Genomic DNA, 57,671 nt, shown 5'->3' with positions numbered 1-57,671 from the left:
GGCGACATTGTTTCCGAATCCTTTTTTTCAGGCGATAGCCGGGCAGATGGAACATGTGGAATGGAACGGATTGGCGCATCACGACACGATCTTCCCATTGTTCCTCTTTATTGCGGGTATCTCGTTTCCGTTCTCACTAGAGAAGCAACGAGGAAAAGGTATGACGGAAGGGGCGATTTACAAGAAGATCGTCCGTCGGGGGATTACCTTGGTTTTCTTGGGATTGGTATATAACGGACTATTGTCGTTTGAATTTGACCACCTGCGTTGCGCAAGCGTGCTGGCGCGTATTGGGTTGGGATGGATGTTTGCGGCCTTGTTGTTTGTCCGTTTCGGTTGGAAAGTGCGTGCGGGGATAACGGTTCTTATCTTGGTTGGCTATTGGCTGGCGATGGCTTTTGTGCCTGTGCCGGACGCCGGTGGAGCGGGGCCGTTCACGCTCGAGGGAAACTTGGTAGGGTATATTGACCGCCTGTTTCTTCCCGGACGTTTGCACGAGACTGTTTTTGATCCGGAGGGTTTATTCTCCACCGTCCCTGCGATTGCCACGGCAATGTTGGGTATGTTCACCGGTGAATGGATTAAGTTACGGAAAGAGGGGCTGACCGACCGAAAGAAAGTGCTTTGTTTAGTAGGAGCGGGAGCTGTATTGTTGATCGTCGGCTTGTTATGGAGCTTGGTCTTCCCGATCAATAAGAAGCTATGGACAAGTTCTTTTGTCTGTGTGGTAGGTGCTTATTCCGTTTGGATGTTTGCTTTGTTCTTCTATATCATAGATGTATTGGGGTGGCGTAAATGGACCTTGTTTTTTACCGTGATCGGCATGAACTCTATTACGATCTATTTGGCGCAGCGTTTCATTCGTTTCTCCTATACTTCCGAGGCTATATTCGGAGGGCTGGCGAAGTTGATGCCCGAGACCGCCCAGCCTTTGGTTAGCGCTATCGCATATATCGCTGTTTGTTGGGGATTCTTGTATTTCTTATATCGCCAACGTATTTTCTTGAAAGTATAATAAGCGGATGGAGAAGAAGAAATTAAATCGGTTGGAGTCATTGGACGTACTCCGTGGCTTCGACCTTTTTTGCTTAGTGGTGTTGGAGATGGTGTTGCATCCGCTGGCCCATGCGATTGATATGCCTTGGTTTAATTCTTTTATGTGGGGATTCTCGCATGTGGAATGGGAGGGATTCTCTACGTGGGATCTCGTGATGCCCTTATTCTTATTCATGGCGGGAGTTTCCATGCCTTTCTCTTTGTCTCGTTATAAGGATATGCCCGATAAGATGGCGGTATATCGGCGGATCGGGAAACGGGTGCTACTGCTTTGGGTCTTCGGTATGATGTGCCAAGGTAATTTATTGGCTTTGGACCCGGACCGGGTTTATCTGTATTCAAATACTTTGCAGTCGATCGCTATGGGGTATTTGATTGCTTCCTTGTTATTCTTGCATGTAAGGATACGGGTACAGATCGGTATAGCGGTAGCTCTTTTATTAATCTTTTGGGGAGCGATGGAGTTTATTACAGTCGGTAACTATGGGGGAGGTTCGTACACACCGGATAGTAATTTGGCCGAATGGATCGACCGCACCGTACTGGGACGTTTCCGGGATGGGGCGACGGTGGAGAACGGGGAGGTGATATTCGCTACTTGGTATCGTTATACATGGATACTGAGCAGCTTGAATTTCGGGGTAACCGTGTTGACCGGGTTGTTCGCCGGATATATCCTAAAGAACAAATTATATTCCGAGCGGCTCAAATTACGGATGTTATTCGGTATTGGTCTGGGTATGGTTATCGCCGGATGGCTTTGGGGTATCGAGCTTCCCGTTATTAAGAAACTGTGGACCAGTTCGATGGTATTGGTGAGCAGTGGGTACTGTTTCTTGCTTATGGGGTTGTTCTATTATTGGATCGACTATAAAGGGCATCGAAAGTATACGACTTGGCTGAAAGTGTATGGCATGAATTCAATACTGGCTTATATGCTTACTAACGTGGTAAGTTTTAGGTGTATCGGCGAATCCTTGTTTTTCGGAACCCAGCAATATTTAGGAAATTATTATCCGGTGCTCATTGCCATGTGCAATGTATCGGTAATTTATGTACTTTTGTATGCGTTTTATAAACATAATATTTTCCTTAAAGTATAGAAACAAGAAAACTTAGATCGAAGAAAGATGGAATCAATCAAACAAATATACCGGATGGGTCATGGCCCTTCAAGCAGTCATACTATGGGGCCGATGCGTGCGGCACAAATGTTCTTGGAACGTAACCGGGGCGCTGTTCGTTTTAACGTAACCTTATATGGTAGTCTGGCGGCTACGGGAAAAGGCCATATGACGGACGCAGCTATTCTTGAGGTATTACAGCCGGTCGCGAAGACAAATATTACTTGGGAACCCAAGACTTTCTTGCCGTTCCATCCGAATGGGATGTTGTTCGAGTCGTATAATGAGAGTGGCGAGGAGCTGGATACGTGGACCGTATATAGTATCGGCGGGGGAACCTTGGCGAACGAGTCTTTCAATGAGTTGAGGACAGAGCAAGTATACGATATGCATACGATCAAGGAGATACAGGCTTGGTGTGAGAAGACTGGCCATTCCTATTGGGAATATGTCGAGCAGCACGAAGGCCCTTCTATCTGGGATTATCTGGCTGAGGTATGGGAAGTGATGCAGGATGCGGTTCGTCGTGGTCTGGAAGCGGAAGGCATCTTGCCGGGAGGTTTGGGCATTCGTCGTAAGGCTTCCGATTATATGATCCGTGCGAAAGGCTATGGCAGCAGTATCAAGAGCCGGGGAATGGTGTATGCCTATGCCTTGGCGGTGTCTGAGGAGAACGCGTGCGGTGGGAAGATCGTGACCGCTCCGACTTGTGGTTCTTGCGGTGTAATGCCTGCGGTCCTTTATCACTTGAAGGAGACGCGTGAGTTCCGTGATTCCCGTATATTGCGTGCGTTGGCTACGGCAGGCTTGTTTGGAAATGTGGTGCGTACGAATGCCTCCGTATCGGGGGCAGAGGTAGGTTGCCAAGGTGAGGTTGGCGTGGCTTGCGCTATGGCTGCCGCTGCCGCCAGTCAGTTGTTTGGTGGTACGCCCGCACAGATCGAGTATGCCGCCGAGATGGGATTGGAGCATCACTTGGGATTGACTTGCGATCCTGTTTGTGGCTTGGTACAAATCCCTTGTATCGAGCGAAACGCTTTTGCCGCCGCCCGTGCGCTTGACGCGAATACGTTCTCGAACTTCTCCGACGGAAAACACCGGGTAAGTTTTGATCAGGTGGTTGAGGTGATGCGCCAGACAGGTAATGATTTGCCCAGTCTTTATAAGGAGACCTCGGAAGGTGGTTTGGCGAAGAACATGGAGAACTCGAATAATTAAAAGATACTATTTGATTTACTAATAAATAATTTACTATTGATGATAAACGGAAAGAAAAGCCTGTTTTACACAGTATTGATGGCCGGTGCCTTGATGTCCTGCGGCGGCCCTAAACAGGCTCCAAGCGAAGAGGTAGCGAAGAGTGGTAATCCTGTATTCGAGGGTTGGTACGCCGATCCGGAGGGAATTATTTACGGGGATACCTATTGGATTTACCCGACTACGAGTGATTTATATGAGAAGCAAACCTTCTTTGATTGCTTTTCTTCCAAGGATTTGGTGAATTGGACCAAGCATACCGCCATTCTTGATACGGCAGAGGTGAAATGGGCGAAGATCGCTATGTGGGCTCCTTCGGTAATCAACAAGGACGGTAAGTATTATCTTTTCTTTGGGGCGAATGACGTGCACGAGGGAGAGATCGGAGGCATCGGTGTTGCCGTGAGCGATCGTCCGGAAGGGCCTTATAAGGATTTGCTGGGTAAGCCGCTGATCAACGAGATCGTGAATGGGGCGCAGCCGATCGACCAGTTTGTTTTCCACGACACTGACAATGATGAGTATTATATGTATTACGGTGGTTGGAAACACTGCAACATGGTACGCTTGAATAAAGACTTTACCGGACTTATACCGTTCGAGGACGGAACGATTTATAAAGAGGTAACTCCCAAGGATTACGTGGAAGGCCCGTTTATGTTTAAGAAGAATGGTAAATATTACTTCATGTGGAGTGAGGGTGGCTGGACCGGACCGGATTACAAGGTCGCTTACGCCATCTCCGATTCTCCTTTTGGCCCGTTCAATCGTATCGGGGAGGTCTTGCGGCAAAATTTCGATATCGCCAACGGAGCGGGTCACCACTCGGTCATGCATGTGCCGAATTCGGAAGATTACTACATCGTGTACCATCGCCGGCCGGCCGGGGTCAAGACACGTGACCACCGGGAGACTTGTATCGAGAAGATGACGTTCAACGAGGAGGGATTGATCAATCCCGTGGAGATTACAACCGAAGGAGTTGAGGCTCGCACGATCCAATAATTATTTAAGAAGGATTACATAGCAAGAAAACTTAGGTTTTATTTGCTATGTAATTTTTTTATACTACTTTTGACGCATGTGTCAAACTATAATGACAAACGATAGTGACAAAACAAAAAATAACATTTAATTATGGAAGCGAAAGACATGAATGAGATGGAGCCTCGCATCATAGAAGCGGCGAAGCGAGTGTTTGTCCGAAAGGGGTACGAGGCGGCTACCATGAGTGACGTGGCGGCAGAAGTGGGTATTGGCAGGACGGCCTTACATTATTATTATAGGACGAAAGAGATTCTGTTCGACGCTATTTTCGGGCAATTGCTTTCTTCATTGTTGCCGAACATCGATCGGGTTTTGGATGAGAAGAGTACGATGCTGGAGAAAATGCCGGTGATCGTTGATCTGTATATGGGAATTGTTCGTGCGAACCCGATGTTTCCGAGTTTTGTGGTGGGCGAGTTAAACAGAGATCCGGAACGTTTATTCCAGACCGTGCTGAGAGACCCGAAAAAAATACAGCCCATCTTGCGTCTTCGTCGTCAGATAGAGGAGGAGATGGACAAGGGGCTTCTACGGAAGATGCCGGTCATAGATTTAGTTTCGACCTTGGTGAGCCTAGTGGTCTTCCCGTTGTTGATCCGCAAGCCACTAGCGGCGGCTTTTTTGGATAACGATATGGGGCGGTTTGAGGAATATATGGATAGGCGCAGGGATTTGATCGTCGAGGTAATAACCCAGCTGATGGTCCCGGATGCCAGATGATGGATTTGTTCAATTTAATAAACATATCATAGAGTATATGAGAGGTGTATATGTATTATTGTTAATTAGCCTGTTTGGGTATGCCGGGAGGGTTGGCGGACAGGAATCGGTCACGATCACGCAATGTTACGAGTGGGCGAGGGCGAATTATCCGCAGATTCATCAAATGGGTTTGATCGATCAGACGGAGCGTTATAGCTTGAGTAATGTGGGCAAGGCTTGGCTTCCCCAGCTTTCGGTAAGCGGTAAGGCAAGCTATCAGAGCGACGTGACGAAGTTGCCTTTGGATGGCGATAAGATCTCCTCGCTTCTTCCCGGCTTTGAGATCCCTAGCTTGAGCAAGGATCAGTATCAAGTCGTGGCGCAGGTGGACCAGACGATTTGGGACGGCGGTAGCACCCATTCAGCCCGTGCCTTGACTCGTGCCGAGGCGATCGCCAACCGGGAGCAATTGGAAAGTGAGTTGTATGCGCTGAACGACCGGGTGAATCAAATCTACTTCGGTTGCCTGCTGCAAGACGAGTTGATACGTCAGAACGCTTTGCTTCAAAAGGAGTTGCAGGTCAATATCGAGCGTATCAAGGCGATGATAGACAATGGCGTGGCGAATCAATCGGATCTGGAAAGTATGGAAGTGGAATTGCTGAATACCCGCCAAAATGAGATTGAGCTAAGAGCGTCTCGCACGGTATATCGGCAGATGTTGGCGACCTTTATCAATAAACCGTTGACGGATCAAGTCGTCTTGAAGACTCCGGAGTCACCCGAGCGTTCATTGTCCACGCAAATCAACCGTCCGGAATTACGGGCCTTGGATGCTAAGAGCGAATGGATCGAGACGCAAAACAAGCAGGTAACGGCGGGCTTGATGCCTCGTATCGGAGCTTTCGTACAAGGTGGTTACGGCCGGCCGGGCTTGAATATGCTGGAGGATAGTTTCGAGCCTTATTATGTGGCCGGTGTCCGTCTTTCTTGGAATCTGGGGAAGTTGTACACGCTGAAGAACGACCGGAGGAAGATCGAGGTAAGCCGTCGCCTGATTGATGTGCAACGGGAGACCTTCTTATTCAATACCCGCCTGCAACTTTTGCAGCAAAACACGGAGATAAAGAAAATGACGGACCTGATGCGTGCCGATGACGATATCATCCGTCTGAGAACAAGCATCAAGCAGGCGGCGGAGGTGAAGCTGGAGAATGGCGTGATTTCCGTCACGGACCTAATCCGGGAGATCAACGCCGAGGATATGGCCCGGCAAACCGCCGCGGCGCACCGTGTACAGCGCTTGATGACCATTTATAATTATATGTATACAACGAATTAAATAGAGTATGACAAATACAATTGATTTATGAGACATTTGATTTTTATCAGCTTATGCAGCCTTCTATGGACGGCTTGCGGTAATACAGACAATGATTTTGACGCTTCCGGTACCTTTGAGGCAACCGAGATCTTGGTATCTTCGGAAGCCAACGGAAAGATCATGGAACTGAATATAGAGGAGGGCGATCGCTTGGATGCCGGCGCCATCGTGGGTTACGTGGATAGCACCCAGCTTTTTCTGCGGAAGATGCAACTCTCTGCCAGCCTTCGCTCGGTAGATATTCGCAAGCCGGATATCCGTAAGCAGATCGCTGTCTTGGAACAACAAATCGCCACGGCTAAAACCGAGCAACAGCGACAGGAAAACTTGGTGCGTGCGAAAGCGGGTAACCAAAAGCAACTGGACGATATCGTGAATAACATCAAATATCTCCAGAAACAACTGGATGCCCAATACTCCTCCTTAAGCAAGACGACGGGAGGTGCCGACGCCGAGGCGGAGGGCCTGCAATACCAGATCATGCAATTGGATGATCAACTGATGAAAAGCCGTATCCTCAATCCACAGACCGGTACGGTATTGGTGAAATACGCCGAGCCGGGAGAGGTGACGGCGGCAGGCAAACCGCTTTACAAGATCGCCGATACGGACTTGCTTTATCTCCGTGCCTATGTGACGGCGGATCAGTTATCCCACCTGAAACTAGGGCAATCTCTCAAGGTCTTCGCCGACTATGGGAATGATCGCCGGGAATACCCCGGTACGATCACGTGGATCTCCGATAAATCCGAGTTTACCCCGAAAGGTATCCAGACGAAGGACGAACGGGCTAATTTGGTATATGCCATCAAGATCGCCGTCCGCAACGATGGTTATCTGAAGATCGGGCAATATGGGGAAACTTCTTTTAATGAATAATGAATAATTAATAATGAATAATGAGATTTATATTGATCATATTAGCAAGTGTTACGGCGATGTCGTGGCTCTGCGGGATCTGTCGCTGGAGATCGGCTCCGGTGAGTTGTTCGGGTTAATCGGTCCGGATGGGGCGGGAAAGACCACCCTGTTTCGTATCCTGACCACGTTGTTGCTGGCCGATAGCGGTACCGCCTCTGTCTGCGGCTTGGACGTGGTGAAAGACTTGAAGGAGATCCGTCGGCGGGTAGGATATATGCCCGGCCGCTTCTCGCTCTACCAAGACCTGACAGTAGAGGAGAACTTGAACTTCTTCGCTACGGTCTTCAATACGACGATCGAGGAGAACTACGATCTGGTACGGGATATCTATAGTCAGATAGAGCCGTTCAAGCATCGGCGGGCGGGGAAGCTGTCCGGTGGTATGAAGCAGAAGCTGGCTTTGAGTTGCGCCTTGATCCATCGTCCGGATGTCTTGTTCTTGGATGAGCCTACGACGGGGGTCGATCCTGTCTCCCGCTCTGAGTTCTGGGATATGCTGGATCGTCTGAAACGGCAAGGCATTACGATACTTGTCTCTACGCCTTATATGGATGAGGCCTCCCGTTGCGACCGTATCGCTTTGGTGCGTTCTGGGGAATGCCTGTCTATCGATACGCCGGTAGGTATCCGTACCTCATTCGATAGGCGGCTATACGCGGTGCGATGCGCATCGATGTATAAGTTGTTGGGAGACTTGCGGGAGTTCCCGGATACAAACTCGTGTTTCGCTTTTGGAGATGCTCATCATCTTACGTTGAGGAGGGATGGGGAGGATGTCATGAGGCGATTACAGGAATATCTGAAAGGCAAAGGTTACGCAGATGTAAGCATCGAACGCCTTGAGCCAAGCGTTGAGGATTGTTTCATGGCCTTGTAAGAGAGGGGAAATGCGGGGCCTCGCATTGGGCGCGAGGTCGAATCTTGGAGAAATGCGGCATTGTAATTATGAAATAAGGATAAAAAATGAAAGCGATAGAAGTAAAACAACTGACCAAACGTTTCGGCACCTTCACCGCCGTCGATCATATCAGTTTCGAGGTGGAGCCGGGCGAGATATTCGGCTTCCTCGGGGCAAACGGGGCAGGGAAGACCACCGCCATGCGTATGCTCTGCGGCCTGTCGGCCCCGACATCCGGCGAGGCCCGGGTAGCCGGTTTCGATGTCTACCGGGAGAGTGAGTCCATCAAACGGAATATCGGATACATGAGCCAGAAATTCTCCCTATACGGCGATCTAAAGGTATGGGAGAATATCCGTCTCTTCGGCGGTATCTACGGCTTGTCTAAACGGCAGCTGTCCCAGAAAACGGATGAGTTGCTGGATATCCTCGGGCTGGAAAAGGAGCGGAACACCTTGGTCGATTCCCTGCCCTTGGGCTGGAAACAGAAGCTATCCTTCTCCGTGGCGATCATCCATGATCCCAAGATCGTTTTCTTGGATGAGCCTACCGGAGGCGTCGATCCCGTCACCCGCCGCCAGTTCTGGGAGTTGATCTATGAAGCGGCTGCCCGGGGGATCACGATCTTCGTCACCACCCATTATATGGATGAGGCGGAGTATTGTAACCGTGTCTCCATCATGGTAGACGGAAAGATCGAAGCGTTAGACAGTCCCTCCGCCTTGAAACGGGATTTTAAGACAACGAATATGAACCAAGTCTTCCACGCCTTGGCTCGAAAAGCAACGAGAGGAGAATAAACGATGAAACAATTCATATCCTTTGTTAGAAAGGAGTTCTATCACATTTTCAGGGACGCACGCACGACAATGATCCTCTTGCTCATGCCCGTCATCCTGATCATCTTGTTCGGATATGCCATCACGACCGAGATCAAGCGTGTGCCGATCGCTATTTTCGACCAAAGCCGGGATGAGCTGACACTGAAGATGGCAGACCGCTTGAATGCCAGCGAGTACTTCGAGCTGTATACGACCGTCGATAGCTATGAGGATGCCGGGGCCTTGTTTCGGCAAGGAAAGGTACACGTCATAGTTGTCTTCCCCCCCGGGTACGCTTCCACGGCCGATGCCCAAGTACAAGTCTTGGCGGACGCTACCGATCCGAACGAGGCCACGCAGCTAATCGCCTATTGCTCGGCGATCATCGCGGAACAGTTGAAAGGCGAGTCGGCGGTTGAGGGTAAAGCCGTGACCCCGGTTACCTCTTTGCTCTACAACCCTCAAATGAAAGGCGCCTACAACTTCGTTCCCGGCGTGATGGGCTTGATCCTTATCCTTATATGCGCCATGATGACCTCGATCGGCATCGTGAAAGAGAAGGAGATGGGAACGATGGAAGTCCTGCTGGTCTCCCCGTTGAAACCCATCTACATCATTCTGGCCAAGGCGATCCCATACCTATTGCTGAGTATGGTGAATATCGCTACGATCTTGCTGCTATCCTATTTCCTGCTGGACGTTCCGATAAAAGGCAGCCTGCTGTTGCTGGTTTCCGTGTCCATCCTGTACGCGATCGTATCCCTCTGTCTGGGCCTGCTGATCTCCACGGTAGCCGATACCCAGCAGGCGGCTATGTTGATCAGCGGTATCGCCTTGATGCTTCCGATCATGTTGTTGAGCGGCATGATGTTCCCGATAGAGAATATGCCGGATATCCTGCAATGGTTCTCCCATATCGTTCCGGCCAAATGGTATATCATCGCCGTGAAGGACGTGATGATCAAGGGGCTTCCCGCCGTGTCGATCTTGAAGGAGATCGGGATACTGTCGTTCATGGCGGTCGTGCTGGTATTCTTGAGTGTGAAACGTTTTAAAATACGATTATAAGCTATGTTACGATATTTGTTAGAGAAAGAGTTCAAGCAGATCCGTCGGGACCGGTTCATGCCGAAGATTATCTTCATCATCCCGATCATGCAGTTGATCATCTTGCCTTTCGCCGCTAATTTCGAGATGCGAAATATTAACCTTAGCATCGTGGACAACGATCATTCCGTCACCTCCATGCAATTGGTAGATAAGGTACTATCCTCCGGATATTTCCGCCTGACAGACCGGTCGGATCGCTACGACGAGGCGCTGACCTCGGTGGAGAGCAATGAGTCCGATATCATTCTGGAAATCCCCTCTGATTTCGAGCGGGACTTGGGTAAGGAGGGCAGGGCGGACGTGATGATCGCCGCTAACGCCGTGAACGGAACCAAGGGCGGCTTGGGTAGCTCCTACCTCTCCTCGATTATACAGGATTTCAATAGGGAGAAAGGTTTCGCCTCTATGGGATCGGGCAGGGGAGTGGCTTCGATTAACCTGTTTAATCCCCACTTGAGCTACAAGATCTATATGGTCCCCGGCATCATGGTATTCTTGCTGACGATTATCGGGGGATCGATCTCCGCCTTGAATATCGTGAGCGAGAAGGAGAAAGGGACGATCGAGCAGATAAACGTCTCGCCCGTACCCAAGTCCCTGTTCCTGCTGTCGAAGCTGATCCCTTTCTGGGTGATAGGCTTTGTCCTGCTGACGGTGGCGATCCTCATCGCTTGGCTGATCTACGGCTTGGTGCCGGAGGGGAGTTTCGGGGTGATCTATTTGTTTGCCGCCGTATATTTGATCGCTTTTACGGGATTTGGCTTGGCGATCTCCTCCTTCTCGTCCACACAGCAACAAGCGATGCTTACGGCGTTTTTCTTCTTGATCATTTTCGCCTTGCTAAGCGGATTGTTCACGCCGATCAGCAGTATGCCGGAATGGGCGCAGAAGATCACGCTGGCGAATCCGGTGCGTTATTTCGTGGAGGTGATGCGTATGGTCTATTTAAAGGGGAGCGGCTTTGCCGATTTACGGGGACATTTTGTGATTGTCTGTCTATTTGCTGTTTTTTTTAATCTGTTAGCGGTAATTAGTTATCGTAAAAAGGGGTAGTTCGGAAATAAATGTTTTCTTTGTATCCCGTTTACGGATTATAAACTAATACAGCGAAAAAACATGTCATTTATCATTGTCGTACTTTGTTTGGCCTTATTGATTGTCTTGATATCCTACTTTAAGGTGGATGCTTTCATCGCGTTTCTGATCTCCTCTATCTTGGCGGGCATCGCTTTGGGCATTCCGTTGGAGAAGCTGCCGGACTCGGTGAATAACGGTATCGGGAGTATCTTGGGTGGGTTGACGTTGATTATCGTATTAGGCGCTATGCTAGGCAAGTTGGTGGCCGAGAGCGGAGCGGCACAGAAGATCGCTTCCGTGATGGTGTCGCTTTTTGGTACTAAGCATATACAATGGGGGCTGATGGTGACAGGCTTTGTCGTGGGTATTCCGTTATTTTATGGGATCGGATTTGTGTTGTTGGTGCCATTGATCTTCTCGATCGTGTATAAATACAAGCTTCCGGCGGTCTATATCGGGTTGCCGATGTTGGCGGCGTTGTCCGTGACGCATGGATTCCTGCCCCCGCATCCGTCTCCGGTAGCCTTGGTGGTACAATTCAACGCGAATATCGGCCTTACGCTGATCTACGGTTTATGTTTGGCGATTCCGGCTATCATTATCGCCGGGCCGGTGTTCGGCAGTCGGTTGAAACATATAAAATCCGGTCCGGTCACGTTGTTCGAGCAGAAAGAGGATAGCGGGAGATATAGCATGCCGGGCAAGGCGAATAGTTTTATCAGCGCTACGTTGCCTGTCTTTTTACTGATTATCGTGACGGTTATTCCTTATTGCTTTAAGGATATGGGCGAGATGGCGAGCGGGATAGTCTCTTTTATTGGTGCTCCTTCCATTGTAATGCTGATCGCCTTGTTGTTCGCTACATATACGCTGGGCATCCGGCAGGGACGTAGTATCAAGTCGGTTATGGCAGTCTATGGGGAGGCCGTGAAAGATATCTCTATGATCCTTTTGATCATTGCGGGTTCCGGTATCTTCAAGCAGATCATGGAGGATAGCGGGGTAAGCAATGAGCTGGCGACAAGTCTGGAGCAATTGCCCGTTCATCCGTTGATCTTGGGTTGGTTGATCTCTGCCGTGATCCGTTTGTGCGTGGGATCGGCTACGGTGGCGGCGTTGACGGCGGCGGGCGTGGTGATGCCTTTAGTTACGCAAACGGGTGCGAACCCGAACTTGATGGTTTTATCTTTAGGAGCGGGTAGCTTGATGTTCTCGCATGTCAACGATTCCGGCTTCTGGATGTTCAAGGAATATTTTAACCTAAGCATAAAGGATACGATCTGCTCATGGTCTATCATGGAGACGATCGTGTCGGTCGTAGGATTGATCGGGGTAATGATCTTAAATATGATTGTATAATAAAAGAATGATTGAGCAATGAGAAAGAGATGGCTGCTTAGTATCGTTATTATGCTTTTCCCTTTCGTCGCCTCGTTTGCGGCGGACCCGGAGGAAGGTACTTATCCAACGGTCGGGAGGCTTTTTCATATAGCACGAAGCGTGAATAAGAACTTGGTTTGTTACGATGTGAATCTGAGGGATGGTAAGCTGGATACACATGATCCCTTGAACGTTTATTGGGTCAATCGGGAAAAGCATCCGGGGGAAACCAATGGCTTGAGCTATATCCAACGGAAAATGGCTTATGGGTATAAACTGATCTCGGCGAGTGATAATGCTTGTGTATGCTCATTGACCGCTTATCCCTCCCGCCAGTTGACGATTACCAAACGTGATTCCCGCTATGTATGCTACATAACGATCAACAACCAACAGGCGATTCTCCAATCCCTCTACGTTAAAGCCAGCTCCAAGAATCCTTTAAGCGTCGAGTATGTAGAGCTACAAGGAATCTCTGTCGCCACGAATCAACCGGTAACGGAAAGAGTCAGGAAATAGATCAATATATTTTTTTACTAACATATAAATGAAAGAAATTATGAGCATGATTAACGCAGATGAGAATTTTGAGAAATTAGGGTTGACCTTACCTCCCGCACCGGCTCCGGCCGGGGTTTACAAGCCTTGTGTGATAGATGGCAAATACCTGTATCTTTCCGGTCACGGGCCTGTGCGGAATGATAAATCCTTGATCATCGGACGTATCGGTAAGGACTTGACGATGGATGAAGGCAAACTCGCCGCCCAGCAAGTAGGACTTACCATGTTGGCGACCATCCAGGCGAACCTTGGTAGCTTCAACAAGATAAAGAGAGTGATCAAGGTATTGGGTATGGTAAATTGTACGCCCGATTTCGGAAAGCATCCTTATGTGATCAATGGCTGTAGCGAGTTGTTCGCCGCCGTATGGGGGCCGGATAACGGTGTAGGTACCCGTAGCGCCGTAGGATTCGGTTCTCTTCCCGATAATATTCCTGTAGAGATAGAGGCTTTGTTCGAATTATACGAATAAGCCATGGACGATTGGTACGTCATAAGTAATGTAGACCGGATAGACTCGCCAGCCTTGGCGTTCTATCCGGATCGTATTTCCGGCAATATCGAGTTGGCCAAGAGGATCATAGGCGATACGAACCGGCTTCGTCCGCACGTGAAGACGAATAAGGCGGCTGAGGTATCCCGCATGCTGCTGGATGCCGGAATCCGGAAGTTCAAGTGCGCTACGATTGCCGAGGCCGAGATGCTGGGGCATATTAATGCCCCCGATGTATTATTAGCCTATCAGCCGGTAGGCCCGAAGATTTCCCGCTTATTAGATTTGATAAAGGCATATCCTGCCACCCATTACTCCTGCTTGGTAGATCAAGCGGAGAATGCCCGTGCGATCTCGGCTCTTTGCGAGGCCGGGAATATCACCTTGGATGTCTTTATCGATCTGAACGTGGGAATGAATCGTACCGGAGTCCTCCCGGAGAGAGCGGAGGCGCTGGTGGATGCCATCCTGCCGCTGAAGTCTCTGCAGATTATCGGGTTGCATGGCTACGACGGACATATACATGACGCGGAGCTATCGGTACGTTGCCAAGGCGCGGATGCCGCATACGCCTTGACCGAACGTGTGTTCCGGGAGATATCCCGCAAGTTTGCCTATCCATTGGTAAAGGTGATGGGAGGTACTCCTACATTCCCGATGTACGCGAAGCGGAAGGATTGCGAATGCAGTCCCGGCACGTTTGTGTTCTGGGATTGGGGGTATGGAAACGCTTATCCGGATATGCCGTTCAAGGTAGCTGCCTTATTGATAACTCGGGTCATTTCCGTGCTGGATGAGCATCATGTTTGCGTAGATCTTGGTTACAAGGCGGTAGCCTCGGAAAGTCCTTTGCCCCGTGTGTTTTTCTTGAACCATCCGGAGGCGAAACCTATCTCCCAGAGCGAGGAGCATCTGGTCTTGGAAGTCCCGGACAGTCGGCTCTATCCATTAGGTTCCGTATTCTATGGCATTCCCGTTCATATTTGTCCTACGGTCGCTTTATACGACAAGGCTTATGTGATCCGGGATCGTGAGGCGATCGGCGAATGGCCTATCATTGCCCGTTCACGTCGCATCACCTATTAACGGTAATCAAATTTTCAATTATCAATTATCAACTCTCAATCAATAAAATGAATAAGCCATTTATTATCGACGCTCATCTCGACCTTAGCATGAACGCTTTGGAGTGGAACCGGGATTTGCGTCAACCCCTAAAGGAAATAAACCGGAGAGAAATCGGTATGACCGATAAGCCCGACCGTGGAAACGCCACTATATCGTTTGAGGAACTGCGTAAAGGAAACGTCGGGTTAGTAGTCGCCACCCAGATCGGTCGCTATGTAGGGCCGGATAATCCACTTCCCGGTTGGCATTCCCCGGAACAAGCTTGGGCGCAGACCCAAGGCCAACTCGCTTGGTATAAGGCGATGGAAGAGGAGGGCCAGATGGTCATGATCCGGGATAAGAAGGCCTTGGAAGCGCATCTGGCTCTTTGGAAAGACGGTGAACCCGCCGACAAGAAGCCGATCGGTTATGTATTAAGTATCGAGGGCGCCGACTCGTTCATCACGGTGAATCATGTGGAAAGGGCGTATGCTTATGGCTTGAGGGCGGTTGGCCCGGCACATTACGGCCCCGGAAGGTATGCCAACGGTACGGATTCTACCGGTCATCTGAATGCCATGGGGAAAGAGTTGTTGCGTACCATGGATCGCTTGGGTATGATTCTTGACGTGACCCATTTATGTGATGAGGCTTTCTGGGATGCATTGGATTTGTATAAGGGACCGATTTGGGCGAGCCATAACAACTGTCGGGCCTTCGTAGATCACAACCGCCAGTTTAGCGACGAGATGATCAAGGCGTTGATAGAGCGTGACGCCGTGATCGGTATCGCCCTAGACGCTTGGATGATGGTACCGAACTGGGTGCGAGGCGAGTCTACTCCAAGAGGCATGAACTGTGGTATGGAGATTATGGCGAACAATATCGATCATGTCTGCCAATTGGCCGGAAACGCGAACCATGTGGCTATCGGCAGTGATCTGGATGGTGCTTTCGGTACGGAGCAATGCCCGTATGACCTAGTAACGATCGCCGATCTCCAAAAGATATTCCCGATCCTTCAATACCGTGGCTTTACGGACGATGCTATCAACCGTATCGCCTCTGGTAACTGGATTGAGTTCTTACGGAAGCATTTGCCGGAATAAGCTACTGCAATCCGGGTTGCAGTGATACCGCGATGCGGATGCAGTGTTACTGCAACCCGGATTGCAGCGTCACTGCATCCGCATCGCGGTAAAAAGACAAACAAGGTGAGTCTATTTTATATCTGCAATACCAAGACGAACCGGCATCCCTTCTTATATTCCTTATCGATAGATAGGGTTCCGTTTAATTTACTAGCCATCAGTGCGCAGATGGGTAATCCCAAACCATCGCCTTGCGCTAGATCCTTCGCCTCATTGAATGGCTTGAATAAGTTCTCTTTTAGATCATCCGGTATGCCTATACCATTATCGGTAATGATAAATTGGCAAACATGAGCGCCTTTCCGTTTAAATTCCAGACGGATGTTACCACTGGAAGTATATAATGCGGCATTCTTTAACAAATGCAATAAGACTTGTTCCAGATGCTCGGCGTTCGTTTTAATCTCCAATTGGGGCACGTCTGTTACGAGATTGACCTCCGGTTGAATATCCCCTTTAACCTTTTCCACGATTTTCTTACTGAAGTTTCCTACATTAAAAGAACTAACCTCATACGGTTCCATCAACGTATTCTCCAAGGAGGAAAGCTCTTGGACATGAACCGTAAACTGTTTCAAAGCCTCTACCCGTGTCCATACATCCTCGGCCTGCTTCGGAGCTACCGCCTGTAATTCTTTGGCGGATGCGCTAAGCTTGTTCAAGGTAGGCTCCATCTGAACCGATATGTTTTGGATGAATTGGGCTTGTTGTTCGCTATGCTCGTTTGTCGTCTGGATGATTTTCTTTAATTTCTTGTTCAGCACAATAAAGCGTAATAGAAGGAATCCCAAGAAAAGCAAGGCGGCTATCAGGATTACCACGAATGTGATAAGTCCGACAATCATATATTGCTTAACAGACAATTTATCGTCTTTCTCCTGTATTGTCTGTAGGCTCTGATCGTATTTTTGCTGTAATGCCCCTAGTTTATCCTCTGCCGTAAGAGCTTTTACGGAATCCGTCCATACGATGTATTTGTCGTAGGTACGTTCCATCAGTGGGGCGTTGTTTGCCTTACGAGCGATAGAGATCAGGTTCCGGTAGCAATCGTTCACCTTCTCGTATTCTTTTTTCTCCTTATACTGGTTGATCAGTTTCTGGAAAGCAGCATCCCCCTGCTCGTTTTGCCCGAACGTATAATAATAACCTGCTTGGGTATATAATAAATTGTTCGATAACTTCTCATCGCCCGCTTGGCTGGCCAGATTATCTAATGTATTGAGTTGAACTTGCGCTTGGGCGGCGTTCTTTAGCTTAATATACATTTCCAACCGCTCTTTCGTTACTTGGAAGCGTTGCTCATAGAGCGATTTCTGCAACTTCTGTTCCTCGGTTAAGATGAATTGGTTCATCTGGCGGCAAAGATCGAATGCCTCTTGGTAATAATTCTCGCGATAATATAGATAAGCCGCCTGCGTACCGGCATCGATCGCCTGTTTGTAATCACCTTTTTGGGATAAGCTCTTGTAAGCTTGTAAAAAAAGATAACGAGCTTTGGTGTAGTCTTTTTTTTCCAGGCTGCTTTGTGCCTGTGTCATAAATTGATTCGTCGTGTTTTGCGCCTGTGTGACAGGGTAGAAACAAAGCATAAAAGATAGTAAAAGATAAATGACCCTCATAACTTAAATTTTTTTGAAGTAAAAATATGTATTTACTGGGATTCATACAAAATATATCAGGGGAAAAATAATAGATATTTTATTTTAAGATACGATTTGTGTGTCAATATTCATATTTATTTTGTCAATTCTGAAAGTTCCGAACAAGTGGAATGTGCTATCTTTATCACATTTATTAACCTTAAGAATTGTGTTTATGAGTATATCCGTATTAACAAAAGGCATGTCGTGTCTATTCTTTTGTTTTTGTGTTTGTTGTATGAATGCGCAAGTAAGAAACACTGATCCTGTACGTCACTTGAGGATATCCGGTTATTTGGGGCAACGGATCGACGCTTGTATCGAGTATCGAGTGAAAGCTCAAGATGTGGATCATTTGGTGGAACCTTTCCGGCATAAGGAAGAGACCTCGCGCTGGCAATCGGAATTTTGGGGAAAATGGATACAAGGGGCGATCGCCTCATACCGTTATGATAAAGATCCTGAGTTGTACAAGATTATTAAGAATGGAGCGGAATTGTTGATGGAAACCCAATTGCCAAATGGATATATCGGTAACTATTCCGAGGAAGCACAGTTGAACCAGTGGGATATATGGGGGCGAAAATACACGGCTTTAGGTTTGATCGCTTATTATGACTTATCCGGGGATCGAAAAGCTTTGGATGCCGCCTGCCGGGTGATCGACCATTTGATGACGCAGGTGGGACCCGGAAAAGTGAATATCGTGACGACCGGTAATTATATAGGAATGCCAAGCTCTTCGGTACTTGAGCCGGTGATGTATCTGTATAATCGTACCCGGCAAGATAAATATCTGGATTTTGCCAAGTACATCGTAAAGCAATGGGAGACTCCGGAAGGCCCTCGATTGATTAGTAAGGCGATTGCGGATATTCCTGTCGCCGGACGTTTCCCACATCCAAAGGTTTGGTTCTCTCCGGAGAATGGACAAAAAGCATATGAGATGATGTCTTGTTATGAGGGCTTGTTGGAACTTTACAAGGTCACTAAGAATCCATTATATTTATCTGTGGTGGAGAAAACGATGAATCATATAATCAATGAGGAAATCAATGTGGCCGGTTCTGGTAGTGCATTCGAGTGCTGGTATGGAGGCAAGGCGTTACAGACTTATCCTACTTATCATACGATGGAGACTTGTGTGACGTTCACGTGGATGCAGATTTGTGACAGGATGCTCGGACTAACCGGAAATTCCTTATATGCGGACCAGATAGAGAAGGCTATGTATAACGCTTTACTAGCCTCGCTGAAAGCGGATGCCTCTCAAATAGCGAAATACAGTCCGTTGGAGGGCTGGCGGCATGAAGGAGAGGAGCAATGCGGTATGCATATCAATTGTTGCAATGCGAATGGACCTCGTGCTTTCGCGATGATTCCGCAATTCGCTTATCAGGTAAACGGCAGACGTATCGATGTCAACCTATATGCGGCTTCGAGCGTGGAGGTAGAGTTGGATAAAAAGACGAGGGTGTCGATGACGCAGGAGACGGACTACCCGATAGATGGGCAAGTCCGGATTGTGGTGGAACCGGAGAAGACTAGTGATTTTACGATCGCCTTGCGTATCCCGGCGTGGAGTGAGCGAACTGTGGTGTCTGTCAATGGTGAGCCTTTAACGGATCTGTTGGCTGGAGCATACCTACCGATTCATAGGACTTGGGAGAAAGGGGATGAAATTACGGTGGAGTTGGATATGCGGGCTCGCTTGGTGGAGCTGAACGAGGCTCAAGCGATCGTAAGAGGCCCTTTGGTGCTGGCTAGAGATAGCCGCTTTAAGGATGGAGATGTGGATGAGGCTTCCGTGATCGTCAGCAAGGATGGTTATGTGGAATTAACTCCGGTACAAGCCCCCGATTTCGCTTGGATGGCTTTTACCGTTCCTATGGTTTTAGGAACGGATTTGGAAGGAAACGGCAAGGCTCGCCCGATTCATCTGTGCGATTTCGCATCAGCTGGTAATACGTGGAATCAGGCAGAACGTTATAGAGTGTGGCTACCAAAAACATGGAATGTCATGCGTACGCCTTATAAACCTTATTGAGCGGTTCACTCCAGCTCAATGTGTCCGATCCCTGAACTCCGAGGGTGTAACCCCTTCTTTCTTCTTGAAGAATGTGGAGAATTGGCCGGCATTCTCGAAATGTAGGCTATAGGCGATCTCGGAGATCGTCAAAGGGGTACTAGTCAGAAGCTCTTTCGCACGAAGGAGCTTCTGTTGTAATTGATATTGGGCGGGGGAGACGCCGGTGTATTCCTTAAACATCCGGCGAAACCATGAATAACCTAAACCAAGACGGGCAGCGATCTCTTCCGGACTTAATGGGTCCTCGATGTTCTCCTTCATTAATATACGTGCCTCGTTGATTTTATCTACGACATAGGTGTTCGTGAAGGAGTTGTTCTTTTCCTTATAATATACGGAGCCTAATATATGAAGCACGATACTGGAGATCATCTGTTGGTAACCGGATTTCTCCTCCGAGGCGAACTTCAGTATATCCTCATAAAGTCCGACGATCGTAGCGCTCAGCCCGATCCGGTGTAGCGGCTCTTCCTTGGTAAAGAATTTCTTCTCCACACGTTTATCGATATGAATACCCCGAAAACCTACCCAATACTCATCCCATCCCGTTTCCCGGTCCGGATAATAACTATGCCATTCCCCGGGGAAAAGGAGGATCATCGTCCCTGCGTTTATCTTTTGCGATTTACAAGACTGGGAGGAAAAGTACCCGCTACCTTTCGTTATATATACCAATTGATACTCATTCAGGATGCGCCCGGTCTGAGGCTTGAAATTATACTTCTCCGGATGCCGGGAAAGTGGATAGGCGCAACCCGGCGGGATGAATTGATATCCGACCGTCGTGACGACGATTCCCCATTCCTCATCCGTAGCGCTGATCGTCAAGTAACGTAGTAAATCATTCCGCAGTTCGTTCATGTCAGATTTGAAAGGTTTAAAATCATTTTCGTAAGCAAATATAGCAATAATGCTTCTACTTTTGCTTTCGTCAAACAAATAACTTTGTTAAGCCATGAAGGAATATAATTTTCTAGCCTTTGATATAGGGGCTACCAGTGGACGGGCCGTGCTCGGGACCTTAAAGGATGCCAAATTTGAAATGAAAGAGATCCATCGGTTCCCGAATCCGATGGTGGAATTACACGGACGGTTTTATTGGGATATCTATCATCTTTATACTTCTCTTATAGAAAGCTTGACGATATGCGTCCGGCAAAGAATCCGGTTGCACTCGATCGGAATAGATACATGGGGGGTGGATTTTGGGTATGTGGCTTTGGATGGCTCTTTATTGGGCTTACCTCGTGCTTACCGAGATCCTTATACGGACGGCGCTCCCGAGGACTTTTTCAAACGGATTCCCAAGGAAGAGGTCTATAAGCGGACAGGTATTCAAGTGATGCCGTTTAATAGCTTGTTCCAGCTTTTCAGGGCGGGGCAAGACTCGTTTATACCGCAGGAAGTGGCGGAAAAGATATTATTCATACCGGACCTTTTGGCTTATATGTTGACGGAGCGTATGGTATGTGAATATACGATCGCTTCCACGTCTCAATTATTGAATCCGGAAACCCATAAATTCGATTACAAGCTCTTGGAGGCCGTGGGTGTATCTCCTACTTTGATGTGTCCGGTGGTGATGCCGGGGACGTTGATCGGGCGGTTGAGCGAGTCGATCGCCCGTAAGACAGGAATCGGGGAAATCCCGGTAATCGCCGTGGCTGGTCACGATACGGCGTCGGCGGTAGCCGCTGTTCCTGCTTCTTCTCCTAATTTCGCTTACTTGAGTAGTGGTACTTGGAGCTTGATGGGTATCGAGGTGGAGAAGCCGATCATCAACGAGGTATCTTTCAAGAATAATTTCACGAATGAGGGGGGTATCGAGGGTACGACTCGCTTTTTGAAGAATATTACAGGTATGTGGATCTTGGAACGTTGCCGGGAGCAATGGAAGCGGTCCGGATTGGATTATTCGTACGATGATATGGTTCGGATGGCGGAGTTGAACGAATTTACTTCTTTGATCAATCCGGATGATCCTCGTTTCGCCAATCCTGAGAGTATGCTACGTGAGATCACGGCCTATTGTGAGGAAACCGGACAGGCTGTTCCCGCTTCGGACGCCGATTATGTACATTGTATATTTTATAGCTTGGCGAATCGTTATAAAGAGGTGCTGGAAATACTCAAACCGATGTCGCCACATCCGATCGAACGATTGCATGTGATAGGTGGTGGCTCTCGGAACGATCTGCTGAATCAGTTGACAGCCAACGCTATCGGTATTCCCGTATTGGCAGGCCCGTCTGAGGCGACTGCCATTGGAAATTGCTTGATACAGGCTAAGTCGGCAGGATTACTGACGGATTGTTGGGAGATGCGAAGACTGATAGCCACCGCATTCCCTCCCAAGGAATTTTATCCGGAAAGGTGATACACTTTCAAATCATATAAATTTAAAAACATCATACCATGACAAAAGACAGTTTAATTCAACAGGCATTTGAAGTAGCGGCAGAACGTTATGCGGCCGTAGGTGTAGACGTTCGTAAAGCTTTAGAGGATATGAAGAAAATATCCCTATCCCTGCATTGCTGGCAGGCCGATGACGTAAGCGGTTTCGAGAACCAAGGCGGCTCCTTGACCGGTGGTATACAAGTGACCGGCAATTATCCGGGACGTGCCCGTACTATCGACGAGTTGCGTCGGGATGTATTGAAAGCGAAATCCTATATCCCCGGTAATCATCGGCTTAGTCTGCATGAGATCTACGGGGATTTCCAAGGGGAGAAAGTAGACCGTGACGAGGTAGAACCCCATCATTTCGAGAGCTGGATACAATGGGCGAAAGAGAATGATTTCAAGCTAGACTTCAACAGTACCTCTTTCTCGCACCCTAAAAGCGGAGATTTGACCTTGGCGAACCCCAGCGATGATATCCGTAACTTCTGGATCGAGCATACGAAGCGTTGTCGCTGGATCAGCGATGAGATGGGTAAAGCCCAGAACGATCCTTGCATGATGAACCTTTGGATACATGACGGGAGCAAGGAAGTACCGGCCAGCCGCTTACGTTATCGCCGTATCTTGGAGGAATCGCTGGATGAGATATTCGCTACCGAATATAAATGGATGAAAGATTGTATCGAGGCGAAACTCTTCGGTATCGGTCTGGAAAGTTATACGGTAGGTTCCTATGATTTCTATTTGGGTTACGGGGCGAAAAAGAACAAGATCGTTACCTTGGACACCGGCCATTTCCATTTGACGGAAAGTATCGCCGACAAGGTTTCCTCGTTATTGCTGTTTACGCCCGAGATCATGTTGCACGTAAGTCGTCCGATCCGTTGGGATAGCGATCATGTCGTGATCTTGAATGACGATGTGCAGGATTTAGCCCGTGAGATCGTGCGTTGCGACGCCTTGGACCGGGTACATATCGGTTTGGATTATTTCGACGCTACCATCAATCGTATCGGTGCTTATGTCATTGGTAGCCGTGCTACGCAAAAAGCCTTTATGCTCGCTTTGCTGGAGCCGATCGCCTTGCTTCGCCAGTACGAGGATGAGGGTAAGTATTTCCAGCGTCTTGCCTTGCAGGAGGAAGCGAAGAGTCTGCCTTGGGGGGCGGTTTGGGATATGTATTGTCTACAAAGTGGGGTCCCCGTAGGAGAGTCTTATATCGCTGAGATCGAGAAATATGAGTCCGACGTTACCTCAAGACGGCAATGATAGAGATCGGGATCGGGTTGTTGATCATCGCGATCGGCAGTTTCGGGCAGAGTAGCTCGTACGTGCCGATCAATAAGATCCGGGATTGGAGTTGGGAAAGCTTTTGGTTGGTGCAAGGTATCTTCGCTTGGTTGGTTTTCCCTTATCTCGGAGCGATGTTGGCGGTACCGGAAGGGAGTACCTTACTGGAGCTATGGTGTTCGCCGGGTAGCTTGGGAGCGGTTATCTATGGCATGCTCTGGGGTGTCGGCGGGTTGACTTTCGGGTTGAGTATGCGTTATCTGGGCGTAGCTTTGGGACAGAGCATCGCCTTGGGTACATGCGCCGGTTTTGGTACGCTCTTCCCGGCTTTGTTCGGTGGAACGAATCTGTTTGAGGGAACCGGATTGATCCTGTTGACCGGTGTTTGCATTACCTTAGCGGGTATCGCCGTGATCGGTTATGCCGGAAGCCTACGGGCTCGGAATATGAGTGAGGAGGAGAAGAAAGCGGCGGTGAAGGATTTTGCCTTGACTAAGGGCTTGGCGGTAGCCTTGCTTGCCGGCGTGATGAGCGCCTGCTTCAATTTGGGTTTGGAATCGGGAAACGAGGTGCTGGCGAAAGCGAGAGAGGCGGGAGCTAGCGATCTGTTCGCCTTGAATCCCGTAATACTGTTGGTTACTTTGGGCGGCTTTTGTACGAACGCTGTGTATTGTATTTTCCAGAACGTGAAAAACGGGACGGGCAAGGATTATTTCTCGGTATCGGGAGGTACATTGCTGAATAATGCCTTATTTTGCGCTTTGGCAGGCGTGCTTTGGTACTCGCAGTTCTTCGGACTGGGGATGGGAAAGAGCTATTTCTCGGATTCCCCGGTTATGCTGGCTTTCTCGTGGAGTATCCTGATGTCGTTGAATGTTATTTTCAGTAATGTCTGGGGCATCTTATTAAAAGAATGGAAGGGCGTGGATCGCCGGACGATCGTGGTATTGATTACCGGCATGTGTATCTTGATCCTTTCCTTATTATATCCGAATATAGTTTAATTAAAATAGACATGATAACACTAAGAAACAATGAACGCCTGATGGCGGAAATAGATCGTATCGCCGAGGTCGCCGGCTATTTGTGGACCAAGGGTTGGGCTGAGCGAAACGGCGGGAATATATCGGTGAACCTGACTACTTTATTGAGCGAGGAGGAGAAGGCGTTGCCGGCTTTGGTTTCCTCGATTCCCTTGCAAGAGGCGATGACGGCCTTATGCGGGCACGTCTTTTATGTGACGGGTACCGGAAAACGGATGCGTTACGTGGCGAAAGATCCTTTCGCCAACGGCTCTTTGATCCGTATCGCCGCCGATGGGAAATCGTATGATATCCTAGCGGAGCAACCGATCCCACCGACTTCCGAGTTGCCTTCCCATTTGTTGATGCACAATTTCTTGCGTGCGAAGGGACGGGATAACCGGGTGGTATTGCATACGCATCCGACGGATATTATCGGCATGACGCATTGCAAGCCGTTCTTGGATTCGGAGAAGATTACCCGCACGTTATGGAGTATGATCCCGGAATGTCGGATTATCGTGCCGAAAGGGGTCGGTATCGTTCCTTACGAGATACCGGGCACTTTGGCGTTGGCGCACGCTACGATCCGCCAATTGGAGGAGCACGACGTGGTGTTCTGGGAGAAGCACGGTATCCTTGCCGTCGGTGAGGACCTGATCGAGTGCTTCGATGCGATCGATACGTTGAGTAAATCCGCCCAGATCTATTTCAGTGCCCGCATGACCGGTTACGAGCCGGAAGGTATGACGGATCAGCAATTGGATGACTTGGTTCCGGCTTTTGGACTCTAGCGTATGCGAAAGAAATTAATCATTCTATTCATAGGGATCGGTTCGTTCACGTTGTTCGCCCAGCAGCGAGACCATCGGACACGGGAGTATATCGCTCCGGTCCGTATTGTCTGGCAGCAAGATAGTTCGCGAATTACGGGAGCGAACCATTTGCTTGTTCCGGGCAACGGACAGTCGGATTTGGCGAATAATCGGTTGTGTGTGTTGAAAAGTACGCCAACCGAACATCCCGCTTTGCTGCTTGATTTCGGGAAGGAGTTGCAAGGCGGCCTTCAGCTGGTGACCGGTATGCCGCCGTCTCACGATCCGGTTTCCGTACGGGTTCGTTTCGGCGAGTCCGTTAGTGAGGCTATGTGCGAGATAGATGGCGCGAACGGGGCGAGCAACGATCATGCGATGCGGGATTTCGTGGTATCGCTCCCTTGGCTGGGCGTGCAGGAGATCGGTAATTCCGGTTTCCGTTTCGTGCGTATTGATGTATTGGGTGATTCTACGGAGTTGCAATTAAAAGAGGTCCGTGCGATCTCCACGTTCCGGGATATTCCTTATCTGGGCTCTTTCCGTTGTAATGACGAGCGGTTGAACCGGATCTGGAAGACAGGTGCGTACACGGTCCACTTGAATATGCAGGAATATCTATGGGACGGCGTAAAACGGGATCGTCTGGTCTGGGTGGGGGATTTACATCCGGAGGTAATGACGGTCAGTACCGTCTTCGGTTATAATGAGGTGGTTCCTAAGAGCTTGGATTTGATTCGGGATATTACGCTGCTGCCTAGTTGGATGAACGGTATCAGTTCGTACTCGATCTGGTGGTTGTTGATTCAGCGGGATTGGTATTATTACCAAGGGAATCTTGCGTATCTACAAGAGCAACGCTCTTATATGACTGCTTTGTTGCGTCACTTGATCTCGAAGGTTGACCCAAGCGGACAAGAGAGACTGGATGGGAACCGTTTCTTGGATTGGCCTTCCAGTGAGAATACACCCGCTATCGATGCCGGCCTTCAATCGCTGATGATACAAGCCATGCGTGCGGGAGAGGAGTTATGTACTGTTTTAGGCGAGGATGCGTTGGCCTCGGAGTGCCGTATGGTAGCTTCCAAGGCTATTGAGTTTTCCCTTTGGAAGAAATCCCGGTTCCCTTCGGAGAAAGATCGGATTACGCCCGGGGATAAACAGGCCGCCGCCTTGATGGCTCTGGCGGGTATTATGGATGCTAAGGAGGCGAACGAGCGTTGCTTGGCGGTGGACGGGGCGAAAGGCTTCTCTACGTTTTACGGGTATTATATGCTACGGGCGATGGCGTTGGCTGGTAATTACCAAGGTGCGTTAGATGTGATCCGTACGTATTGGGGAGCTATGCTGGATGTAGGTGCTACGACGTTTTGGGAGGATTTCAATATGGAATGGCTTCCTGACGCAGGGCGTATTGATGAGCTGGTCCCCGCTGGAAAGAAAGACATTCATGGAGATTATGGGGCGTATTGCTATCAAGGTTTCCGCCATAGCTTGTGCCATGGATGGGCTTCGGGCCCCACATCGTGGTTAAGCGAGTACGTATTGGGCGTACAAGTGGTGGAACCGGGTTGCCGTACGGTACGTATCATCCCACATCTGGGAGATCTCGAATGGGTGGAAGGTACGTTTCCCACGCCTTACGGGGTGATCGAGATCCGACATGAGAAAGGTGCGGACGGTAAGGTGATAAGCCATATCAACGCTCCTGAAGAGATACGAGTTACCCCGTAGCTCTTATACTTAGTTGTAGAATGTATATAATTATAGAATATATGAAACAAACTATTTGCATCTACGCTTTCGCCGCCCTCTTATTAGGCGGTTGTAAAAGCAATAATGAATTAACGATACCTACGAATCTCCGTACGGAATACCTTACGGAGCCTATCGGCTTGGATACTTCGTCTCCTCGCTTTACATGGGAATACTCCGGAAATGAGGAGGGCTTTAAGGCTTCCCGCTATGAGGTACGGATCGGTACGAGTCCGGACGACTTGCGGCCCTATGCGGAGGGAATGGCCCTGAAACCTCATACCCGTTATTACTGGAATGTTACGGTATGGGATGGTGAAGGGCGTCCGTGCGCTACCTCGGAGACGGCTTCTTTCGAGACCGCTAAGTTCGATCCCTCGGATTGGTCCGCCTCTTGGATTACCGATCATAAGGATAAGGAGTTCGAGCCTGCCCCTCTGTTCCGCAAGTCTTTCCCGGTAGGCAAGGAAGTGAAGGATGCCCGTGTGTACGTAGCATCTGCTGGGTATCATGAGCTATTCATCAATGGCGAGCGGGTCGGAACGAATTATCTGGACCCGGGGTATACGCATTTCGATAAACGTATCTTGTACGTGACGCATGATGTTACCTCTTTGCTGAAGCAAGGCGACAACGCCGTGGCCGCTGTTCTGGGAAACGGCTGGTACAATGAGCAGTCCGTGGCGGTCTGGAATTTTCATGAGGCACGCTGGCGGAATCGTCCCCGCCTGCTATGTGAGTTACGTATTACCTATACGGATGGTACGACGGAGGTGATTGGTTCGGACGAGACTTGGAAGACTTCCACCGGGGCCTATACCTATAATAATATATACAGCGGCGATAAATTCGATGCCCGGCTGGAAGAGGCCGGATGGAAAACCGCTCATTTCGACGATAGTAAATGGGAAGCGGCACTTCCGGCGCAGGCTCCGGCACCTCTGTTGGTAGCCCAGCAAATGCCGGGAATCCGTATCACGGAAGAGGTGAGGCCCGTGTCTATGAAACGTTTCTCCGATCAGTTATACGTATATTCTTTCCCGAAGAACATGTCCGGCCTTTGCCGCTTGAAGGTGAAAGGTGAGGCGGGAACCCGTATCACGTTAAAACATGGTGAGTTGTTGAAGACAGACGGTCGCTTGGAGCAAGGCAATATCAATGTATATTATCATCCGGTCAAACCGGACGAGGTATTCCAGATGGATGTCTTTACCTTGAAAGGTACGGGAGAGGAGGAGATCTTCATGCCTTCCTTCTCTTATCACGGTTTCCAATACGTGGAGGTGGAGAGTAGCCGTCCCGTTACTTTAACGGAAGAGAACTTGACCGGCTTGTTTATGCATACCGATGTCCGTCCGTCCGGTTCCTTCGCTTGTTCGAATCCTCTATTGAATAAGATATGGGAGGCTACGATGCAGGCTTACCGCAGTAACCTGCACAGTATCCCGACCGATTGTCCGCAACGGGAGAAGAATGGCTGGACAGCCGATGCACATATTGCGATCGACCTCGGTTTGCTGGGCTTCGATGGTATCACGCTTTATGAGAAATGGATGGATGACATTATCGACAACCAGCGTGAGGCGGGTGAGATCTCCGGTATCATCCCTTCCAGCGGTTGGGGATATGGCGAGTGGCCGGGTCCGGTTTGGGACGCTGTCATGTTTATCATCCCGAACGCCTTGTATGATTATTATGGCGAGTCTCGTAGTATAGAGCGCTTATATCCTACGATGTTGCGGTATCTGGATTATTTGAAGACGAAAGAGAAAGACGGTTACTTGCCTTTTGGCTTGGGTGACTGGGTGTATTGGAAAGCTACGACGAATAATGAATATACCTCTACCGCCTACTATTATCTGGATTATAAGTTGATGGCTCGCTTCGCCTCTTTGCTGGGCAAGGACGCCGCTCCTTATCAAGAGAAAGCGAATACCCTCAAATCCTTGATCAACCGGAAGTTCTTCAACGCCGAGACCGGTGTGTATGCCGAAGGGACCCAAACGGCGCAAGCCTTGGCCTTGTATCTGGGACTTGTACCGGAAGGAAAGGAACAACTTGTGGCGGATAAGCTGCGTGAGGTGGTAGCGGGAAATAACTATTTCTTGGATTTTGGTCTATTAGGCAGTAAGACCGTTCCGGCCATGCTTACGAAATATGGCTATATCGAGGATGCCATGAAGATGATCACGAAGACCGGGGCACCTTCTTGGGGATATTGGGTAGAGACGATGGGTTACTCCACATTGCCGGAGACGTGGACACTTAGTCCGAAGTTTGCCGACGCTTCCTTGAACCATGTCTTTATGGGAGATGTCTCCGCTTGGATGATGAACCAGCTGGCCGGTATCAATCATGACGACTCGGCTCCGGGCTTCCGTCATATCCGTATCACGCCTCATTTCGTGAAAGAACTGGATTGGGCGAAAGGTGAGTACCATTCCGTACGCGGCCGTATCGCCAGCGAATGGAAACGGGAGGGGGATAAGGTTATGCTTACCGTGACGATTCCGGCTGATTGCTCCGCCGATATCGTGGTAGGCGATCAGACCGAGACCGTATCCGCCGGTACGCATACGTTTTCATATCCGGTGTGATAAGAACCGTATGACTTTAGTAAGCCGGTAATGACATCGCCTATATTGGCTTATTTTACCTAGTTGTAGAGACGGGGCGTGCCCCGTCTCACCATAGACTGATAGTATTTAAGTTGCCATTTAGCTGGGATGAGACGGGGCACGCCCCGTCTCTACAACTGGGGATTTCGAAAGCAAATAATTGAGAACCTTAAAGATTAAACGTATGAACAAGCTACTTCTTGCTCTTCTATTGTTTCTCCTATCTTTCAGCTGGATAAAAGTGACTGCCTCGGACAGTTGTCCCGCTTCCTTCCCTTGGAAAGCCCAATGGATCAATACCGAGCGTTGCCAAAGCGCTACGAATACTTGGTTGATCTACCGTAAATCATTCGGCGTGACGGATGTCCCGAATCAACTCATCGCCCGTATCGCCGCCGATTCCAAGTATTGGCTTTGGATCAACGACCAACTGGTTATCTTCGAGGGTGGCTTGAAAAGAGGACCTTCTCCTTCCGGGACTTATTACGATCCGGTAGATATCGCCCCTTACCTGACAAAAGGCTCGAACACCATCGCTATCTTGCTCTGGCATTTCGGGAAAGACGGTTTCAGTCATATCAACAGCGGGAAAGCGGCTTTGTTATTCGAGGCGATCGCCCCGGGGTTGGAGATCGTCTCCGACGCGAGCTGGCAGTGCGCCTTGTATGAGGCCTATCAAAATACCGAGGCCCCTTTCCCGAATTACCGTATGCCGGAGAGTAATATCCGCTTCGATGCCCGTCAAGCGATAACAAACTGGAACCGTACGAGTTTCGAAGGTTCCCTTCCGGGGGCGGTCTGCGTCGGTAAGGCGGGGAAAGCTCCTTTCGGGGAGCTGGTGGAACGTCCGATACCCCAGTGGAAAAACAGCGGCCTGTTATCCTATGTATCCGTCCGGGAATCCTTGAGAGGCGATACCCTGTTCTGTCGTTTGCCCTATAATGCCCAGATCACTCCGTATCTAAAAGTAGAGGCGGAGGCCGGGAAGACTATCCACATCCGGATGGATAATTACGAGGGAGGAAGCGAGCGCAACGTACGTGCCGAATATATCACCCGTGAGGGTGAGCAGGAATACGAAAGCTATGGCTGGATGAACGGCCATGAGGTCTATTACATCATCCCCGAGGGCGTGAAGGTGCTGGATGTGAAATACCGTGAGACCGGTTACAACACGGACCTCGCAGGCTCTTTCCATTGTGACGACCCGTTCTACGACGAGCTTTGGCAACGTTCTGCCCGTACCTTATACATAACGATGCGTGACAACTATATGGACTGTCCCGACCGTGAACGTGCCCAATGGTGGGGCGACGAGGTGAATGAGCTAGGCGAGGCTTTCTACGCCCTTTCTCCGTCCGGGCAGAAACTAGCCGTAAAAGGCATCCATGAATTAATGAATTGGCAGCGGGAGGACGGAACGCTCTACGCTCCGGTTCCGGCGGGTAATTGGGATAAGGAGCTTCCTTTACAGATGTTGGCGTCTATCGGTTGGTACGGTTTTTATACGCAATATTATTATAGTGCCGACAGTAGTTTCGTACCGATGATATACGACCGGATGCGCCGTTACCTACACGAGGTTTGGCAAGTCGATAAGAGTGGCTTGGTGATCGAGCGTCAAGGCGCTTGGAGCTGGGGCGACTGGGGCGAGCATGTCGATATGGGTGTATTGACCAACTGCTGGTATTATCTGGCCTTGAAAGCGGAGCGAGCCTTCGCCCTGCAACTCGGCAAGGATAAGGATGCCGATGAGATCTCCCGGATGATGCGTAGCATAGAACGTTGTTTCGACACGAAGTTCTGGACAGGTTCCGCCTATCGCTCCCCCGGCTATAAAGGGGAGACGGACGATCGCTCCCAAGCCATGGCGGTTGTTTCCGGGCTGGCCTCGAAAGATAAGTATCCGGCGCTGACGAAGGTACTTAAAAAGGAGTATCACGCCAGCCCTTATATGGAGAAGTATGTCCTAGAGGCCCTTTTCCAGATGGGCGAGCCGGCGTTTGCCTTGGAACGGATGAAGCAACGTTACACCCGTATGCTGGATTATGCCGAATACACGACCTTGTTCGAGGGATGGGGCATCGGAGCCGAGGGCTTCGGTGGCGGCACGATCAATCACGCTTGGAGCGGTGGCCCGCTTACCTTATTGAGCCAGAAGGTCTGCGGTATCGAGCCAACCTCTCCCGGCTTCCGTACCTTTAAGATCTCGCCTCAATTGGGTTCCTTATCGGAAGCCTCGGCCAGCCTAGAGACCCATTATGGAACCATCCGAGTAAGCATCAAGAAGAAAGGCAAGCGATTGAAGTTCGATCTCCAAATCCCGGAAGGCACCTCCGCCGAACTGATAAGACCGAACGGCACCCGCAAGCATCTCGACCCGGGGCACCATTGGGTGGATTAGTAATCTGTGTGTTTGTTATGTTTCTCAAAAACAGAAGCAAAGAATAAATATTTTGGTAAAGAACGGAATTTATCCTACATTTGTAATATATAAGTATTATATCGAAGGATATGGAAAAAGAGAAAAATAGCAAGATTACCAGAGAAGAGGCTTTGCGTCGGTTGGAGACCGCACGGAAGCTGAAGCGAGAGTATGTAGCTAAACTGGAAAAAGAGATGAAAGAAGAGTTTAAGAAACGTACAGGGCAAGAAGCTACTTATTTTGAAGTATGGTAAGCCTTAACCTTAAACGTATAAATTCTAATTCTCCTTATGCGGTAACAGCTCTTAGGGATTCTATGTGTTTCCGGTTTGTTACGGACTTTGGTGTGATTTATTATGTCAGTTTTCTCGAGGACGAATTGATGCTTAGTGATGAATCCTATCAATTTATTATTGCTAATACGAATAATAGAAAGTCTCCTCGTGATTCTAAGTTGAGGCGGGCGATAATGGCGATAGTCTATGAGTTTTTCGAATGTTCTAATACAACTCTGTTGTATATTTGTGAGACAGGAGATAGCAAGCAGAGTATGCGCAATCGCCTTTTTGAGTTTTGGTTTCATTCCTCGCCGCGTAAATCTGATTTCGCTTTCATGTCTGCGGACATCCGAGATGCGGATGGGATACAGAATTATGCGGCGATTATTATTCGACTCGATAATCCCAATTTGAAGTCTATAGTCGCGGAGTTTACTGAAACAATACAAATGCTTAGTCAAAAGCCGGAGTAAAATGTATGTATTTTCTCCGGCCCGGGGCATCATTGGGTGGATTAGTGATCGCCCTCTGTTTTTCTGCGGACATACACCCGGTGGCTTCCATAACCCGATAGGGTGATTCCACTCGCCGAGTCGCTACTGAGGCGTAGTAGCTCACGGTTTGCGCTACTACGTTTTAGTCCGGTGACAGCCATGTAGTCTTGTATGCGCAAGAATGGGTGTTCATCCAGATAATCCAATGCCCGTGTCCGGCGTTCCTCTTCGGTGAAGGGCGATTTCCGGACACGGCTGATACCTCCCCGTCTTAAATCGCAACGCAGGTTAGTCTCCCGTATCAATTCCTTGTCGGCCCGGTAGTTGATACCATTCACCTCGATGCTCCGTGCGTTACGCTTCGGTTCGTCACCATCCAGCGAGTCGATCTCCTTGTCCTTCGCTACGCCTAGGCGGGGCGTGAACGTACCGATGCCATCCAACGTGACCGACTGCCCTTCCGCCATGCAATAGGCCAGATGTTCCGCTACTGTCGTCATCACCTGTATTACGCTACCCCTGCTCAAGCCCGATCCGGGGTAGGTGATCCGTTCCACGAAATCCTCCATGTCCATGTTCCGTTGTATCTTCATCCGATAATACACCGGCTTTTCCCCCGTCCCGTTCAGGTCGCACATCTCTTGCTTGATATATTCTGCCATAACTGCTACTAGGTATAATTGTTTGTATCTTCAAGTTAAAAACATTCTTCTTACTATATACAAATATACTAACTACTTGATCTATTTCCAAATTATCACCGTGGAATATATAGACCACGTCGTGATTTGTATATTCCACGTCTTGATCTGTACAGACCACGTCGTGGTTTGTAGAATTATACAGTATGCGAACAAGAATCCATCTGCTACCGATAAGGTATTTATGCGGTATCGGAGCGTTATTTACTTAGGGAGAAGCGGGCAACCCTCACGTTTCCTCTGCCAAGTACGTCGGCCAACCCTGCGGGATTCTCTATCTTCCCTAAACGGGTATAGCTGTAAGACGAGGAAAAGGTCTCGTAGAAAAGGACTACCGTATTCGCTCCCCATAGAAGTAGGTCGCCTGTATGGATTATACCCGGACGGAACGTATTGGTCGCGATCAAGAGTATTATACTCGTTTTCCCTGCTCGTATGCTTGCCTCAAGGTCGGGTTCCCTTCGATCTCGCCCACGTGCCACACACCACCGCAGAATAGCGTTCCTTTCACGGTCGGGTTCTCCAGACAGTCGAGGAATCCCATAAAGTTGGCCACAATGCGATCCATGATGCCGTTATCGTCTTCAGCGGCCGTGGCGATGAAGTAAAACTCCTTGTTTTTCATTTCGGTATAAGGACCGCAGCAACGGTCTATCAGCGTCTTCATCTGTGCGCTCATGGCATAGAAATAGACCGGCGTAGCCATCACGATCACATCGGCGGCAAGCATCTTTCCGATAATCTCTGCTGCGTCATCTTTTTGTGGACAAGGCTTCTTGTATTGGCTGCACACGCCGCATCCCGTGCAGGGGTGAATGGTCTTGTCTCGCAGAAAAACCTTTTCCACACGATGACCGCTTTCGATCGCCCCTTGCATAAACTCATCGCATAGCGTATCGGAATTGCCTCCACGACGGGGGCTGGAAGATAAAATCAATACATTTTTCATGTTTACTGTTATTTATTAGGTTCTACATTCATTTTTAGGATACAAAAATAGCGAGATAATCCCTATCTTGCGGTAGACAAATTACGGATGTTATGACCCTAATTACATAATAATACGGAAGAATGATCACAACGGACTCCGGTGAGCAAGTCGAGGCACTTGCTCCCATCATCATTTCGGCCAGCCGGTCAACGGATATTCCGGCCTTTTATGTCAAGTGGTTCTTTAATCGTTTGGCCAAGGGGTATTGTGTTTGGTATAATCCGTTTAATCGGCGGAAGATGTATGTGTCGTTTGAGCGGTGTAAGGCAATCGTGTTTTGGACAAAGAATCCGAAGCCGATATTGCCTTATTTGCATGAGTTGGATAGGAGGGGTATCCATTATTATTTCCAGTTCACGTTGAATGACTATGTGAGCGAAGGCTTTGAGCCGAATGTGCCGAGCGTTACGCAACGGGTGGAGACATTTCGGGAGTTGTCGGAAATGATAGGGAAGGAACGGGTGATCTGGCGATTCGACCCATTGATTATAACTCCATCTATCACGCCTCGTGTCCTGCTTAGACGTATTTGGAAGATCGGCAATCAGTTGAAAGGATATACTGATAAGCTCGTGTTCAGTTTCGTAGATGTAAAGGCGTATCGTAAGGTACAGAACAATCTTATAAAAGAGACGAATTGCTTTACGAAAGAGGATGTGGAAACCGCTGAGATGAATGCGATGCAACGTCAAGAAACTGTAGAGGGATTGGTGAAGTTGAGGGAAATTTGGGCTTCTACTGGTTGGAATGTGACACTCGCTACTTGTGCCGAGGATATTGACCTTACGGTTTATGGCATTGAGCATAACCGGTGTATCGACGGTGATTTAATGGAGCGTGTGTTTGGGGAGGATTATGAATTGGTTTATTATCTTCGAACAGGCCAATTACCCGAACCGGATCTTTTTGGTACGTTTCCCGCTTTACCCGACAAACGCAAAGACCTAAAAGACAAAGGCCAACGGAAAGCCTGTGGTTGCATGATAAGCAAAGATATCGGTATGTATAACACTTGCTCCCATTTCTGTGTCTATTGTTATGCCAATACAAGTAGGGAATGCGTACAAAAGAATGTGGCTCAGTGTTCAGAACGCTCGGGTTCGGGCAATTGCTCCGGTGAGAGCAGGGAGAGATAACCGATTTTTCCAGTTCGTCACGAACTCGCAAGACCGTGTACCCGCAGTCTTTGTGCCGTAGGCGGAACAGGCGAAGCGGTCGCTACGGCTATTACGGAATATTCCACCAAACTTTCTATTGCATGCATTGACATAACTACAGTAATTTATTAAGGATTGTCTGATTCAATATGAGATTCATGGCAATTCGGAAAGATACTGCTTGATCGCTTTGTCTTTTACCACATCCGCTACATTCTTTTTGCCGACCTGTAAACCAGCTCCATGTTCCACTAAGTACTTCACTATTTCAAGCCCTCCTTTTTTGCAGGCATTCCCCAATGGGGTCTTGCCTTTCTTGTCTTTTGCGTTTAAATCTGCCCCTTTCTCTACCAGCAAAGGTATGATTTTCGGCTTGAGCAAATGGCAGGCATACAGCAAAGGGGTGAAACCTTTATATCGTTCGCGAGCTTCTAGGTTAGCTCCGTTTTCTATCAACATTTGGGCAGCTTCGACATTATCGTGTGTGGCAGCATACAACAATGGGGTCATTCCCATCGTATCGACATTATTGACATCTGCGCCATGCTCAATTAACAGTTGCACAATCTCCGCGTTAGCCCAACGGGCGGCTTCTCCCAACACGCAACAGTTGTTTTCAGTTGTCCGTATCTTCACATCGGCACCTCGTTCTATGAGAAAACGTACCATTTCCGGGTCGTTTCTTGTTACCGCGTCCATCAGTACGGTTCGGTCGCCATCGTTCTTATCGTTGGCGTCCGCACCTTTATCTACCAAGTATCGGACATCGGCAAGGCTTCCTTTTATCACGGCATAGAACAGGACTGTGTATCCCCAGTTGGCTCTTGCATGAATATTTGCGCCTTTTTCAACCAAAAAACGCATCATGTCGAAATGTTTGAAAGAAGCGGAAGTCATCAAGGCAGTCCAACCTTCCTCGTCACACGCGTCCAGCTCCGCCCCATTCTCCAGCAGGTATTCTGCAATGTCGATGACATTGTTTTTGGCCGCAGACATCAAGGGTGTCGCACCATCGGGCAACCTGTCATTCACGTCAAAGCCTTTTTCCACCAGTGTTTTGACCAGCTCCAGGCTTTTCCGATAAACGGCATGGAACAAGAGACTGCAATTGTATTGGTCCTTGTAAGACGGTTCCAGCATGTAGCCCGAACGAATCATAGACAAGGCTTTGTCAATGTCGTTTTCATCCCGTACGAGTCGAAAGAGTTCTTCCATAAGAAATATTTGTTGACAAATTAAATACCACTCTGTTACCGTAAGCAAAGTTACAGATATTTATTATTCAACCGATGATTTTCCCTAAGAATTTGCACCGGATGCTGTCTGCATTAAATTAAGCCGTCTTTTATAGTAATCGAGACCAATACTATCCTAGAATAGTGTTGTATAACATGCCGGATTTATCTATTTTTGCGCCCAATACGAAAGGTTAAGAATAGGAAGTTTTAGGTATGGCAAAAAAGAAAGGTAAGCCTCAACCCCGGAAAAGCAAGAAGAAGCGGGCATCATCATTCATGTCTTCTGTAAAGAAGATGCTTCTTGGCGCTTTTGCGGTAGTTGTTTGTTTTATCGGTGTATTATTCATATATAACTGGTTTTATCCGGTATCCAAGACACGGCCTGTAGAGAAGAAACAGGATCGGGCGGAGACAATAGTCCGTCCGAAGATCTCGGACAAGGGCGGTTCCGGAACATCGGGTAAGAAAGCCGCGCAAGCGACGAAAAACAAGCAAACGACGAACCCAAAGAAAGAGACCACCGCTTATACTTTTCAAGAGGGAGCTGAGATACCGAGACTAAAGAATAAACAAAAAGAGCAGGTTATAAAGCATGAGGGCTATACGGTTTCTTATAATTCCGATTATAAGATCGCCAATTGGGTAGCCTATGAACTGACCTCGAAAGAGGCGACAAGTAAGAAGAACGAGCGGTCTAATAAGTTCGTCTCGGACCCCATGGTGAAAGGGGCTACCGCCATGAACGAGGACTATACCCGTTCCGGCTATGACCGAGGGCATATGGCGCCTGCCGGCGATATGAAATGGTCCGCCAAGGCCATGCGGGAATCGTTCTACCTAAGTAATATCTGTCCGCAAAAGCCCGGCTTGAACCGAGGTATCTGGAAAGATCTGGAAGAGCAGGCTCGTTTGTGGGCGAAAGAGAATGGCTCTTTGTTGATCGTGACCGGCCCGGTGATCACGGACGACCTGAAACGGTTAGGCAAGAATCGGGTGGGAATCCCGAAGACCTTTTATAAGGTAATCTGTACGATAACGAACGGTAAACCAGAAGGGGTAGGTTTTCTGTTTGATAATAAAGACTATGGAAAGACTCCGTTGAAATCGATGATGATCCCTATCGATAGCGTTGAGAAGGTTACCGGAATTGATTTTTTCCCTTCTTTGCCTGATTCGATAGAAAATCCGATGGAAGCATACGTGAATGATGGTAGTTGGTCTTTTTAAGGCACGTTATGCTCAACAATCTCTAGGCGAGAATGTTTTATATTTACTGTGAAGAAAAAGAAATCATAATTAAATAACAAAATGCAAGTTATCATGAAAGGAAAATTAATCCCTGTGTTTGTTTTGGCAGCATTGGTTTCCTGTAGTCAACCACCCGTTAAGGAGCAAGGTCCTCGTCCAGTTAAATTGGCGGACGTTACTTCTCTGAACATGGTTGAGAAATCATTCAGTGGAGTGGTATCGCCCGATCAATTCAGTGATTTGGCGTTTAAGATGTCCGGCCCGCTGATCTCATTAAACGTGGATGAAGGCCAGAAGGTCCGTACGGGACAGATCGTGGCCGAGATTGATCCGCTGGACTTTAAATGGGAATATGAGGCGAAGAAAGCGTCTTTCCAGACCGCTGAGGCGCAATTGCAACGTGCGAAGAAGTTATTGTCCAAACAAGCTATCTCCAAACAAGAGTATGAGTCTACGGAAGCCTCTTACTCAAATGCCAAGGCGGCTTTCGAGTATGCGCAAAATACATTGAACCAGACAAAGCTTCGTGCGCCGTTCGATGGATTTATCCAGAAGAAATATGTAGAGAATTACCAGAAGGTACAGGCCGGACAAGGAATCGTTTGCTTGATCAACCCGAATAAGTTACAGGTCGTGTTTACGATGCCGGAGAGTAATATCAATTACTTCTCTTCTCCTTATTCTGTTTATGTGGAATTCGATAATTACAAGGGCGTTCGCTTCAAGGCGAAGGTGAAAGAATACGTGGAAGCCTCTCCCGATGGCTCCGGCGTTCCCGTATATCTGTATATCGATGATCCGAACTTTAATTTAGAGAAATATAAGGTAGCCGTAGGTTTCTCTTGCCGTGTGATCTTGAACGTGGATAGCGAGAGTTTCACGCAAGGCGCCGTATTGGTTCCGCTAGCCGCTGTCGTGGCTGACGATGCCAATAGCGATAAGTATGTGTTTGTTTATAATGGGCAGTCTCAAAAGGTTGAGCGTCGCAAGATTACCGAGTCTATGCTGATCGGCAAGGATGGCGTGATCGTAACGGATGGCTTGCGACCCGGCGAACAGGTTGTCTCAGCCGGAGCCACTCGTTTGGTGGATGGACAACAGGTAAAAGTATTAACAGATTAAGAGATAAACAATGAATATTCCAAAATATTCCTTAGAGAATCAGAAGATTATATACTTTTTCCTAGCGGTCATGCTGATAGGAGGTATATATTCTTTCTTTAAATTGCCGAAGAAGGAAGATTCTCCCTTCGTAATCAAGCAAGCGGTTTTGGTTACCCAATATCCGGGAGCGACACCTCAGGAGGTGGAGAAGCTGGTGACTGAGCCGATCGAACGGGAGATTCAGGCTATGTCGGATGTGTTCCAGATCAAATCTGAGTCTTATTTCGGTATGTCCAAGATTTCTATTGAGTTGCAGCCTACCTTGTCTCCGGATTATATGCCGGTCAAGTGGGACGAGTTGCGTCGTAAGGTGGCGAATATACAGCCCCGCCTTCCGTCTGGCGCCTCCTCAATATCCGTTAGTGATGACTTCGGTGACGTATTCGGAATTTATTATGCCTTGACGGCCGATGAGGGATATACTTACGACGACCTGCGTAATTGGGCGCAAAAGATCAAGACGGAGCTATCTCCTGTACCGGGTGTACAGAAGGTCTACCTATTCGGTGAACAGACACAAGTTGTCAACGTAAAGATCTCTATCCCGAAACTGGCTAACCTAGGTATCGACCCGAACGCTATCCAGCAGGTGATGCAAACGCAGAACTTGTTGGTGAATACGGGAGATATCAATACCGGTAATTATCAATTGCGTTTGCGTGCGGAAGGTACGTATAAGGATATACAAGATATCCGGGACCAATTGATCGTGACGAAAAGTGGCGGTGAGGTTCGTTTGGGAGATATCGCTACGGTAGAGCGTGGTTATATGGACCCTCCCTCGAACCTGATGCGTGTGGACGGTAAGCGTGCCATCGGTATCGGTGTCGCTACCGGTTCGAAAGACGATGTGGTTGCCGTGGGTAACGCCGTGGCGGATCATTTAGCGGAGATGGAGCAGCTGTTCCCGGTGGGTATGGACCTGAAAACGATCTATCCGGAGAACAAGATCGCGGATGAGGCGAACAACGGTTTTATCTTGAACTTGATCGAGTCGTTATTGATCGTTATCGTGATTATCTTTATCGTGATGGGGTCCCGTGCTGGTATGTTGGTCGGTAGTTCGTTGTTGTTCTCGGTAGGTGGTACCTTATTGATCATGTTGATCTGGGGTGTCGGCTTGAACCGAACCTCGTTGGCGGCCTTTATTATCGCTATGGGTATGTTGGTGGATAACGCTATCGTGGTGACGGATAATGCCCAAGTCGGTATCAAGCGGGGACTTTCCCGTTATCAGGCGTTGATCGATGGCGCGACGAAACCGCAGTGGGCGTTGTTGGGCGCTACCTTTATCGCCGTATGTTCTTTCTTGCCGATGTACTTGGCACCGGCATCCGTGGCCGAGATCGTGAAACCGTTGTTTATCGTATTGGCGGTATCCTTGGGATTAAGCTGGGTCTTGGCCTTGACGCAAACGACTACCTTCGGTAATTTTATCTTGAAAGAGGCGAAACCGGGTGAGAGCAAAGACCCGTACGATACGAAGCTGTATCATAAATTTGAGTCGGTATTGGGCCGTTTGATCAAGCGTAGATATGTAACGATCTCTACCGTGGTAGCTACGTTATTCCTTTCCTTGTTCGTGATGAGCATCATGCCGCAGAGTTTCTTCCCGATCATGAGCAAGCCTTATTTCCGTGCGGACTTGATCTTCCCGGAAGGATATAGCATCTACGACGTGGAGACGAACGTGAAGAAGATAGAGGAGGAATATCTCAGCAAGAATGAGAATATCAAATCATACTCGTTTACCTTGGGAGGTTCGCCGGTACGTTATTACTTGGCCAGTTCTTCTATCGGTCCGAAGCCAAACTTCGCCAATGTGTTGATCGAGACACAAGATCCGGAGGATGCGCAAGCGGAAGAGGGTAAGTTCTACGATTATATGGTCGCTAACTATCCGAATATATTGACCCGTTCGGCTTTGTTCGCCTTGTCTCCGGTTCCGGATGCGGCGATCGAGATCGGTTTTATCGGCGATAACGTAGATACGTTGGTTGCCTTGACGCAAAGGGCGCAGGAGATCGCCCGGAATTATGATCAGGTGATGGAGGTTCGCAATAGTTGGGGTAACAAGGTTCCGGTATGGAAGCCGCTATATTCCCAAGAGAAAGGTTTGCGTCTGGGTATTACCCGTCAGCAGGTGGCTTATTCCTTGCGTTCGGCTACGAATGGCGTACCTTTGGGTGAGTATCGTGAGGGCGACGTGTTTATGCCGATCTTACTGAAAGATGCGGATAAGGATTCTATCAGTCTGAATGATATAAAGACTTTGCCGGTTTATAGCGCTAAAGGCCGTTCGGTAAAAGTGGAGCAGGTGATCGATGATTTCTCGCTGGATTATGAGTTTAACGTAGTGAGACGATTCAACCGTGAGCCGTGTATGCTTATGCAGTGTGAGCCGAAGCGTGGCGCCAATACGATGGCTGCTTTCAGTCATTTGTGGAAAGAGGTACAGGAGAAGATTCAGGTGCCGGAAGGATATAAGATGACGTATTTCGGTGAGCAATCCGAGCAAGATAAAGGTAATAAGGCGATCGCCGCTAATATCCCGTTGATGTTCGGTTTGATTTATGTCACCTTGTTATTCTTATTCCCGAAATATTACCGGAAACCGGTATTGATCATGGCGATGCTGCCGTTGATCTTCATTGGTGTGGTATTGGGATTGTTGGTGTTCGGTAAGTCTCTCGACTTCTTTGCTATGCTGGGTCTGTTGGGCTTGATCGGTATGAATATCAAGAATGCGATCGTGCTGGTGGACGAGATCGGTTTACAATTGAACGCAGGCTTGTCTCCGGTGAATGCCGTGATAGAGGCAACGAAAACCCGTATCGTTCCGGTGACGATGGCTTCCGGTACGACGATCTTAGGTATGTTGCCGTTGTTGGGTGACGCTATGTTCGCCGGTATGGCGGCTACCATCATGGGTGGTCTGTTCGTATCTACGATCTTGACGATCTTCGTGCTTCCGGTTACTTATTGTGTTTTCTTTAAGATTAAATCAGAGTAAAAGGTATGAGAAATAAAATAATCATAGGTTGTTTATTGTTGGGTGCCTTGTCCGCTAAAGCGCAAGACACCCGGCTATCGGCTGTGGAATATAAGGAACGGGTCCTTGAATACAGCCGTCAGATCAAGCAAAGCTCTGAGGAGCGTATTGCTATGCAGCATGCGATCAAGGCCGCTAAGACCGGTTTCTTCCCTTCGGTGGACTTCTCCGGCAGTTATCAGTACCGTATCAATAAATATGATTTGGATTTCGGACCGGGCATGTCCGTAGAGATGGACCATAATACGTATAGCCTAGGCGCTACGGTGAGCCAGCCCATCTATGCCGGCGGACAGATCTATAATAACTATAAGGCAGCTCAGGTACAAGGCAAGATCACCGAGCAAGCGGAAGAATTGACAACGGATAATATCGTTTATTCCGCCGATTTGAACTATTGGACGGCCGCCGCACGTAAAGGTATGTACGATGTGATGTGCCAGTATGTAGACATTGTCGGGGAGTTGGCGAACGTGTTGACGATCCGTTTCAATGACGGCCAGATCAGCAAGACCGATTTATTGCAAGTGGAGTCCCGCTTGAAAGAAGCGGAATTGAATAAAAGCTCGGCTTATAAGGAATATCAGATCGCGTTACAGAACCTGAACTCATTGATGGGTGTGTCTCCGTTAGACCCGATCGAGGTGGAAGATTCCATTACGACCTATCTGGCCTTGCCGTTGCAAGTAGGAGAGGATGTAGCTCTTCGGAATCGTCCGGACTACGCTATTTCCGAGTTGAACATAGAGTATCAAAAGAGACAGATCAATTTGTCGAAGGCGAAATATAACCCGTCTTTGGCGATCGGTTTTCAAGGTACTTGGGGTACGCCGATGTTGAACGTGAAAGGTTCGGACCAGTTGTGGACTCCGGCCGTCTTCGCTTCCTTGAAGATACCTTTGTTCCGTTGGGGAGCCCGTTTCAAGGAGGTAAATTCCCAGAAGGCCATCCTTCGTAGTAAGGAATACGCCTTGGACAATACGCGTGATAAGATCGCTCAAGAGGTAGCGAACGCATGGACAAGCCTAACCGAGTATACGAAACAAATTACCGTCGCGGAAGAGGCTTGTAAGATTGCCGAGGAGAACCTTGATTTGAATACCTTCAGCTACAACGAGGGTAAACTACCGATCTTGGATGTGCTCTCCGCCCAATTGTCATGGATTCAGTCTTACAGTAGCTTGATCCAGACTTGGTATCAGCAAAAGGCTTCTTTAGCCCAATATAACAAGGCTATAGGTATCCGCCGTTTGCAGTAAAAGAAACATATTTATACTTAGAAGACAAGGTCCCTTATTTTGGAAACGAGATAAGGGACCTTCTTTATGAAATAAAACGTCCTTTATTCCGTTAGGTAAACTGAAGATTGCTACATTTGCATACAATCTTGTCTGTTTGGGATACTCGTCGGAATCCGGACTTTTTAAGTAGAATGATGAAATAATAAGATGTATACAAAGTTACTAGATAAACAAACAAAACTTGCCCTAATCGGACTAGGATATGTCGGGCTTCCTATCGCGATGGAATTCGCTAAGCATGTTTCCGTTATCGGATTTGATATCAACGAGGATCGCTTGGACAAGCTTCGGAACGGTATAGATCCGTGTGGTGAGCTTTCCTCTGAGGTATTTGAACATAAGGACATCACATTTACTTCTTCTATAGAGAAGCTAAGGGAGGCTTCTTTTTACGTGATAGCTGTTCCTACCCCGATAGACAGCCATAACGAGCCGGATCTATCCCCTTTGTTGGGTGCGACCCGCACGGTAGGCAAAGTCCTTAAACGAGGCGATTATGTAGTATACGAATCTACCGTATATCCGGGATGTACGGAAGAGGATTGCATCCCGATCTTGGAGGAGGTTTCAGGGTTGAGAGTAGGAGAGGACTTTAAGGTTGGATACTCACCGGAACGAATCAATCCGGGTGATAAGGTACATACCTTGGTAAATACCGTGAAGATCGTTTCCGGCTGCGATGCCGAAGCTTTGGAAACGATATCGGAAGTCTATAAGCTGGTCGTTCAAGCGGGGTTGCACCGTGCGCCTAGTATCAAGGTAGCCGAAGCCGCCAAGATTATCGAGAATACCCAGCGTGACGTGAATATAGCCCTTATGAACGAGCTTTCCATTATTTTCGATCGAATGGGGGTAAATACGTTTGATGTCTTGAAAGCCGCCGGGACGAAATGGAATTTCCTGCCTTTCTCTCCCGGATTGGTAGGTGGGCATTGTATAGGGGTAGATCCTTACTATCTGGTGCATAAAGCCAAAGAATTGCAATATCACACGAAGATGATCAACTCCGGTCGCTACGTGAACGATTCCATGGGACGGTATATCGGAAAGAAGGTCGTGAAAAAGATTATCTCGCAGGGGAAAAATATCCTAGGAGCGCATGTGTTGGTGATGGGTATGACTTTTAAGGAAAACGTATCGGATATACGTAACTCGAAAGTAGCCGATATTATCAATGAGTTTAAGGACTTCGGAGCCGAGGTCGATGTGATGGATCCGTTCGCTTCCCCTTTGGAAGTATTGCAAGAGTACGGTATCCGGTTAGTAGAGAGGCCCGGGAAGAAATATGACGCGGTAGTGGTAGCTGTCGCTCATACGACTTATTTGAAGCTGGATGAGTCCTACTTCATGTCGATCACGAACGAACATGCCGTGTTGGCGGACGTGAAAGGAGTATATCGAGGTAGCATCCATCAGATGATCTATTGGAGTCTGTAATTGTTAAAAAGTAACACAAGCTGCAAAGAAGTTTCGATAAACTTAAAAAAATGTGTTGTACAATATCTTTTTTTATTTGCTCAATTATATTAATTAGCCCATCTTTGCATGCAGATAACCTAAACAATCTTTTTGCCTTAAAGACTAATACCTATTAAAAACCTATAAAGAGAGCCTTTGCGAAAAGGCTCTCTTTATGATTTTTAGGGGATTAGTAGTTCGTTTCCTCTATCTTTGAGGTGATTCTGCTAATAGCCTCATTCAGTTTGTCTTCGGGTAATATTACGTTAAAATCTCCCCAGAAACCCTCGTCGTAGTTGAAGTGAGTATCCGAGAAAACCGTGCGGGTGGGAAGGGATTCAATGCGTGAGAAGCGGTTCACATTGGCTGTATCTATCTTACAGGTAACCATTTCGAACCAAGTATGTAAAATATTTGTGTTAAAAAGTTGTCTTCTTTTTTTAATTTTAAAATGCAGATCTCCCCGGATATGGTTAATGTAGTAGGTGCCATTCCATTGCTTGTAAGATACCGTATAGGCTACTTTCTGGGGCGTGATCCGTAAATTCCGGCTTTTTCTCTCGACGAACATGCCGGCCGCTTGCTCGATATATTGGGGATTGACCTCAAAGTTCACCCTTAATAAGGCATTATTTTCCATGTCGATATATATCTGTCCCCGATAAAGCGGTTCATTGATACTCTTTCGTTGCTCGAAAGAGATGACGTTAGCAAGTCGATCATCCACTACCGTGATGTCGGTATGGGCGTATGTATAGGGTGAATCCGGGCTAGGATCCAGAAACTCCGGTAACTGTTTCATCAAATCCAAGACAAGGCAGGAGTAGATACCCGACTTCATTTTTGTGATCAACGTGTCCTTTTCCTGCTCGTTACTGATGCGGCGCATCTTTAGTAGTTTCACTTGATCGGCCAAGGCATTGCTGTGGTAAGATGCCTTATATACCTTAAAAACAGCCTCGGTCAGTCCTACGAGTCCTTTTTTACGTTCAACGCCTTCTCTGTAAAATGTGGTAAGGTAAATCGGGTGCTGGGAATAATTGCTTCTTCTCTCGTCCAGCATCTCCTGTAATAAGCGTTTCGGATTGGTTAGACGCACGATAACTTCTTGGATGGAGATTACTTTAGGCTCTAGGGATAAGACGGTATGTTTATCTATTAACTCCCGACCATCTATCTCTTGGGGAAGATAGCCGATATGAGAGAAACGTACCTTGGATAATCGGAGTGAGTCCGGTAATTTCAATCGGAACTCTCCATTCTGGTTGGTGATGGTGCCGATAGCGGCCTCGCCGATTCCTACCGATCCGAACGCGATTGGCTCATGGGTATATTGATCCTGTAAAGAACCTTCTATCGAGAAATAGGTTTGTATGGAATCGGGAATTACGGATGCGCTTTTAGGAGCGGAGGGACTCTCTGGCAGATAAAGCAAGAGATGGTTCTCTATCGTACGGATCGCCAGATTTTTATTACCGGTAATAGCGTATATAGCTTCTTGTATCGTATAATCTCCACCTTTTATCGATGTTGTTTGTTCATTATCGATAATCTTACTGTCGTATATAAAAAGATAGCCGGAACGTTCCGTGACGAGTCCCAGCAATTGGTAGATATTTCCTTTTGATTTAGGCAATCGTATGACCTGTCCCAGTACGTTACCATTCTGGGCATTCATAGGGATGAGAGCTACGAATAACAGCAACCATCCTACGATCAGCTGTCTCAAGGTTCGGAAATCATCCATATATTATTTTGTTGCGTACATTTTAGTTTTAACGCCGCGCAGATCAGTTCAGCCATCGTCGCGGGTGAGTTATTATAGAAACTAACGGTCAGCCGTCTATTCTCTAAATCAGCCGTTGTCTTCAATGGCATCATCGGATACTCCAGATTAATTACATGCAAGATATCTCCCAGACGCTCATCCTTAAACTGGATACGGCGGGTGTAATCGGAAAATTGTTCGTTATCTTGAGTCGGAGCTACTTGTAAACGGTTGGAGAATAAGGATACGGTTTGGCCGGCCTTTACCAGCGTTTGTTCTCCGTTCTTCTTGAGTGTCACTTTCACTAATCCCCGGCGAACGGCCAATTCAAAGGCGCTTTTATCCGAGCTTTTGATATTGAATGAGGTTCCCAATACCTCGATCCGGGCCTGCTCTGTCTCGATTAGGAAAGGACGTTCCTTATTCCCGCTTACATCAAAAAGGGCGTTTCCTAGTAGAGACACCTCTCTTTTTTCTCTTTGGAAATGTTCCGGATAGCTTAACTGGCTGTTATCGGCCAGATAAACGATAGACCCGTCTTCCAAAGTCGTGACCAAGGTGGTGGAAGCCTCGTTATTATGCAGGGTGAGCAGAGTGGTCTCCGGTGTCCGTTCTTGTCCAAGGAAAATAGCCGTAGCTACCGATACACAGAGTATAACGATAGCGGCGGCCCATTTCATAAGTCCGATCCGGTATGGGATTTGTGTACCGGAAATTGGCTTATCCAGCAGCCCGTCTTGCTCCAAGCGAGTGTATAATTGTTCCCATGCTTGGTCTGTCTTCAATTTATTTTTTTCTATTTGATTCATAACTGTTAGGTATAATTCTCGATTTCTTTTCTTAGTGTTTGTAGTGCCTTGGTCATTTCCGCTTCTACTGTCTTTATGGACAATGAGAGGCTGGAGGCTATCTCCGCATATTTCATTCCTTCGAAACGGTGCATCCGAAAGATCCGGAGGCGGCGTTCGGGCAATTTACCTAATGCCCGGTTGACCAAGGATTGCAATTCTTTGTACTCAAGTTGATCTTGCGGGGTATACGATTCGGATTCCGGATTCTCTCCGGCTAAAACCGTATTCCGGTATCGGTATCGTACTTCCCGATGCTCCAGATATTGTAAGGACCGGTTCCGGGTAGCTCCATAAAGGTAGTTCTTGATGGAACGTAAGATTGGAAGAGATTCTTTTTCTTTCCAGAATACATAAAACAAGTCCTGAACGATCTCCTCTGCGACTTCCTGCTCTCCTGTTATACTGGTCGCGTACAGGCAAAGAGGGGTATAATAAAGCCTGAAAATACTTTCGAATGCTTTAATATCCCCTTCCTTGATCTTTTTGAGTACGAACAAATCCATAATAATTTGGTTTCAACAGATAATTGATAATGGACAAAGATAATGATTTGTCCATATCATTGTCGATAGTATATTTACACGGTCAATTTTTATGTTGCTTCTTTAATTTATATACCGCATTCTCCAAAGACTCGGTAGGCTCGATAATGTTGTAAGCTCCCCAGAAGTTCTCGTCGGCGAAGTCCGATACCTTGTCGGATAGAGACTGATCCGCTTTAAAAGACATCCGGTAGGGGATGGAGTTATTTTGTTCTTTACCATCGGTAACGACCATCTCGGATACGATCGTGTAGTTGGTAGAGAAGAGTTTTCGTTTCCAGTCGCATTTAAAGCGAACCTCATTGCGGATATAACTCAGATAGCTCATGCCGTCACGTTCTTTGTAAGTTACGAGGAAAGCTACCTCCACGGGTTTAAATCGCAAGCCAAAAGGCTTTTTGCGGAGGATGGCCTCGGTAGCCTTATTCCGGTCATCCATGCTGAGGGCGAATTCCGCACGGCTGAAGGAAAGCCGTTCCTTATCGATATATAATTTGCCGTAATATAAAGCGTAAGGCAAGATCGCTTGAGGTTGGAAACTGATTACGTAATGCGGTCGGTCGTTTAACATCACGCTTTCTTCCATACGGAAGGCGTAATAAGGTAAGATATTCGGGTCGAGCAATAAATCCGGATTCTTCACTACATCCACGTAAACGGATAGGTTAGGGCCTCCCAATAATTTCACGGCTAATGTGTCGCTAGCCTTCTCGCTCAATAATTTACGTCCTTTATAGATCTGTACCCGATCCCGTTCCACGTTCCTGTCCTTATAGGGAGTTTTGTAAACATCGATAACCGCTTCCGAGATATTGATGTAACGACGGCCTTTTTGTGCGGTCTCCCGGTAGAACCCGGTAAGCATGCTACCTGTGGCGATGTAATTCTTATTTACTTTCTCAATCGCCTCCTCTACGATATATCGAGGATCTCCGGCCCGGATAATGACTTCGCTAAGCGTATTCATGTTCGGTTCGAGTAGTACCGTGCATTCTAATATGTCCTTATCGTTCACGGGGATCAAGCCATTCAAATATCCGATATGCGATACTTCTACTTGTCTGGCATGGAGGCCGTTTTTCACTTTGATAGAGAACTCACCGTCATTATTGGTGATCGTTCCCACGTTGGTTCCCGGAATAGAGATATTTACGTATTCCAGTTTTTTTCGTGTTTGCTTGTCTTTTACTACACCGCTGACAGTGATAAACTCATCGTCTGCGCTATCCTGTGCCTTTATAGAGGTTACACCGCAAGCCAACAGTATCATCAGGATAAATCCCATAGTTTGTTTACAGAGCGCTTTCATATTTGTATTGTTTTAATGGTAAATAATCACTTTGTACTTATATGATCGCCCAGGAAAGAAATACCCTATGGGATTTATCGAAAAAATCACACAACCTTTTGTCCGGGCTGCAAAGTCAACATTTCTTTAGGTACCGCTTTCTTGATGCTCTCTATTAAAATACCCGCTACGGTATGCCGGATAAAATCTTTACGGGTGACAAAGACGATCTCCCGTGTCGGCTTGGGAATGGCGAACGGACGTACCAATTCTTTCTGCTCTTTACTTAATTGCAGGGTAGCTAATTCCGGGATGAACGTAATACCGTTACCGCTTTCCACCATACGCATAAATGTCTCTAGGCTACCTAAACGGTAAGCGGCTTGGCGAACCTTTACCTTTTCCATCTGGCAGAAACGCATCAGCTGGTCACGGAAGCAATGTCCCTCGTCCAGCAGCCACAACCGCTCGTCGTTGATATCGGCGGTACGGATCAAATCCTTTTTGAAGATAGATTCATTATGAGCCACGTATCCGAAGAATTGCTCATAATATAATATGTCTCCTTGTAAATAGGATTCTGTGGGTTGGTTCGCTATGATAGCGGCGTCGATTTCCCCGTTTTGCAGGGCGGCCATAGTGGGAGCGGTTTTCATTTCCAGCATACGGATGTCAAGATCCGTATGCTTTTCCGATAATTGCTGGAAAAAGCGAGGTAGCAAATAAGGGGCGATAGTCGGTAGCACCGCTAAGCGGAACGTACCTTTCAATGACTGTTCCTCCTCGTTCACGATATCTTTGATAAGAGAAGCCTGATAGAGGACATTTCTCGCTTGCTCAATAACCTTACGTCCGGCAGGTGTGGGGCGAACGGGTTGCAGGTTTCGATCGAACAATTTAATACCTAGTTCGTCTTCCAGCTTTTGGATCATCATACTCAATGTCGGTTGTGTCACCCTACAATGCTCTGCTGCCTTTGCGAAATGACGATAAGTATCCACCGCTAGGATATATTCGAGTTGCTGTATATTCATAGTACTTAATTTTACAAGCGTTAGAAATTAATGAAGACAAACTTACGGAAAATCTCTGGAATAACCTCGAAAAACGGGAGAAATGACGCTAAACGACTTAATATCAGAGTTGTTACGATGTCAAATGATGACAAGCCGAAAAATCGGAAAACGCAAAGAAAAGCGGATTTAAGAAGAAGAATGGTTTGCAAATCATTACCCGTAAAAGAGTAAGATTTAACATATGAGAGATGCTATTGCACCGTTTGTCACCGATTTGCGTATCAAGGTCTAACTCGTTGATATTTAACTTTGCAAACAAAAAAAACGAGTATGGCAAGAAGTACATTCAAAGTGCTGTTCTACGTGAACGGCAGCAAGGAGAAAGACGGTATTGTCCCCATCATGGGACGAGTGACAATCAACGGTACTGTGGCGCAGTTCAGTTGCAAGCAGACCATCCCGAAAACCCTTTGGGATGCGAAAGGCAACCGAGCCAAAGGCAAGAGTGCCGAAGCACGGAACGTCAATCTGGCATTGGACAACATCAAGGCGCAAATCATCAAGCACTATCAGCGCATATCCGACCGAGAGGCATACGTAACGGCTGAAATGGTGCGCAATGCCTACCAAGGGGTCGGAAGCGAGTATGAGACACTGATAAAGGCTTTTGACAAGGATTGCGCCAACTTCCTGAAACGTGTCGGCAAAGACCGCAGCATCGGCACATATAAGGTCATGGTAAGGGCAAGGAACTATGTCGCAGCCTTTATCAAGTCATTCTACAGACGGACGGACATGTCCATGCTGGAACTTACGCCCGACTTCATCAAGGAGTTTGCGGCTTATCTTACGGCTGAACGGGGACTGAAAAACGCCACCATCTGGCTGAACTGCATGTGGCTGAAAGGCGTGGTCATGCGTGCGCACTATAACGGACTGATACCGAGAAATCCGTTTGCGCAGTTCCATATCAGCCCGAATGTTAAGGAACGGGAATATCTGACAGAGGACGAAATCAAAAGAATCATGGCGCACGAGTTTGACAACCCCACCCTCGCATTGGTGCGAGACCTGTTCATTTTCGCCTGCTTCACCGCCTTGTCTTTCGTGGATATGAAAGAACTCACAACGGACGAAATAGTGGAGGTGAACGGTGAGAAATGGATATTGTCGAAACGGCACAAGACAAATGTCCCGTTCCAAGTGAAGCTGCTGGATATTCCCTTGCAGATAATCGAACGGTACAAGTATCTGTCGGAAGACAGGCTGGTTTTCGGGAAAATCAACTATTGGACGATGTGCAAACAACTGAAAAAGGTAATGGCGGAATGCGGAATAGAGAAGCAAATCTCCTACCACTGCGGACGTCATACATTTGGAACACTGGCTCTTAGCAAGGGGATGCCCATTGAAAGCGTGAGCCGTGTTCTGGGACACACGAACATTGTCACGACTCAAATCTATGCGAAGATAACCACACAGAAACTTGACAATGACCTGTCGATGTTCGGCAACAAACTGAACGCATCGTTCGGAAGTGTAACCCCATAACCAAGCATAGCCATGAAGCGAAGCATCATCACAACGGACGGCAATGGCAACATCACCTTGCCGACCGATATAGGCGCAACCGCCATGAGCGAATGGGAACTTTGCGACCTGTTCGGAGTAACCGCCCCGACATTCCGTGCAGGACTGAAGGCTCTTTGCAAGAGCGGAGTTTTAAGGGAATATGGGATAAGGCGAAGCATACGGGTATCCGATAATTGCAGTATGGAGGTTTACAACCTTGAAGCGATAGTCGCCCTCGCTTTCCATATCGGCACATTCAGAGCGGAACAGGTACGTAATGCCGTTCTTGAAAGACTGTACCTGCGAAAAGAGAAAACAAGCATCTTCTTCTCGCTGAATACCAACGGTATATCCAAATCCGAATACTTCTCGTAGCTGCATGCCTGACATTATTCACTCGGTAAGTCAGTAATTCATTAAGTCAGTACGACAGAACGACAGACGCTCTGACTTTTTCTCCCGAAAAGCGTAATCCGACATTCGCTTTTCGGGAGTTTTTCCGTTTGCACAACCCGTTTCCTGCCTCAAACCATTGAAAGTTTTTGTTTCGGGGGCTATTTGTCACCATTCTGCTGTGTTTTGCATAACAACCTATCCGATAATTGATTATATTTTTGCAGCTGGTAATTTTCAAACTTAAAACCATTTGATTATGTCAGCTATCGAACAACAGGACAGCCACAGACCGCCATCGGATGGCGGCATGGCAAAGGAAGAATTTATCCGTGTCGGGACAATGCTCTACAAGATTGTGGAGCAACCGAGACTGAACGGAGGGTATGTGAAGAAACGCATCGCATGGAACAACGAGACCCTGCGACAGGATTACGGCAAGGATTACATCGGCAGCGTTCCCAAGTATGACGGCTTCTGCACAGTACCCGAACACATCGGCTACCGTTCCGTGGTCGGCAAATTCCTTAACCTCTACGAACCGATAGACCATGTACCCCGACAAGGGGATTTCCCCTCTATCCGTTCATTGCTGCATCACATCTTCGGGGAACAATACGAGTTGGGGATGGACTATCTGCAACTGCTCTACCTGCAACCGATTCAGAAGTTGCCTATCCTGCTGTTGGTGTCGGAAGAACGCAACACGGGCAAAAGCACCTTCCTGAACTTTCTGAAAGCCCTTTTTCAGAACAATGTGACTTTCAACACCAACGAGGATTTCCGCAGCCAGTTCAATTCCGATTGGGCGGGTAAGCTCCTTATCGTGGTGGATGAGGTGTTGCTCAACCGCAGGGAGGACAGCGAACGGTTGAAAAACCTCAGCACTACCTTATCCTACAAGGTGGAAGCCAAAGGCAAAGACCGTGACGAGATTGCATTCTTCGCCAAATTCGTGCTGTGCTCCAACAACGAGTATCTGCCCGTAATCATAGATGCAGGGGAAACACGCTATTGGGTGCGCAAGATAGACCGCTTGCAGTCCGATGACACCGACTTCCTGCAAAAACTGAAAGCGGAGATACCCGCCTTTCTCCATTTCCTGCAATACAGACAGCTATCCACCGATAAGGAAAGCCGGATGTGGTTCAACCCCACATTGCTGCATACAGAAGCCTTGCAGAAGATTATCCGCAGCAACCGCAACCGATTGGAGATAGAGATGCACGAACTTGTCCTTGACATCATGGACAGTGTCGGCACGGATACATTCTCTTTCTGTTACAGCGACATTCTTCTTTTGCTGGTACACTCACAGGTAAAGGTGGAGAAACACCAAGTCCGAAAAGTGTTGCAGGAATGTTGGAAACTGACCCCTGCGCCAAACGGACTGACTTATACCACCTACCAGTTCAACTGCAATCGGGAGTGTCGGTATGAGCCGATAAGGAGAGTGGGACGCTTCTACACCGTCACAAGGGAGCAACTTGAATCCCTGTAATATTATCATTTTTCTGTTGAATTGTTGAATATGGGTATAAATACACTGACAATAAACGATATACATTCTCAACAAAATCTCAACAAGCCAAAAGAGAAGTTGAGAGACCACCGACACCCGTTTGTTGATTTTTCTTTTGGCGAGTGGTTTGTTGAGAAGATGTTGAGAGGTTACGAGGCTGTATATAAATATATTACATTGACAATTCATCAAATCAACAAATTTTCATCAACTTCAAAACCATATGTAATATGACAATCCAAGATGTAAAGCAAATCAAACTGGCAGACTATCTGCAAAGTCTGGGCTATACGCCTGTAAAGCAACAAGGCAGGAACCTGTGGTACAAATCACCGTTACGGGAAGAAACGGACGCATCGTTCAAGGTAAACACCGAGCTTGAAAAATGGTACGACTTCGGCATCGGCAAAGGCGGTAATATCATTGCATTGGCAGCGGAACTCTACCGTTCGGAAGATGTAGCCTATCTGCTGAAACGCATAGAGGAGCAGACAGCATACATCCGCCCTGCATCGTTCTCTTTTGGCAGACAGCATTCCGACAATCAGCCTTATCAGGGATTAAGGGTTGGTGAGTTGTCCTCTCCTGCTCTTATAGCCTATCTGCAAGAAAGGGGAATAAACATCGGACTTGCCAAAAGAGAATGCAGGGAGCTTCGGTTTATGAATGCCGACAAACCCTATTTTGCCATCGGCTTTCCGAACATGGCAGGAGGATATGAAGTGCGCAACAGATACTTCAAGGGATGTGTCGCCCCGAAAGACATCACTCATATCCGACAGCAGGACGGACAACGATGTATGTGTTACCTGTTCGAGGGGTTCATGGATTACCTCTCATTCCTTACCATCCGAGTAAGAAACAATCCGCAACACCCGCGATTGGACACACAGGACTATGTCATACTGAACTCCGTTTCCAATCTTGCGAAAGCGGAAAGCTTATTGGAAACCTACACCCAAATCGGCTGTTTCCTTGACAACGACACGGCTGGACGGAGCACCTGCAAGAAGCTGAAAGAGAAGTTCGGGGAACGGATGCTTGACAAGTCAATGTACTATCGTGATTATAAGGACTTGAACGACTACCTGTGCGGTAAGCCCTTGTCCCAATCGGCAGAGCCGATAAAGGAGAAGAAGCAAGTCCAATCCGCAAGGCGGATGATGCAGCCACCGAAAAAGAAAGGGGGATTTCATCTGTAATATGCACGTCCGCTCTCCCAAGGTATTTAGACAGAAATACCATAGCTCAATAGGGCGTTTTCTTCACGCATTACTCCGTAACGCTAAAAACACCCTATCGAGCCAAAGGGAAATCCCTTTGGAAACCTTGTGCAAACGAGAGCAGAAGCCAAACTCGTTTGGATTATGCCGAGTGCTGCAATGGTTCATTTGCATAATAAACCCTGTGAGCCGATGCCACAGGCAGAGAGAAGAAACATAACGATAACCGCAAAAACAGTAATGATATGGGATATTTTTCATTGGACATTAAGAAGGCAAAGGGTACATCGGACACCACGCAGTCCGACCATATAGAGAGAAAGATAATACCTAAAAACGCAGACCCGACAAGAACACATCTGAACAGGGTGCTTGTCGAATACCCTGATGGCGTTCACGGCAGGGATGAAGCGATTGCCCACAGGCTGAACACGGCAGGCATCAGACGGAAAATCACGCACGACCAAGTCCGCGTTGTCCGGGTGGTTTTGTCGGGTACGCACGAGGACATGATGAACATACAGGAAAAAGGAAAGCTCGACGAATGGTGCAACGACAGCATCCAATGGCTGCAAGCCACATTCGGCAAAGACAATGTGGTTGCCGCCCATCTGCACATGGACGAGAAGACTCCGCACATCCACGCAGCCGTTGTTCCTATCGTGACGGGTGAAAGGCGCAAAGCCAAGAAAGAACAGACGGACGGTAAGCGCAAGTACCGCAAGAAAACAAATTCCGTCCGTTTGTGTGCCGATGACCTGTTCAACCGCCAGACCCTGATTGCCTACCACGACAATTACGCAAGGGTGATGACGAAATACGGATTGCAACGTGGGGTACGGGGCTCGGAAGCACGGCACACTACCACCATGCAGTATTATCGGGACTTGAAAAAGAAAAATGAAACCCTTGAAACCGAAACCAGACTGTTACAGGAGAAGAAAGCCGAGGCGCAGGAGGAACTGAAACAGGTAAAAGCGGAAATCCGCACCGACAAGCTCAAAAGCGCAGCCACCGATACGGCAACCGCCCTTGCAAGCAGTGTGGGTTCTCTTTTCGGAAGTGGAAGAATGAAATCGTTGGAACGCAGGAACGAGGACTTGCAAGACCGCATCCTTGAACTTGAAGACGAAGCCCGACAACGGGAACGGCAACAAGCCGAACAGATACAGGAGATAAGAAACGCTTACGAGCAACAGCACCGCAAGCTGTCGGAGTTTACGGATTTTGTCAGACGCTATTTCCCGTATGTGGAGAAGCTGATGCCTGTAATAAACTTCCTGCGTGACCGATTGGGGTTCAATGACGGAATAATCAGAAGACTGTGCGAGTTCAAGGAGGTCGGGATAAAAGGCGAACTCTATTCTTCCGAATTTAACCGAAGTTTTGATACCCGACACTCCGTCTGTTCCATCAGACAGGACGAAAACGGTAGATTCGATTTCAAGATAGACGGGGTTTCACACGTGAACTGGTTCAGAAAGAAAATGAATGAGTTTAGAGAAGCTATCGGAATACCGAAACCAAGACAGAATAGGAGTATGAAACTGTAAATCAAAAAAATCCGTGATGTTTGAATGGCAGATCACGGATTTTTCTTACCTTTGTATCGGATTGAGGTAACTCTTTCCAAAACATATTAGATAAGAAAGAAGCGTTATGCGCATCAAGTATTTGGAAACGTAGGAAATTTTCAAATTGCATACTCAGATGGCATAGTGGTTCTCACGCTATAGCGTGGGCTGCTATTACTACATCTGTATGCAAGGTTTCCTACGACCTCCAAATAAAGACGTGGCTGTGCAGTTCACGCTTTATATATTTATAAGTAAGAATTATGGATTCAGAAAAAAAATGGGGTTGTATTGGATATGCCCTACTAGCACTTATAACTTGGGGACTTACTCAAGGTTTTAAAGTCGTATGCATAATTATAGGAATTTTAATAGCCATTCTTATAGCTTTTATATTTATATCAAATTTATCAACCAAGCGTTTAATAAAGAAATTTAAGCATCAAAAAGATATATATCCTAATGCATACTCTTTCTTTCGAAAAGAATTACGAATATTCCAGTCTGAAAACAATCTTACAAAACAAGATATAAATAAATTCCTCTCATTCCCTAAAGTTGAATGGGAAAAGAGAGAAAAGCTCGAATTGGAAAGAATACAACGAGAAAAGCAGGTATCAACTGAATATAATATGATTAAAGCCAACTATTCAGATGGACTTACTTGTTGGCAAAAAGAACATCCTTCTGCAAA

49 protein-coding genes (2 of these 49 cut by a window edge) are annotated in these 57,671 nt (G+C 47.8%); 38 read left to right on the top strand and 11 right to left on the bottom strand.

Going from position 1 to position 57,671, the window contains the following annotated elements:
- The 16 genes from DWX33_RS01750 to DWX33_RS01675 form a co-directional block, all read left to right on the top strand.
- A protein-coding gene (locus DWX33_RS01750; RefSeq protein ID WP_122379726.1) for an acyltransferase family protein crosses the window boundary here: on the top strand, nucleotides 1-1,015 show its 3' portion. 104 nt of this gene lie to the left of the window's left edge; 1,015 of the gene's 1,119 nt are visible here — the last part of the coding sequence; its start codon lies beyond the left edge, outside the window; its stop codon occupies nucleotides 1,013-1,015.
- A 7-nt stretch (nucleotides 1,016-1,022) separates the two neighbouring features.
- Nucleotides 1,023-2,159, top strand: a complete 1,137-nt coding sequence (locus tag DWX33_RS01745; protein WP_122379725.1) for an acyltransferase family protein — start codon at nucleotides 1,023-1,025, stop codon at nucleotides 2,157-2,159.
- Nucleotides 2,160-2,186: 27 nt separating this feature from the next.
- Nucleotides 2,187-3,398 (top strand): L-serine ammonia-lyase, encoded by a 1,212-nt coding sequence (locus DWX33_RS01740; RefSeq protein ID WP_008771936.1) that lies wholly within the window; start codon nucleotides 2,187-2,189, stop codon nucleotides 3,396-3,398.
- A gap of 39 nt (nucleotides 3,399-3,437) precedes the next feature.
- Entirely contained in the window at nucleotides 3,438-4,442 is a 1,005-nt protein-coding gene (locus DWX33_RS01735; RefSeq protein ID WP_122379724.1) for a glycoside hydrolase family 43 protein, read from the top strand.
- 132 nt (nucleotides 4,443-4,574) lie between these two features.
- Nucleotides 4,575-5,204: a TetR/AcrR family transcriptional regulator gene (locus DWX33_RS01730; protein WP_009276036.1), complete on the top strand. Its 630-nt coding sequence runs from the start codon at nucleotides 4,575-4,577 to the stop codon at nucleotides 5,202-5,204.
- Between the two features lie 37 nt (nucleotides 5,205-5,241).
- Nucleotides 5,242-6,528 carry a TolC family protein gene (locus DWX33_RS01725; protein WP_122379744.1) on the top strand — a complete coding sequence of 429 codons (1,287 nt, stop codon included), beginning with the start codon at nucleotides 5,242-5,244 and terminating at the stop codon, nucleotides 6,526-6,528.
- Between the two features lie 27 nt (nucleotides 6,529-6,555).
- Nucleotides 6,556-7,449 (top strand): HlyD family secretion protein, encoded by an 894-nt coding sequence (locus tag DWX33_RS01720; protein ID WP_121773230.1) that lies wholly within the window; start codon nucleotides 6,556-6,558, stop codon nucleotides 7,447-7,449.
- A 13-nt stretch (nucleotides 7,450-7,462) separates the two neighbouring features.
- Nucleotides 7,463-8,368 (top strand): ABC transporter ATP-binding protein, encoded by a 906-nt coding sequence (locus tag DWX33_RS01715; RefSeq protein ID WP_122379723.1) that lies wholly within the window; start codon nucleotides 7,463-7,465, stop codon nucleotides 8,366-8,368.
- Between the two features lie 86 nt (nucleotides 8,369-8,454).
- Nucleotides 8,455-9,189: an ABC transporter ATP-binding protein gene (locus DWX33_RS01710; RefSeq protein ID WP_080707588.1), complete on the top strand. Its 735-nt coding sequence runs from the start codon at nucleotides 8,455-8,457 to the stop codon at nucleotides 9,187-9,189.
- A gap of 3 nt (nucleotides 9,190-9,192) precedes the next feature.
- Entirely contained in the window at nucleotides 9,193-10,278 is a 1,086-nt protein-coding gene (locus DWX33_RS01705; protein ID WP_122379722.1) for an ABC transporter permease, read from the top strand.
- A gap of 3 nt (nucleotides 10,279-10,281) precedes the next feature.
- Nucleotides 10,282-11,373: an ABC transporter permease gene (locus DWX33_RS01700; protein WP_008771944.1), complete on the top strand. Its 1,092-nt coding sequence runs from the start codon at nucleotides 10,282-10,284 to the stop codon at nucleotides 11,371-11,373.
- Between the two features lie 63 nt (nucleotides 11,374-11,436).
- The gene (locus DWX33_RS01695) at nucleotides 11,437-12,756 is read left to right on the top strand and encodes a gluconate:H+ symporter (protein WP_005856449.1); all 1,320 of its coding nucleotides are present in this window, start codon (nucleotides 11,437-11,439) and stop codon (nucleotides 12,754-12,756) included.
- 18 nt (nucleotides 12,757-12,774) lie between these two features.
- Complete coding sequence (locus DWX33_RS01690; protein WP_005856451.1) at nucleotides 12,775-13,296, top strand: DUF4833 domain-containing protein; 522 nt, start codon at nucleotides 12,775-12,777, stop codon at nucleotides 13,294-13,296.
- A 40-nt stretch (nucleotides 13,297-13,336) separates the two neighbouring features.
- Nucleotides 13,337-13,810, top strand: coding sequence for a RidA family protein (locus tag DWX33_RS01685; RefSeq protein WP_005856453.1), 474 nt, complete (start codon nucleotides 13,337-13,339; stop codon nucleotides 13,808-13,810).
- Between the two features lie 3 nt (nucleotides 13,811-13,813).
- Nucleotides 13,814-14,917 carry a D-TA family PLP-dependent enzyme gene (locus tag DWX33_RS01680; RefSeq protein WP_005868304.1) on the top strand — a complete coding sequence of 368 codons (1,104 nt, stop codon included), beginning with the start codon at nucleotides 13,814-13,816 and terminating at the stop codon, nucleotides 14,915-14,917.
- A 47-nt stretch (nucleotides 14,918-14,964) separates the two neighbouring features.
- A complete protein-coding gene (locus DWX33_RS01675; protein ID WP_122379721.1) occupies nucleotides 14,965-16,047 on the top strand; it encodes a dipeptidase in 1,083 nt (360 codons plus the stop codon).
- 116 nt (nucleotides 16,048-16,163) lie between these two features.
- Here DWX33_RS01675 and DWX33_RS01670 read toward each other — a convergent pair whose 3' ends face one another.
- Complete coding sequence (locus DWX33_RS01670; protein ID WP_122379720.1) at nucleotides 16,164-17,708, bottom strand: HAMP domain-containing sensor histidine kinase; 1,545 nt, start codon at nucleotides 17,706-17,708, stop codon at nucleotides 16,164-16,166.
- A 196-nt stretch (nucleotides 17,709-17,904) separates the two neighbouring features.
- Between DWX33_RS01670 and DWX33_RS01665 the strand changes: the two genes are divergently transcribed.
- Entirely contained in the window at nucleotides 17,905-19,776 is a 1,872-nt protein-coding gene (locus DWX33_RS01665) for a glycoside hydrolase family 127 protein (protein WP_008771950.1), read from the top strand.
- Nucleotides 19,777-19,791: 15 nt separating this feature from the next.
- On the opposite strand, the gene DWX33_RS01660 is transcribed toward DWX33_RS01665, so the two are convergent.
- Nucleotides 19,792-20,679, bottom strand: a complete 888-nt coding sequence (locus DWX33_RS01660) for an AraC family transcriptional regulator (RefSeq protein WP_005856470.1) — start codon at nucleotides 20,677-20,679, stop codon at nucleotides 19,792-19,794.
- A 94-nt stretch (nucleotides 20,680-20,773) separates the two neighbouring features.
- Between DWX33_RS01660 and DWX33_RS01655 the strand changes: the two genes are divergently transcribed.
- The 9 genes from DWX33_RS01655 to DWX33_RS22685 all read left to right on the top strand — a co-directional run bounded on the left by DWX33_RS01655 (nucleotide 20,774) and on the right by DWX33_RS22685 (nucleotide 32,897).
- Nucleotides 20,774-22,195 (top strand): rhamnulokinase family protein, encoded by a 1,422-nt coding sequence (locus DWX33_RS01655; RefSeq protein WP_122379719.1) that lies wholly within the window; start codon nucleotides 20,774-20,776, stop codon nucleotides 22,193-22,195.
- Nucleotides 22,196-22,233: 38 nt separating this feature from the next.
- The gene (locus DWX33_RS01650) at nucleotides 22,234-23,493 is read left to right on the top strand and encodes an L-rhamnose isomerase (RefSeq protein ID WP_005856475.1); all 1,260 of its coding nucleotides are present in this window, start codon (nucleotides 22,234-22,236) and stop codon (nucleotides 23,491-23,493) included.
- Nucleotides 23,493-24,518, top strand: coding sequence for an L-rhamnose/proton symporter RhaT (gene rhaT, locus DWX33_RS01645; RefSeq protein WP_122379743.1), 1,026 nt, complete (start codon nucleotides 23,493-23,495; stop codon nucleotides 24,516-24,518). The genes DWX33_RS01650 and rhaT overlap by 1 nt, the downstream gene beginning before the upstream one ends.
- Nucleotides 24,519-24,529: 11 nt before the next feature.
- Nucleotides 24,530-25,330 carry a rhamnulose-1-phosphate aldolase gene (rhaD, locus tag DWX33_RS01640; protein WP_122379718.1) on the top strand — a complete coding sequence of 267 codons (801 nt, stop codon included), beginning with the start codon at nucleotides 24,530-24,532 and terminating at the stop codon, nucleotides 25,328-25,330.
- A gap of 3 nt (nucleotides 25,331-25,333) precedes the next feature.
- Nucleotides 25,334-27,082: an alpha-L-rhamnosidase C-terminal domain-containing protein gene (locus DWX33_RS01635; RefSeq protein WP_122379717.1), complete on the top strand. Its 1,749-nt coding sequence runs from the start codon at nucleotides 25,334-25,336 to the stop codon at nucleotides 27,080-27,082.
- Nucleotides 27,083-27,102: 20 nt separating this feature from the next.
- Nucleotides 27,103-29,700, top strand: coding sequence for a family 78 glycoside hydrolase catalytic domain (locus DWX33_RS01630; protein WP_122379716.1), 2,598 nt, complete (start codon nucleotides 27,103-27,105; stop codon nucleotides 29,698-29,700).
- A gap of 205 nt (nucleotides 29,701-29,905) precedes the next feature.
- Entirely contained in the window at nucleotides 29,906-32,125 is a 2,220-nt protein-coding gene (locus DWX33_RS01625) for an alpha-L-rhamnosidase C-terminal domain-containing protein (RefSeq protein ID WP_122379715.1), read from the top strand.
- Between the two features lie 110 nt (nucleotides 32,126-32,235).
- Nucleotides 32,236-32,400 carry a hypothetical protein gene (locus tag DWX33_RS22455; RefSeq protein WP_005856488.1) on the top strand — a complete coding sequence of 55 codons (165 nt, stop codon included), beginning with the start codon at nucleotides 32,236-32,238 and terminating at the stop codon, nucleotides 32,398-32,400.
- Complete coding sequence (locus DWX33_RS22685) at nucleotides 32,394-32,897, top strand: DUF6169 family protein (protein WP_008771958.1); 504 nt, start codon at nucleotides 32,394-32,396, stop codon at nucleotides 32,895-32,897. The genes DWX33_RS22455 and DWX33_RS22685 overlap by 7 nt, the downstream gene beginning before the upstream one ends.
- Nucleotides 32,898-32,938: 41 nt before the next feature.
- On the opposite strand, the gene DWX33_RS01615 is transcribed toward DWX33_RS22685, so the two are convergent.
- From DWX33_RS01615 to DWX33_RS01605, 3 genes are all read right to left on the bottom strand, one after another.
- Nucleotides 32,939-33,580, bottom strand: a complete 642-nt coding sequence (locus DWX33_RS01615) for an HU family DNA-binding protein (RefSeq protein WP_121962544.1) — start codon at nucleotides 33,578-33,580, stop codon at nucleotides 32,939-32,941.
- 239 nt (nucleotides 33,581-33,819) lie between these two features.
- A complete protein-coding gene (locus DWX33_RS01610; protein ID WP_121962543.1) occupies nucleotides 33,820-34,026 on the bottom strand; it encodes a cyclophilin-like fold protein in 207 nt (68 codons plus the stop codon).
- Between the two features lie 5 nt (nucleotides 34,027-34,031).
- On the bottom strand, nucleotides 34,032-34,568 hold the full coding sequence (locus tag DWX33_RS01605; protein ID WP_008780503.1) for a flavodoxin family protein: 537 nt from the start codon (nucleotides 34,566-34,568) through the stop codon (nucleotides 34,032-34,034).
- A gap of 122 nt (nucleotides 34,569-34,690) precedes the next feature.
- On the opposite strand from DWX33_RS01605, the gene DWX33_RS01600 reads away from it, so the two are divergent.
- Nucleotides 34,691-35,746, top strand: coding sequence for a DUF1848 domain-containing protein (locus DWX33_RS01600; RefSeq protein WP_122379714.1), 1,056 nt, complete (start codon nucleotides 34,691-34,693; stop codon nucleotides 35,744-35,746).
- A gap of 177 nt (nucleotides 35,747-35,923) precedes the next feature.
- Here DWX33_RS01600 and DWX33_RS01590 read toward each other — a convergent pair whose 3' ends face one another.
- Complete coding sequence (locus tag DWX33_RS01590; protein ID WP_008771966.1) at nucleotides 35,924-36,982, bottom strand: ankyrin repeat domain-containing protein; 1,059 nt, start codon at nucleotides 36,980-36,982, stop codon at nucleotides 35,924-35,926.
- A 236-nt stretch (nucleotides 36,983-37,218) separates the two neighbouring features.
- Here DWX33_RS01590 and DWX33_RS01585 point away from each other — a divergent pair, with 236 nt between their 5' ends.
- The 5 genes from DWX33_RS01585 (at nucleotide 37,219) to DWX33_RS01565 (ending at nucleotide 45,207) form a co-directional block, all read left to right on the top strand.
- Nucleotides 37,219-38,232, top strand: a complete 1,014-nt coding sequence (locus DWX33_RS01585; protein ID WP_122379713.1) for a DNA/RNA non-specific endonuclease — start codon at nucleotides 37,219-37,221, stop codon at nucleotides 38,230-38,232.
- Between the two features lie 93 nt (nucleotides 38,233-38,325).
- Nucleotides 38,326-39,375 carry an efflux RND transporter periplasmic adaptor subunit gene (locus tag DWX33_RS01580; RefSeq protein WP_008778321.1) on the top strand — a complete coding sequence of 350 codons (1,050 nt, stop codon included), beginning with the start codon at nucleotides 38,326-38,328 and terminating at the stop codon, nucleotides 39,373-39,375.
- A 10-nt stretch (nucleotides 39,376-39,385) separates the two neighbouring features.
- Nucleotides 39,386-42,430, top strand: a complete 3,045-nt coding sequence (locus DWX33_RS01575; protein ID WP_005868335.1) for an efflux RND transporter permease subunit — start codon at nucleotides 39,386-39,388, stop codon at nucleotides 42,428-42,430.
- Nucleotides 42,431-42,435: 5 nt separating this feature from the next.
- Nucleotides 42,436-43,728, top strand: coding sequence for a TolC family protein (locus tag DWX33_RS01570; protein WP_005856505.1), 1,293 nt, complete (start codon nucleotides 42,436-42,438; stop codon nucleotides 43,726-43,728).
- Between the two features lie 189 nt (nucleotides 43,729-43,917).
- Nucleotides 43,918-45,207 (top strand): nucleotide sugar dehydrogenase, encoded by a 1,290-nt coding sequence (locus DWX33_RS01565; protein ID WP_008780508.1) that lies wholly within the window; start codon nucleotides 43,918-43,920, stop codon nucleotides 45,205-45,207.
- Between the two features lie 211 nt (nucleotides 45,208-45,418).
- Here DWX33_RS01565 and DWX33_RS01560 read toward each other — a convergent pair whose 3' ends face one another.
- The 5 genes from DWX33_RS01560 to DWX33_RS01540 all read right to left on the bottom strand — a co-directional run bounded on the left by DWX33_RS01560 (nucleotide 45,419) and on the right by DWX33_RS01540 (nucleotide 50,711).
- Entirely contained in the window at nucleotides 45,419-46,975 is a 1,557-nt protein-coding gene (locus tag DWX33_RS01560; protein WP_122379712.1) for an STN and carboxypeptidase regulatory-like domain-containing protein, read from the bottom strand.
- Nucleotides 46,954-47,805 (bottom strand): FecR family protein, encoded by an 852-nt coding sequence (locus tag DWX33_RS01555; protein ID WP_009276021.1) that lies wholly within the window; start codon nucleotides 47,803-47,805, stop codon nucleotides 46,954-46,956. The genes DWX33_RS01560 and DWX33_RS01555 overlap by 22 nt, the downstream gene beginning before the upstream one ends.
- A 5-nt stretch (nucleotides 47,806-47,810) precedes the next feature.
- Nucleotides 47,811-48,350, bottom strand: a complete 540-nt coding sequence (locus tag DWX33_RS01550; protein WP_122379711.1) for an RNA polymerase sigma-70 factor — start codon at nucleotides 48,348-48,350, stop codon at nucleotides 47,811-47,813.
- An 82-nt stretch (nucleotides 48,351-48,432) separates the two neighbouring features.
- Entirely contained in the window at nucleotides 48,433-49,698 is a 1,266-nt protein-coding gene (locus tag DWX33_RS01545; protein WP_005868347.1) for a carboxypeptidase-like regulatory domain-containing protein, read from the bottom strand.
- 86 nt (nucleotides 49,699-49,784) lie between these two features.
- Nucleotides 49,785-50,711 (bottom strand): hydrogen peroxide-inducible genes activator, encoded by a 927-nt coding sequence (locus DWX33_RS01540; protein ID WP_005868349.1) that lies wholly within the window; start codon nucleotides 50,709-50,711, stop codon nucleotides 49,785-49,787.
- Between the two features lie 312 nt (nucleotides 50,712-51,023).
- On the opposite strand from DWX33_RS01540, the gene DWX33_RS01535 reads away from it, so the two are divergent.
- From DWX33_RS01535 to DWX33_RS01500, 6 genes are all read left to right on the top strand, one after another.
- Nucleotides 51,024-52,244 carry a site-specific integrase gene (locus tag DWX33_RS01535; RefSeq protein ID WP_018697417.1) on the top strand — a complete coding sequence of 407 codons (1,221 nt, stop codon included), beginning with the start codon at nucleotides 51,024-51,026 and terminating at the stop codon, nucleotides 52,242-52,244.
- A 12-nt stretch (nucleotides 52,245-52,256) separates the two neighbouring features.
- Nucleotides 52,257-52,640, top strand: a complete 384-nt coding sequence (locus DWX33_RS01530; RefSeq protein WP_018697418.1) for a hypothetical protein — start codon at nucleotides 52,257-52,259, stop codon at nucleotides 52,638-52,640.
- A 277-nt stretch (nucleotides 52,641-52,917) separates the two neighbouring features.
- Nucleotides 52,918-54,159, top strand: coding sequence for a primase-helicase family protein (locus tag DWX33_RS01525; protein WP_026318661.1), 1,242 nt, complete (start codon nucleotides 52,918-52,920; stop codon nucleotides 54,157-54,159).
- Between the two features lie 251 nt (nucleotides 54,160-54,410).
- Nucleotides 54,411-55,382: a toprim domain-containing protein gene (locus DWX33_RS01515; protein ID WP_018697420.1), complete on the top strand. Its 972-nt coding sequence runs from the start codon at nucleotides 54,411-54,413 to the stop codon at nucleotides 55,380-55,382.
- 266 nt (nucleotides 55,383-55,648) lie between these two features.
- Nucleotides 55,649-56,956 (top strand): MobV family relaxase, encoded by a 1,308-nt coding sequence (gene mobV / locus DWX33_RS01510; RefSeq protein ID WP_018697421.1) that lies wholly within the window; start codon nucleotides 55,649-55,651, stop codon nucleotides 56,954-56,956.
- 284 nt (nucleotides 56,957-57,240) lie between these two features.
- A protein-coding gene (locus DWX33_RS01500) for a PD-(D/E)XK nuclease family protein (protein WP_117678479.1) crosses the window boundary here: on the top strand, nucleotides 57,241-57,671 show its start. It continues 2,455 nt past the right edge of the window; 431 of the gene's 2,886 nt are visible here — the first part of the coding sequence; the start codon lies at nucleotides 57,241-57,243; its stop codon lies off the right edge, out of view.

Origin of the sequence: Parabacteroides sp. AF19-14 (assembly GCF_003635485.1) — a bacterium.
GTDB lineage: Bacteria > Bacteroidota > Bacteroidia > Bacteroidales > Tannerellaceae > Parabacteroides > Parabacteroides distasonis.
The sequence above is the reverse complement of the archived record's forward strand: the minus strand, read 5'-3'. Positions and strand labels throughout refer to the sequence as shown.

Coding starts and splice junctions, on each gene's coding strand:
- DWX33_RS01540 (WP_005868349.1), bottom strand. CDS start 50,711: ATGAATATACAGCAACTCGAATATATCCTAGCGGTGGATACTTATCGT.
- DWX33_RS01565 (WP_008780508.1), top strand. CDS start 43,918: ATGTATACAAAGTTACTAGATAAACAAACAAAACTTGCCCTAATCGGA.
- DWX33_RS01745 (WP_122379725.1), top strand. CDS start 1,023: ATGGAGAAGAAGAAATTAAATCGGTTGGAGTCATTGGACGTACTCCGT.
- DWX33_RS01555 (WP_009276021.1), bottom strand. CDS start 47,805: ATGAATCAAATAGAAAAAAATAAATTGAAGACAGACCAAGCATGGGAA.
- DWX33_RS01670 (WP_122379720.1), bottom strand. CDS start 17,708: ATGAGGGTCATTTATCTTTTACTATCTTTTATGCTTTGTTTCTACCCT.
- DWX33_RS22685 (WP_008771958.1), top strand. CDS start 32,394: ATGGTAAGCCTTAACCTTAAACGTATAAATTCTAATTCTCCTTATGCG.
- DWX33_RS01615 (WP_121962544.1), bottom strand. CDS start 33,580: ATGGCAGAATATATCAAGCAAGAGATGTGCGACCTGAACGGGACGGGG.
- DWX33_RS01700 (WP_008771944.1), top strand. CDS start 10,282: ATGTTACGATATTTGTTAGAGAAAGAGTTCAAGCAGATCCGTCGGGAC.
- DWX33_RS01570 (WP_005856505.1), top strand. CDS start 42,436: ATGAGAAATAAAATAATCATAGGTTGTTTATTGTTGGGTGCCTTGTCC.
- DWX33_RS01660 (WP_005856470.1), bottom strand. CDS start 20,679: ATGAACGAACTGCGGAATGATTTACTACGTTACTTGACGATCAGCGCT.
- mobV (WP_018697421.1), top strand. CDS start 55,649: ATGGGATATTTTTCATTGGACATTAAGAAGGCAAAGGGTACATCGGAC.
- DWX33_RS01725 (WP_122379744.1), top strand. CDS start 5,242: ATGAGAGGTGTATATGTATTATTGTTAATTAGCCTGTTTGGGTATGCC.
- DWX33_RS01715 (WP_122379723.1), top strand. CDS start 7,463: ATGAATAATGAGATTTATATTGATCATATTAGCAAGTGTTACGGCGAT.
- DWX33_RS01710 (WP_080707588.1), top strand. CDS start 8,455: ATGAAAGCGATAGAAGTAAAACAACTGACCAAACGTTTCGGCACCTTC.
- DWX33_RS01655 (WP_122379719.1), top strand. CDS start 20,774: ATGAAGGAATATAATTTTCTAGCCTTTGATATAGGGGCTACCAGTGGA.
- DWX33_RS01530 (WP_018697418.1), top strand. CDS start 52,257: ATGAAGCGAAGCATCATCACAACGGACGGCAATGGCAACATCACCTTG.
- DWX33_RS01585 (WP_122379713.1), top strand. CDS start 37,219: ATGGCAAAAAAGAAAGGTAAGCCTCAACCCCGGAAAAGCAAGAAGAAG.
- DWX33_RS01590 (WP_008771966.1), bottom strand. CDS start 36,982: ATGGAAGAACTCTTTCGACTCGTACGGGATGAAAACGACATTGACAAA.
- DWX33_RS01685 (WP_005856453.1), top strand. CDS start 13,337: ATGAGCATGATTAACGCAGATGAGAATTTTGAGAAATTAGGGTTGACC.
- DWX33_RS01605 (WP_008780503.1), bottom strand. CDS start 34,568: ATGAAAAATGTATTGATTTTATCTTCCAGCCCCCGTCGTGGAGGCAAT.
- DWX33_RS01550 (WP_122379711.1), bottom strand. CDS start 48,350: ATGGATTTGTTCGTACTCAAAAAGATCAAGGAAGGGGATATTAAAGCA.
- DWX33_RS01735 (WP_122379724.1), top strand. CDS start 3,438: ATGATAAACGGAAAGAAAAGCCTGTTTTACACAGTATTGATGGCCGGT.
- DWX33_RS01625 (WP_122379715.1), top strand. CDS start 29,906: ATGAACAAGCTACTTCTTGCTCTTCTATTGTTTCTCCTATCTTTCAGC.
- DWX33_RS01575 (WP_005868335.1), top strand. CDS start 39,386: ATGAATATTCCAAAATATTCCTTAGAGAATCAGAAGATTATATACTTT.
- DWX33_RS01665 (WP_008771950.1), top strand. CDS start 17,905: ATGAGTATATCCGTATTAACAAAAGGCATGTCGTGTCTATTCTTTTGT.
- DWX33_RS01545 (WP_005868347.1), bottom strand. CDS start 49,698: ATGAAAGCGCTCTGTAAACAAACTATGGGATTTATCCTGATGATACTG.
- DWX33_RS01690 (WP_005856451.1), top strand. CDS start 12,775: ATGAGAAAGAGATGGCTGCTTAGTATCGTTATTATGCTTTTCCCTTTC.
- DWX33_RS01675 (WP_122379721.1), top strand. CDS start 14,965: ATGAATAAGCCATTTATTATCGACGCTCATCTCGACCTTAGCATGAAC.
- DWX33_RS01695 (WP_005856449.1), top strand. CDS start 11,437: ATGTCATTTATCATTGTCGTACTTTGTTTGGCCTTATTGATTGTCTTG.
- rhaD (WP_122379718.1), top strand. CDS start 24,530: ATGATAACACTAAGAAACAATGAACGCCTGATGGCGGAAATAGATCGT.
- DWX33_RS01635 (WP_122379717.1), top strand. CDS start 25,334: ATGCGAAAGAAATTAATCATTCTATTCATAGGGATCGGTTCGTTCACG.
- DWX33_RS01705 (WP_122379722.1), top strand. CDS start 9,193: ATGAAACAATTCATATCCTTTGTTAGAAAGGAGTTCTATCACATTTTC.
- DWX33_RS22455 (WP_005856488.1), top strand. CDS start 32,236: ATGGAAAAAGAGAAAAATAGCAAGATTACCAGAGAAGAGGCTTTGCGT.
- DWX33_RS01515 (WP_018697420.1), top strand. CDS start 54,411: ATGACAATCCAAGATGTAAAGCAAATCAAACTGGCAGACTATCTGCAA.
- DWX33_RS01600 (WP_122379714.1), top strand. CDS start 34,691: ATGATCACAACGGACTCCGGTGAGCAAGTCGAGGCACTTGCTCCCATC.
- DWX33_RS01580 (WP_008778321.1), top strand. CDS start 38,326: ATGAAAGGAAAATTAATCCCTGTGTTTGTTTTGGCAGCATTGGTTTCC.
- DWX33_RS01525 (WP_026318661.1), top strand. CDS start 52,918: ATGTCAGCTATCGAACAACAGGACAGCCACAGACCGCCATCGGATGGC.
- DWX33_RS01650 (WP_005856475.1), top strand. CDS start 22,234: ATGACAAAAGACAGTTTAATTCAACAGGCATTTGAAGTAGCGGCAGAA.
- DWX33_RS01740 (WP_008771936.1), top strand. CDS start 2,187: ATGGAATCAATCAAACAAATATACCGGATGGGTCATGGCCCTTCAAGC.
- DWX33_RS01630 (WP_122379716.1), top strand. CDS start 27,103: ATGTATATAATTATAGAATATATGAAACAAACTATTTGCATCTACGCT.
- DWX33_RS01535 (WP_018697417.1), top strand. CDS start 51,024: ATGGCAAGAAGTACATTCAAAGTGCTGTTCTACGTGAACGGCAGCAAG.
- DWX33_RS01680 (WP_005868304.1), top strand. CDS start 13,814: ATGGACGATTGGTACGTCATAAGTAATGTAGACCGGATAGACTCGCCA.
- DWX33_RS01730 (WP_009276036.1), top strand. CDS start 4,575: ATGGAAGCGAAAGACATGAATGAGATGGAGCCTCGCATCATAGAAGCG.
- DWX33_RS01720 (WP_121773230.1), top strand. CDS start 6,556: ATGAGACATTTGATTTTTATCAGCTTATGCAGCCTTCTATGGACGGCT.
- DWX33_RS01560 (WP_122379712.1), bottom strand. CDS start 46,975: ATGGATGATTTCCGAACCTTGAGACAGCTGATCGTAGGATGGTTGCTG.